This window comes from Streptomyces smaragdinus (assembly GCF_009604385.1).
Lineage (GTDB): Bacteria > Actinomycetota > Actinomycetes > Streptomycetales > Streptomycetaceae > Streptomyces > Streptomyces smaragdinus.
In genome coordinates this window covers 57,672-113,758 of sequence record NZ_WEGJ01000007.1, presented here as the reverse complement: position 1 = coordinate 113,758, position 56,087 = coordinate 57,672, and the positions used below count along the sequence as shown (strand labels likewise).

The 56,087-nt window shown below is 73.1% G+C and carries 53 protein-coding genes, 1 tRNA gene and 1 pseudogene (2 of these 55 cut by a window edge); 34 read left to right on the top strand and 21 right to left on the bottom strand.

Annotated elements, in window-relative coordinates; genetic code table 11:
• From SRB5_RS13480 to SRB5_RS35865, 6 genes are all read left to right on the top strand, one after another.
• Positions 1-1,770, top strand: partial view of an ATP-binding SpoIIE family protein phosphatase gene (locus tag SRB5_RS13480; RefSeq protein ID WP_153452169.1) — the 3' portion only. It extends 636 nt beyond the left edge of the window; only the last 1,770 of its 2,406 coding nucleotides appear in the window; the start codon falls outside the window, past its left edge; its stop codon occupies positions 1,768-1,770.
• Between the two features lie 104 nt (positions 1,771-1,874).
• Positions 1,875-2,606 (top strand): class I SAM-dependent methyltransferase, encoded by a 732-nt coding sequence (locus SRB5_RS13475; protein ID WP_323377867.1) that lies wholly within the window; start codon positions 1,875-1,877, stop codon positions 2,604-2,606.
• Positions 2,607-2,665: 59 nt separating this feature from the next.
• Entirely contained in the window at positions 2,666-3,499 is an 834-nt protein-coding gene (locus tag SRB5_RS13470) for a M55 family metallopeptidase (RefSeq protein WP_153452168.1), read from the top strand.
• Positions 3,492-4,820, top strand: coding sequence for a M20/M25/M40 family metallo-hydrolase (locus tag SRB5_RS13465; RefSeq protein ID WP_153452167.1), 1,329 nt, complete (start codon positions 3,492-3,494; stop codon positions 4,818-4,820). The genes SRB5_RS13470 and SRB5_RS13465 overlap by 8 nt, the downstream gene beginning before the upstream one ends.
• Before the next feature lie 58 nt (positions 4,821-4,878).
• Positions 4,879-6,867 carry a prolyl oligopeptidase family serine peptidase gene (locus SRB5_RS35870; RefSeq protein WP_194292921.1) on the top strand — a complete coding sequence of 663 codons (1,989 nt, stop codon included), beginning with the start codon at positions 4,879-4,881 and terminating at the stop codon, positions 6,865-6,867.
• Positions 6,864-7,799, top strand: a complete 936-nt coding sequence (locus SRB5_RS35865; protein WP_323377866.1) for a S66 peptidase family protein — start codon at positions 6,864-6,866, stop codon at positions 7,797-7,799. Before SRB5_RS35870 ends, SRB5_RS35865 begins: the two co-directional genes overlap by 4 nt.
• A 6-nt stretch (positions 7,800-7,805) precedes the next feature.
• Here SRB5_RS35865 and SRB5_RS13455 read toward each other — a convergent pair whose 3' ends face one another.
• Entirely contained in the window at positions 7,806-8,216 is a 411-nt protein-coding gene (locus SRB5_RS13455) for a cupin domain-containing protein (RefSeq protein ID WP_153452166.1), read from the bottom strand.
• A gap of 62 nt (positions 8,217-8,278) precedes the next feature.
• Positions 8,279-9,247: a LysR family transcriptional regulator gene (locus SRB5_RS13450; protein WP_153452165.1), complete on the bottom strand. Its 969-nt coding sequence runs from the start codon at positions 9,245-9,247 to the stop codon at positions 8,279-8,281.
• Between the two features lie 142 nt (positions 9,248-9,389).
• On the opposite strand from SRB5_RS13450, the gene SRB5_RS13445 reads away from it, so the two are divergent.
• A complete protein-coding gene (locus SRB5_RS13445; protein ID WP_323377865.1) occupies positions 9,390-11,585 on the top strand; it encodes a M4 family metallopeptidase in 2,196 nt (731 codons plus the stop codon).
• Between the two features lie 140 nt (positions 11,586-11,725).
• On the opposite strand, the gene SRB5_RS13440 is transcribed toward SRB5_RS13445, so the two are convergent.
• The gene (locus SRB5_RS13440) at positions 11,726-12,529 is read right to left on the bottom strand and encodes an HAD family hydrolase (RefSeq protein WP_153452164.1); all 804 of its coding nucleotides are present in this window, start codon (positions 12,527-12,529) and stop codon (positions 11,726-11,728) included.
• A gap of 77 nt (positions 12,530-12,606) precedes the next feature.
• Between SRB5_RS13440 and SRB5_RS13435 the strand changes: the two genes are divergently transcribed.
• From SRB5_RS13435 to SRB5_RS13420, 4 genes are all read left to right on the top strand, one after another.
• Entirely contained in the window at positions 12,607-12,855 is a 249-nt protein-coding gene (locus SRB5_RS13435) for a lipopolysaccharide assembly protein LapA domain-containing protein (protein ID WP_153452163.1), read from the top strand.
• A 204-nt stretch (positions 12,856-13,059) separates the two neighbouring features.
• Positions 13,060-13,449 carry a glyoxalase superfamily protein gene (locus tag SRB5_RS13430; protein ID WP_153452162.1) on the top strand — a complete coding sequence of 130 codons (390 nt, stop codon included), beginning with the start codon at positions 13,060-13,062 and terminating at the stop codon, positions 13,447-13,449.
• On the top strand, positions 13,442-13,984 hold the full coding sequence (locus SRB5_RS13425) for a GNAT family N-acetyltransferase (protein WP_153452161.1): 543 nt from the start codon (positions 13,442-13,444) through the stop codon (positions 13,982-13,984). Before SRB5_RS13430 ends, SRB5_RS13425 begins: the two co-directional genes overlap by 8 nt.
• A gap of 43 nt (positions 13,985-14,027) precedes the next feature.
• The gene (locus SRB5_RS13420) at positions 14,028-16,055 is read left to right on the top strand and encodes a DUF5107 domain-containing protein (RefSeq protein WP_323377864.1); all 2,028 of its coding nucleotides are present in this window, start codon (positions 14,028-14,030) and stop codon (positions 16,053-16,055) included.
• 37 nt (positions 16,056-16,092) lie between these two features.
• Here SRB5_RS13420 and SRB5_RS13415 read toward each other — a convergent pair whose 3' ends face one another.
• Positions 16,093-16,890 carry a methyltransferase domain-containing protein gene (locus SRB5_RS13415; protein WP_153452160.1) on the bottom strand — a complete coding sequence of 266 codons (798 nt, stop codon included), beginning with the start codon at positions 16,888-16,890 and terminating at the stop codon, positions 16,093-16,095.
• Between the two features lie 136 nt (positions 16,891-17,026).
• On the opposite strand from SRB5_RS13415, the gene SRB5_RS13410 reads away from it, so the two are divergent.
• The 3 genes from SRB5_RS13410 to SRB5_RS13400 all read left to right on the top strand — a co-directional run bounded on the left by SRB5_RS13410 (position 17,027) and on the right by SRB5_RS13400 (position 19,672).
• Positions 17,027-17,284: a DUF6158 family protein gene (locus SRB5_RS13410; RefSeq protein WP_194292920.1), complete on the top strand. Its 258-nt coding sequence runs from the start codon at positions 17,027-17,029 to the stop codon at positions 17,282-17,284.
• 109 nt (positions 17,285-17,393) lie between these two features.
• Positions 17,394-18,587, top strand: a complete 1,194-nt coding sequence (locus SRB5_RS13405) for an aminotransferase class I/II-fold pyridoxal phosphate-dependent enzyme (protein WP_153452159.1) — start codon at positions 17,394-17,396, stop codon at positions 18,585-18,587.
• Entirely contained in the window at positions 18,584-19,672 is a 1,089-nt protein-coding gene (locus SRB5_RS13400; RefSeq protein WP_153452158.1) for an MBL fold metallo-hydrolase, read from the top strand. Before SRB5_RS13405 ends, SRB5_RS13400 begins: the two co-directional genes overlap by 4 nt.
• Here SRB5_RS13400 and SRB5_RS13395 read toward each other — a convergent pair.
• A complete protein-coding gene (locus SRB5_RS13395) occupies positions 19,669-20,331 on the bottom strand; it encodes a DedA family protein (RefSeq protein ID WP_407703914.1) in 663 nt (220 codons plus the stop codon). The genes SRB5_RS13400 and SRB5_RS13395 overlap by 4 nt on opposite strands.
• Positions 20,328-21,101 (bottom strand): MBL fold metallo-hydrolase, encoded by a 774-nt coding sequence (locus SRB5_RS13390; RefSeq protein WP_323377863.1) that lies wholly within the window; start codon positions 21,099-21,101, stop codon positions 20,328-20,330. The genes SRB5_RS13395 and SRB5_RS13390 overlap by 4 nt, the downstream gene beginning before the upstream one ends.
• A 106-nt stretch (positions 21,102-21,207) precedes the next feature.
• On the opposite strand from SRB5_RS13390, the gene SRB5_RS13385 reads away from it, so the two are divergent.
• Together SRB5_RS13385 and SRB5_RS13380 are read left to right on the top strand one after the other, a co-directional pair.
• Positions 21,208-23,256, top strand: a complete 2,049-nt coding sequence (locus SRB5_RS13385) for a phage holin family protein (RefSeq protein WP_153452156.1) — start codon at positions 21,208-21,210, stop codon at positions 23,254-23,256.
• 201 nt (positions 23,257-23,457) lie between these two features.
• Positions 23,458-25,197, top strand: coding sequence for a hypothetical protein (locus tag SRB5_RS13380; protein WP_194292919.1), 1,740 nt, complete (start codon positions 23,458-23,460; stop codon positions 25,195-25,197).
• A gap of 102 nt (positions 25,198-25,299) precedes the next feature.
• Here the strand turns inward: SRB5_RS13380 and SRB5_RS13375 are convergent, their stop codons facing one another.
• Both SRB5_RS13375 and SRB5_RS13370 read right to left on the bottom strand, forming a co-directional pair.
• On the bottom strand, positions 25,300-26,802 hold the full coding sequence (locus SRB5_RS13375; RefSeq protein ID WP_323377862.1) for a S1 family peptidase: 1,503 nt from the start codon (positions 26,800-26,802) through the stop codon (positions 25,300-25,302).
• A 94-nt stretch (positions 26,803-26,896) separates the two neighbouring features.
• Complete coding sequence (locus SRB5_RS13370; RefSeq protein WP_153452155.1) at positions 26,897-27,856, bottom strand: LysR family transcriptional regulator; 960 nt, start codon at positions 27,854-27,856, stop codon at positions 26,897-26,899.
• A 210-nt stretch (positions 27,857-28,066) separates the two neighbouring features.
• Between SRB5_RS13370 and SRB5_RS13365 the strand changes: the two genes are divergently transcribed.
• The gene (locus tag SRB5_RS13365) at positions 28,067-28,474 is read left to right on the top strand and encodes a hypothetical protein (RefSeq protein WP_153452154.1); all 408 of its coding nucleotides are present in this window, start codon (positions 28,067-28,069) and stop codon (positions 28,472-28,474) included.
• A 152-nt stretch (positions 28,475-28,626) separates the two neighbouring features.
• Entirely contained in the window at positions 28,627-29,040 is a 414-nt protein-coding gene (locus SRB5_RS13360) for a hypothetical protein (RefSeq protein ID WP_153452153.1), read from the top strand.
• Here SRB5_RS13360 and SRB5_RS13355 read toward each other — a convergent pair.
• Complete coding sequence (locus SRB5_RS13355; protein WP_153452152.1) at positions 29,030-29,824, bottom strand: helix-turn-helix domain-containing protein; 795 nt, start codon at positions 29,822-29,824, stop codon at positions 29,030-29,032. The two genes, SRB5_RS13360 and SRB5_RS13355, sit on opposite strands and share 11 nt — an antisense overlap.
• Positions 29,825-29,974: 150 nt before the next feature.
• Here SRB5_RS13355 and SRB5_RS13350 point away from each other — a divergent pair, with 150 nt between their 5' ends.
• Entirely contained in the window at positions 29,975-30,283 is a 309-nt protein-coding gene (locus tag SRB5_RS13350) for a 4a-hydroxytetrahydrobiopterin dehydratase (protein WP_153452151.1), read from the top strand.
• A 117-nt stretch (positions 30,284-30,400) separates the two neighbouring features.
• Here SRB5_RS13350 and SRB5_RS13345 read toward each other — a convergent pair whose 3' ends face one another.
• On the bottom strand, positions 30,401-31,300 hold the full coding sequence (locus SRB5_RS13345) for a hypothetical protein (RefSeq protein ID WP_153452150.1): 900 nt from the start codon (positions 31,298-31,300) through the stop codon (positions 30,401-30,403).
• Between the two features lie 141 nt (positions 31,301-31,441).
• On the opposite strand from SRB5_RS13345, the gene SRB5_RS13340 reads away from it, so the two are divergent.
• Positions 31,442-31,639 carry a hypothetical protein gene (locus SRB5_RS13340; protein ID WP_153452149.1) on the top strand — a complete coding sequence of 66 codons (198 nt, stop codon included), beginning with the start codon at positions 31,442-31,444 and terminating at the stop codon, positions 31,637-31,639.
• A gap of 57 nt (positions 31,640-31,696) precedes the next feature.
• On the opposite strand, the gene SRB5_RS13335 is transcribed toward SRB5_RS13340, so the two are convergent.
• Both SRB5_RS13335 and SRB5_RS13330 read right to left on the bottom strand, forming a co-directional pair.
• The gene (locus tag SRB5_RS13335) at positions 31,697-32,539 is read right to left on the bottom strand and encodes an aldo/keto reductase (RefSeq protein ID WP_323377861.1); all 843 of its coding nucleotides are present in this window, start codon (positions 32,537-32,539) and stop codon (positions 31,697-31,699) included.
• A gap of 107 nt (positions 32,540-32,646) precedes the next feature.
• A complete protein-coding gene (locus SRB5_RS13330; RefSeq protein ID WP_323377860.1) occupies positions 32,647-34,470 on the bottom strand; it encodes an AMP-dependent synthetase/ligase in 1,824 nt (607 codons plus the stop codon).
• A gap of 236 nt (positions 34,471-34,706) precedes the next feature.
• On the opposite strand from SRB5_RS13330, the gene SRB5_RS13325 reads away from it, so the two are divergent.
• Positions 34,707-35,729: a bile acid:sodium symporter family protein gene (locus SRB5_RS13325; protein WP_153452148.1), complete on the top strand. Its 1,023-nt coding sequence runs from the start codon at positions 34,707-34,709 to the stop codon at positions 35,727-35,729.
• Position 35,730: 1 nt separating this feature from the next.
• On the opposite strand, the gene SRB5_RS13320 is transcribed toward SRB5_RS13325, so the two are convergent.
• Positions 35,731-36,597, bottom strand: coding sequence for an NAD-dependent epimerase/dehydratase family protein (locus SRB5_RS13320; RefSeq protein WP_153452147.1), 867 nt, complete (start codon positions 36,595-36,597; stop codon positions 35,731-35,733).
• 127 nt (positions 36,598-36,724) lie between these two features.
• Here SRB5_RS13320 and SRB5_RS13315 point away from each other — a divergent pair, with 127 nt between their 5' ends.
• Positions 36,725-37,567, top strand: a complete 843-nt coding sequence (locus SRB5_RS13315; RefSeq protein WP_323377859.1) for a helix-turn-helix transcriptional regulator — start codon at positions 36,725-36,727, stop codon at positions 37,565-37,567.
• A gap of 25 nt (positions 37,568-37,592) precedes the next feature.
• Positions 37,593-38,456 (top strand): neutral zinc metallopeptidase, encoded by an 864-nt coding sequence (locus SRB5_RS13310; protein ID WP_194292918.1) that lies wholly within the window; start codon positions 37,593-37,595, stop codon positions 38,454-38,456.
• Positions 38,457-38,463: 7 nt separating this feature from the next.
• Here the strand turns inward: SRB5_RS13310 and SRB5_RS13305 are convergent, their stop codons facing one another.
• Positions 38,464-39,879 carry a lipase maturation factor family protein gene (locus tag SRB5_RS13305; protein ID WP_323377858.1) on the bottom strand — a complete coding sequence of 472 codons (1,416 nt, stop codon included), beginning with the start codon at positions 39,877-39,879 and terminating at the stop codon, positions 38,464-38,466.
• Positions 39,880-39,900: 21 nt separating this feature from the next.
• On the bottom strand, positions 39,901-40,524 hold the full coding sequence (locus SRB5_RS13300; RefSeq protein WP_153452144.1) for an NAD(P)-dependent oxidoreductase: 624 nt from the start codon (positions 40,522-40,524) through the stop codon (positions 39,901-39,903).
• Between the two features lie 108 nt (positions 40,525-40,632).
• Here SRB5_RS13300 and SRB5_RS13295 point away from each other — a divergent pair, with 108 nt between their 5' ends.
• Positions 40,633-41,004 carry a winged helix-turn-helix transcriptional regulator gene (locus SRB5_RS13295; protein WP_153452142.1) on the top strand — a complete coding sequence of 124 codons (372 nt, stop codon included), beginning with the start codon at positions 40,633-40,635 and terminating at the stop codon, positions 41,002-41,004.
• On the opposite strand, the gene SRB5_RS13290 is transcribed toward SRB5_RS13295, so the two are convergent.
• The 3 genes from SRB5_RS13290 to SRB5_RS13280 are packed head-to-tail and all read right to left on the bottom strand — an operon-like array spanning position 41,001 to position 43,262.
• On the bottom strand, positions 41,001-41,861 hold the full coding sequence (locus SRB5_RS13290; RefSeq protein WP_153452141.1) for a thioesterase family protein: 861 nt from the start codon (positions 41,859-41,861) through the stop codon (positions 41,001-41,003). The genes SRB5_RS13295 and SRB5_RS13290 overlap by 4 nt on opposite strands.
• Before the next feature lie 19 nt (positions 41,862-41,880).
• The gene (locus SRB5_RS13285) at positions 41,881-42,471 is read right to left on the bottom strand and encodes a TetR/AcrR family transcriptional regulator (RefSeq protein ID WP_153452139.1); all 591 of its coding nucleotides are present in this window, start codon (positions 42,469-42,471) and stop codon (positions 41,881-41,883) included.
• A gap of 44 nt (positions 42,472-42,515) precedes the next feature.
• Positions 42,516-43,262, bottom strand: coding sequence for an SAM-dependent methyltransferase (locus tag SRB5_RS13280; RefSeq protein ID WP_153452138.1), 747 nt, complete (start codon positions 43,260-43,262; stop codon positions 42,516-42,518).
• A 155-nt stretch (positions 43,263-43,417) separates the two neighbouring features.
• Between SRB5_RS13280 and SRB5_RS13275 the strand changes: the two genes are divergently transcribed.
• A complete protein-coding gene (locus SRB5_RS13275) occupies positions 43,418-43,921 on the top strand; it encodes an O-acetyl-ADP-ribose deacetylase (RefSeq protein ID WP_153452136.1) in 504 nt (167 codons plus the stop codon).
• Here SRB5_RS13275 and fdhD read toward each other — a convergent pair.
• Positions 43,909-44,736 (bottom strand): formate dehydrogenase accessory sulfurtransferase FdhD, encoded by an 828-nt coding sequence (fdhD, locus tag SRB5_RS13270; protein ID WP_153452135.1) that lies wholly within the window; start codon positions 44,734-44,736, stop codon positions 43,909-43,911. The genes SRB5_RS13275 and fdhD overlap by 13 nt on opposite strands.
• A 142-nt stretch (positions 44,737-44,878) precedes the next feature.
• Between fdhD and SRB5_RS13265 the strand changes: the two genes are divergently transcribed.
• The 8 genes and pseudogenes from SRB5_RS13265 (at position 44,879) to SRB5_RS13230 (ending at position 53,008) form a co-directional block, all read left to right on the top strand.
• Positions 44,879-46,060 (top strand): ROK family transcriptional regulator, encoded by a 1,182-nt coding sequence (locus SRB5_RS13265; protein ID WP_153452134.1) that lies wholly within the window; start codon positions 44,879-44,881, stop codon positions 46,058-46,060.
• 69 nt (positions 46,061-46,129) lie between these two features.
• Positions 46,130-47,674 carry a sugar ABC transporter ATP-binding protein gene (locus SRB5_RS13260; RefSeq protein ID WP_153452132.1) on the top strand — a complete coding sequence of 515 codons (1,545 nt, stop codon included), beginning with the start codon at positions 46,130-46,132 and terminating at the stop codon, positions 47,672-47,674.
• A complete protein-coding gene (locus tag SRB5_RS13255; RefSeq protein WP_323377856.1) occupies positions 47,674-48,702 on the top strand; it encodes an ABC transporter permease in 1,029 nt (342 codons plus the stop codon). The genes SRB5_RS13260 and SRB5_RS13255 overlap by 1 nt, the downstream gene beginning before the upstream one ends.
• A 68-nt stretch (positions 48,703-48,770) precedes the next feature.
• Positions 48,771-49,817 carry a substrate-binding domain-containing protein gene (locus SRB5_RS13250; RefSeq protein WP_153452131.1) on the top strand — a complete coding sequence of 349 codons (1,047 nt, stop codon included), beginning with the start codon at positions 48,771-48,773 and terminating at the stop codon, positions 49,815-49,817.
• A 64-nt stretch (positions 49,818-49,881) separates the two neighbouring features.
• Positions 49,882-51,063, top strand: coding sequence for a Gfo/Idh/MocA family protein (locus tag SRB5_RS13245; RefSeq protein ID WP_153452129.1), 1,182 nt, complete (start codon positions 49,882-49,884; stop codon positions 51,061-51,063).
• 13 nt (positions 51,064-51,076) lie between these two features.
• Positions 51,077-52,081 (top strand): sugar phosphate isomerase/epimerase family protein, encoded by a 1,005-nt coding sequence (locus SRB5_RS13240; protein WP_153452127.1) that lies wholly within the window; start codon positions 51,077-51,079, stop codon positions 52,079-52,081.
• A 54-nt stretch (positions 52,082-52,135) separates the two neighbouring features.
• Positions 52,136-52,771: pseudogene (locus SRB5_RS13235) on the top strand (ThuA domain-containing protein); the annotation flags it as partial.
• A 152-nt stretch (positions 52,772-52,923) separates the two neighbouring features.
• A tRNA-Leu gene (locus SRB5_RS13230) sits at positions 52,924-53,008 on the top strand.
• Between the two features lie 131 nt (positions 53,009-53,139).
• Here the strand turns inward: SRB5_RS13230 and SRB5_RS13225 are convergent.
• Together SRB5_RS13225 and SRB5_RS13220 are read right to left on the bottom strand one after the other, a co-directional pair.
• Positions 53,140-54,453, bottom strand: a complete 1,314-nt coding sequence (locus tag SRB5_RS13225; protein WP_153452124.1) for a DUF5685 family protein — start codon at positions 54,451-54,453, stop codon at positions 53,140-53,142.
• A gap of 146 nt (positions 54,454-54,599) precedes the next feature.
• Entirely contained in the window at positions 54,600-55,139 is a 540-nt protein-coding gene (locus SRB5_RS13220) for a DUF7010 family protein (protein WP_153452122.1), read from the bottom strand.
• Positions 55,140-55,333: 194 nt separating this feature from the next.
• On the opposite strand from SRB5_RS13220, the gene SRB5_RS13215 reads away from it, so the two are divergent.
• Positions 55,334-56,087 carry the 5' portion of a hypothetical protein gene (locus tag SRB5_RS13215; RefSeq protein WP_228390022.1) on the top strand. 380 nt of this gene lie beyond the right edge of the window, so 754 of the gene's 1,134 nt are visible here — the first part of the coding sequence; it begins with the start codon at positions 55,334-55,336; the stop codon falls past the right edge of the window.

Here is a 56,087-nt window from a genome sequence, read left to right as displayed (position 1 = left end):
CGCCAGGAGCGGCGCGCCCGCACCGAGGCGGACACCGCCGTCGGCGACGCGCGGGGACCCGCCGTACCGGACCCGGAGCAGGACCTCGAGTACGCGGCCGTCCGGGAGCGGCTGGAGTTCCTCAACGAGGTGAGCGGCCGCATCGGCACCTCCCTCGACCTGGCCCGGACGATCCACGAGGTGAGCGCCGCCGTGGTGCCCCGCTTCACCGACGTCGCCGGCACCTATCTGCGCGAACAGGTCGTCGCCGGCGAGGGCTTCCCCGACGGACCGCCGGACGCCACCACGATGTGGCACCGCGTCGCCGTGGAGCACGACGACGAGCCGGGCCGCTGGGACGACGTGGTGCCGGTCGGCGAATCGATGCCCTTTCCCGTGCACACGCCGTTCTTTCAGTGCATGACGACCGGCGAGCCGGTGCTCGTCCCGCGGATCAGCGAGGAGATGGGCACCCGGATCGCCGCCCAGTTCGAGAAACGGGACATCCGCCCGCTCATCACGGGGCGTTCGATGCTGGTCGTCCCGCTGAAGGCCCGTAACGTCGTGCTGGGCTTCATGATCCTGCTGCGGCACGGCGAGCGCCCCGTCTTCAACGACATGGACCGGGTCACCGGGGCGGAGCTCGCCGCCCGCGCCGGGCTGGTGCTGGACAACGCCCGGATGTACACCCACCAGGAGAACGTCGCCGAGACGCTGCAGGACAGCATGCTGCCGCACGTCGAGGCGCGGATGGCCGGCTGCGACGTGGCGACCCGCTATCTGCCCGGCACCCTGCTCGGCCGCGTCGGCGGCGACTGGTTCGACGCGGTGAAGCTCCCCGGCTCGCGCACCGCGCTGGTCGTCGGCGACGTGATGGGCCACGGGCTGAACTCGGCGGCGATGATGGGCCAGCTGCGCACCGCCGTACAGACGATGGCGGCGCTCGACCTGCCGCCCGCGCAGCTGCTGCGCAGTCTCGACGATCTGGCCCAGCGGCTGGGCGAGCACTATCTGGCGACCTGTCTGTACGTCGTCTACGACCCCGTCGAGTCGTGTCTGCTGATGTCGAACGCCGGGCACATCCCGCCCGTTCTGGTACGGGCCGACGGTGGACGCAGCGAGCTGCTGGACGTGCCGACGGGGGCGCCCATCGGGGTCGGCGGGGTGCCGTTCGAGACGGCGCGGGTCCCGGTGGGCCCGGGGGACCGGCTGGTGCTGTGCACCGACGGGCTGGTCGAGGTGCGGGGGGAGGACATCGGCGTACGGCTGGCGACGCTGTGCGAGTCGGCGGCCCATCCGGCCGCGTCGATGGACGACGCCTGCGACACCATCATCCGCGCGCTGGGGGTCACGGGGCGCAAGGACGACGTCGCGCTGCTGATGGCGCGGCTGAACGGCATCCCCCGCGAGGACGTCGCCGGGTGGCGGCTCGAGCGGGTGCCGCAGCAGGCGGGGGCGGCCCGCCGGCTGGTGTGCGGGCAGCTCGCCGAGTGGGGGCTGGCGGAGGCGTCCGACACGGTGGAGCTGCTGGTGGGGGAGGTCGTCGCGAACGCCGTGCGGCACGGGGCGGGTGAGCGGGTGGGGCTGCGGCTGGTGCGGTCCGGGAGGTCGCTGCAGGTCGAGGTGACCGACGACGAGCCGGGTACGCCGGTGCTGCTGGCGGCCGGGGCGCAGGACGAGTTCGGGCGCGGGATGCGGATCGTCAGCCGGCTGGCGTCGGCCTGGGGCGCGGCGCGGACCGCGCGCGGCAAGTCGGTCTGGTTCGAGCAGGCGCTGCCGCGGGCGCGCTGACGCATCCGTGAGCCCCGGGGGCGGCGGCATGTGCCGGGAGCATACGGGTAGGTGTCGTAAATCGTGCGTCGTACGACGCGATTCGGACGACCAGGAGGTACCCCGTGAGCGTGTCCACCGACAGCCTCAAGGCGTGGGAGGGCTACTGGGAGGACGTCCCGGAGGGCGAGGTGTTCTGGGACGCCCCGCCGCCGCTCGCCGCCGGGACGCATCTGCCGCTGTTCGCCGGCCACTTCCGGCCCGGGCTGCCGGTGGTGGACGTGGGCTGCGGCAACGGGACGCAGACCCGGTTCCTCGCCGGGCGGTTCGACGACGTGCGCGGCGTGGACCTGTCGGCGGCGGCGATAGCCCGGGCCCGGGCGGCGGACGGTGCCCGGGCGTCCTCGTACGAGCCGCTGGACGCGGCGGACCCCGGCGCCGTGGCGCGGCTGCGTGAGCGGACGGGTGACTGCAACGTGTATCTGCGCGGGGTGCTGCACCAGGCGGCGGAGTCCGACCGGGCGTGGATCGTGCGGGGCCTGGCCGCCCTGGCGGGGGCGCGGGGGCGGATCTTCGCGGTGGAGCTGGCGGAGGCCGCCAGGCCGGTGCTGATGGGGCTGGCACAGCGGCCCGGGGGTCCGCCGAGCCGGCTGCTGCCGGTGCTCGGGCACGGGATCGTGCCGGGCGAGGTGAGCGACGCGGCGCTGCCCCGGCTGTTCCTCGACGAGGGTCTCGAGGTGCTCGCGGAAGGGGATCTTCCGCTGGCGACCACTGAGTTCGGACCGGACGGGTCGAGGCTCGAACTGCCGTCGAAGTGGCTGGTCGCGGGGTATGCGGGGCAGCCGCGAGTGGTGTAGACCTCTGTTGTTATCCACAGGGGTTTTTCCAGGTCCGCCGAGCGCGTACCGTTCTCCGCATGAAGATCCTGATCTCCGCGGACATGGAGGGCGCCACCGGCGTCACCTGGCCCGCAGACGTGCTGCCCGGCGGCGCGCAGTGGGAACGCTGTCGCCCGATGTTCACCTCCGACGTCAATGCCGCGGTGCTCGGGTTCTTCGACGGCGGCGCGGACGAGGTGCTGATCAACGAGGCGCACTGGTCGATGCGCAATCTGCTGCTGGAGCAGCTGGACGACCGCGCCCAGATGCTTACGGGGCGGCACAAGTCGCTGTCGATGGTCGAGGGCGTGCAGCACGGCGACATCGACGGCATCGCCTTCGTCGGCTATCACACGGGTGCCGGTACGGAGGGCGTGCTGGCGCACACGTATCTGGCCAACTCCATCACCGGGGTCTGGCTGAACGGCAGGCGGGCCAGCGAGGGCCTGCTCAACGCGCATGTGGTCGCCGAGTACGGGGTGCCGGTGGTGCTGGTCACCGGCGACGACAAGGCCGTCGAGGACTCCCTCGGCTACGCCCCCGACGCGCGGGGCGTCGCGGTGAAGGACTACGTGTCGCGGTACGCGGCGGTGTGCCGCACCCCGCACCGTACGGCGGCCGACATCCGGGCGGCGGCCAAGGAGGCGGCGGCGCTCGCGGTGCGGCACGAGCCGGTGAAGGGCGGACCGTTCACGATCGAGCTCGAGTTCGACGCCGAGCATCTGGCCGGCGCGGCGACGGTGGTGCCCGGCGTGGCGCCGAGCGGCGAGCGCCGGGTCGCGTACACGTCGGAGACCATGTACGAGGCGATCCGTGCCTTCAAGGCCGTGACCACGCTCGTCTCGGCAGCGGTGGAGGAGCAGTATGGCTGAGGCAGCGGTGGACCAGACGGCGCTGGACGAGGTGGTGCGGTACACCTCGGACCTGATCCGGATCGACACGACGAACCACGGCGGCGGCGACGGCGTCGAGCGCGTGGCCGCGGAGTACGTGGCGGAGCGGCTGGCGGACGCGGGCATCGAGCCCACGCTGCTGGAGAAGGCCCCCGACCGGACGAACGTGGTGGCCAGGATCGAGGGCACCGACCCGGGCGCGGACGCGCTGCTGGTGCACGGTCATCTCGACGTCGTCCCGGCGCAGGCGTCGGACTGGACGGTGCACCCGTTCTCCGGCGAGGTGCGCGACGGGGTCGTGTGGGGGCGCGGCGCCGTCGACATGAAGAACATGGACGCGATGATCCTCTCCGTCGTACGGGCCTGGGCCCGCGCCGGAGTGCGGCCGCGGCGCGACATCGTGCTGGCGTTCACGGCGGACGAGGAGGCCAGCGCCGAGTTCGGCTCGGATTTCCTCGCCGACAAGCACGCGGACCTGTTCCAGGGCTGCACCGAGGGCATCAGCGAGTCCGGCGCGTACACCTTCCACGCCGGCCCCCGTATGCGGATCTACCCGGTCGCCGCAGGTGAGCGGGGCACGGCCTGGCTGCGGCTGACCGCGCACGGCCGCGCGGGCCACGGCTCGAAGGTCAACCGGGAGAACGCGGTGAGCCGGCTCGCCGCCGCCGTCGCCCGGATCGGCGCGCACCAGTGGCCGGTGCGCCTCACCCCGACCGTGCGGGCCGCGCTGATCGAGCTCGCCGCGCTGCACGGCATCGAGGCCGACCCCGACGCGCCGGACTTCGACGTCGACGCGCTGCTGGCGAAGCTCGGCCCGGCGGCGTCGCTGGTCGAGCCGACCGTGCGCAACAGCAGCAACCCGACGGTGCTCGAGGCCGGGTACAAGGTCAACGTGGTCCCCGGGACGGCCACCGCGCAGATCGACGGCCGGATGGTGCCGGGCGGCGAGGAGGAGTTCGCCGCCACGCTGGACGAGCTGACCGGCCCGGACGTCGACTGGGAGTTCCAGCACCGCGAGGTGCCGCTCACGGCGCCGGTGGACTCGCCGACGTTCGCCAAGATGCGGGCGGCGCTCCAGGAGTTCGACCCGGAGGCGCACGTGATCCCGTACTCCATGTCGGGCGGCACGGACGCCAAGCAGTTCTCCCGCCTCGGCATCACCGGCTACGGCTTCTCGCCGCTGCGGCTGCCCCCGGGCTTCGACTACGGCGCCATGTTCCACGGCGTGGACGAGCGGGTGCCGGTCGACGCGCTGCACTTTGGAGTGCGGGTGCTGGACCGGTTCATGCGCCACGCCTGAACGTGAGGCGCCCCGCCCCCACCCCCGTACCGCACGCACGACAGGAGACCGCTTTCCCATGGTGACCCTCGCCCCCTACGGCTCCTGGGAGTCGCCCCTCACCGCGGAGCTGGCCGCGTCCGGCGACGGCCGGCCCGAATACCTCGGCGCCGTCGGCGACGAGGTGTGGTGGACCGCGCCCCGGCCCACCGAGGGCGGCCGGCGGGCCCTGATGCGCCGCCGCGCGGACGGCACCGAGGAGTCGGTCCTGCCGGCCCCGTGGAACGTACGCAACCGGGTGCACGAGTACGGCGGCCAGCCCTGGGCAGGGGTCGTCACCCCGTCCGGCCCGCTGGTCGTCTTCACGGACTTCGCCGACCAGCGGCTGTACGCCGTCGAGCCGGACACCGGGGGCGCGCCGCGCCCGCTGACCCCCGTCTCGGCGACCGGCGGCGGACTGCGCTGGTGCGAGCCGGTGGTGCGGGCGGAGCTGGGCGAGGTCTGGTGCGTGCTGGAGGAGTTCACCGGCGAGGGCCCGACCGACGTCCGCCGCGTCATCGCCGCCGTCCCGCTGGACGGCTCCGCCGCCGGGGACCGTACGAAGGTGCGCGAACTCACCGACGACAGCCGCCGCTTCGTCACCGGCCCGCGGATCTCTCCCGACGGCCGGCAGGTCGCCTGGATCACCTGGGACCACCCGAGCATGCCGTGGGACGGCACCGAGCTGCGGGTCGCCGCGATCACGGCGGACGGTACGTTCGAGGACGCGCGCACCGTCGCCGGCGGCCCCGACGAGTCCGTCGCGCAGGCCGAATGGGCGGCGGACGGCTCGCTGATCGCCGCCACCGACCGCACCGGCTGGTGGAACCTGCACCAGGTGGACCCGGCGACGGGCGAGGCGGTCAATCTGTGCCCGCGCGAGGAGGAGTTCGCCGGCGGGCTGTGGAAGCTGGGCCTGCGCTGGTTCGCCCCCCTGGCGAGCGGCCTGATCGCCGCCGTGCACGGCAAGGGCGACACCCGCCTGGGCATCCTCGACCCCAAGACCGGCGACCTCGCCGACGTTCCCGGCTCCTGGACGGAGTGGGCGTCCGCGCTCGCCGTCAGCGGCGACCGCGTCACAGGGGTGGCCGCCGGCCCGTACACCGGGCACGAGATCGTCGAGCTGGACACCTCCACCGGCCACACCCGCGTCGTCGGCGCCGCCCACCGCGACGTGGTGGACCCGGCGTACTACCCCCGCCCCCAGCACCGCACGTTCACCGGCCCCGGCGGCCGCGAGGTGCACGCCCACCTCTATCCGCCGCACAACCCGGACTTCGCCGCCCCCGAGGGCGAGCTGCCGCCGTACGTGGTGTGGGTGCACGGCGGGCCGACCGGGCAGGTGCCCCTGGTCCTGGACCTCGAGCTGGCCTGGTTCACCTCGCGCGGCATCGGCGTCGTCGAGGTCAACTACGGCGGCTCCACGGGCTACGGCCGCGAGTACCGCAACCGGCTGCGCGAGCAGTGGGGCGTCGTCGATGTCGAGGACTGCGCCGCCGCCGCCCGCGCGCTGGCCGACGAGGGCCTCGCCGACCCGGCCCGCCTCGCCGTCCGCGGCGGCAGCGCCGGCGGCTGGACGTCGGCCGCGTCGCTCACGTCGCCGCTGACGGAGGGGCTGTACGCCTGCGGCACGGTGATCTACCCGATCCTCGACCTCACGGGCTGGGCGACGGGGGAGACCCACGACTTCGAGTCCGAGTACCTGGTGTCGCTGGTCGGCCGGCTGGACGAGGTGCCGGAGCGCTTCGCCGAACGCTCCCCGGTCAACCGGGCGGAGCAGGTGCGGGCGCCGTTCGTCCTGCTCCAGGGTCTGGACGACGTGATCTGCCCGCCGGTGCAGTGCGAGCGGTTCCTGGAGCGGATCGCGGGGCGCGGCGTGCCGCACGCGTATCTCACGTACGAGGGCGAGGGGCACGGCTTCCGGCGCGCGGACACCATGATCTCCGCCGTCAACGCCGAGATGTCGCTGTACGCGCAGACGTTCGGGTTCGAGGCGCCCGGCGTGCCGGTGCTGGAGCTCGGGCAGTGAGCGCGGTGCCGGAGCTCGTCCGGCCGCGGCGGCTGCGAGCCGGCGACCGGGTGGCGATCGTCGCGCCGAGCGGCCCGTTCCCCCGGGAGAACCTCGAGGTGGGGATGGACATCCTGCGCGGCTGGGACCTCGACCCGTTCGTTCTGCCGCACGCGTACGACACCCACCCCCGGTTCGGCTATCTCGCCGGTACGGACGAGGCCCGCGCCCGCGACTTCGAGGCCGCGTGGTGCGACCCGGACGTGGCGGCGGTGTTCTCCGCCCGCGGCGGCTACGGCGCGCAGCGGATGACGGACCTCGTCGACTGGGCGCGGCTGCGCGCCGCCGGGCCCAAGCTGTATCTGGGCTTCAGCGACGCCACCGCGCTGCACGAGGCCATCGCCGTGCACCTCGGGCTCGTCACCCTGCACGGGCCGATGCCGGCCTGGGCCGCGTTCGGCAAGGACGCCGTGACCCGGGAGCATCTGCGCCAGACCCTGTTCGAGCCGGAGGCCGTACGGACGGTGACCTCGCCGGCCGCCGGGCCGCTGGTCCCCGGCCGGGCCCGGGGCGTGACCGTCGGCGGCTGCGTCAGCCTGCTCGCGGCGGGTCTGGGCACCGCGGACGCGCGGCCGTCGGTGGCCGGCGGCATCCTCCTCGTCGAGGACATAGACGAGGAGGACTACCGCCTGGACCGGATCCTCACCCAGCTGCTGCGCTCCGGCTGGCTGACGGGCGTCGCGGGCGTCGCGCTGGGCTCCTGGCAGGACTGCGGCCCGTACGACCGCATCCGCGAGGTGATCCTGGACCGCCTCGGCCCCCTCGGGGTCCCGATCCTGGAGAACCTGGGCTTCGGCCACGGCGTCCCGTCGCTCACCCTCCCCCTGGGCGTCCCGGCGGAGCTCGACGCGGCGGCCGGGACCCTGACGTTCGAGGTCCCGGCGCTGGCGTGAGGAGGGCTATGCGGGGCGCGGGGCCCGGCGGTCCGCGCGCTTCGCCAGCTCCTCCTCGGGCACGATGTCGAACATCGGCTTGCCCGGCGCGCACATCATCGTGACCGTGAACTTCAGCGGGATGTCGTCCCGGTTGTTGCCGTCCTGGTAGTGGATGAGGTCGCCGCCCGGCTCCCAGAATGCCTCACCGGCGCGGATCACCCGCTCCGGCTCCCCCTCCAGCTCCATCAGCATCTCGCCCTCGAGCACGAGCCCGAACGCCGGACCGGGGTGCTTGTGCGGCGGTGCGCCCCCGTCCCCGGCCGGGTACTCGATGACGACGGTCATGGCCTGCGCTCCCTCCGGGATGAACGGGGGCGTGACGTCCTGCAGCATCGTCAGCGCGGTCTTCCACGCCTCGGTACGCGGCCTTCCCATGGGTACCTCCTGGTATCTCCGATCATCAGTACTGACCGGCGAGGCACCCGCGATGTGACACCTCACCCCGGCCCGCGTACCTCCGGATGGGCTTCCGGGTGGTCGTCCCACCAGTCGCGGTAGCGCGGGTTGTTGTCGACGCTCGCCAGATACGCTCCCGCCGCCGCGTCGTACAGCGCGTCCGCGAACGGCGCCGACAGCCCCGACCGCAGCCACGCCAGCTTGATCCGCGCGGACAGCGGCTCGCCGGTCAGCGGACGCAGGGCGAGCCCGTCGCGCTCCCGCGCGGTGGGCTGGTACAGGCCGACCGCGCCGCCCGCGGCGATCATCCGCCGGTTGAGCTGCCAGTCGGAGAGCCGGTAGCGGAACACCGGGGTGAAGCCCGCGTCCGAGCAGGCGCGGGCGAACTGCTCCGGCCCGCCGTCGTCCTCGCACAGCATCGCCAGCCACTGCTCCCCGGCCAGGTCCGCCAGCGCGATCTCCTCCCGCGCGGCCAGCGGATGGGCGGCGGATATCCCCACGTACACCGGCTCACGGGCCACCAGCGTCCGTACCCGCGAGCCCTCGGGGAGCACCGCCTCCCGGTCGCCCATCTCCGCGTACAGGATCGCGTCGTAGCGCCCGTTGGTCAGCTGCCGCACCAGCGCGGTCAGCGACTCCACGTTCTCCACGGTCAGCTCCCGGCCGGCCACCCGCGGATCGGGCTTCGTCAGCATCGCGGCGAGCAGGGCGATGGACATGCACCCCAGCCGCAGCGGCCCCGCCGTCGGTACGGAGCGCACCCCGGCGGCCAGCTCCTCCATCTCGCCGAGCACCCGCCGCGCCCGGTCCAGCACGTACTCGCCGAGCGGTGTCGGCACCACGCCCGCCGGTCCGCGCTCGAACAGCTCACCGCCCGCGACCCGTTCGATGCGTCGCAGCTGCGCGGACAGCGCCGGCTGCGACACGCCCAGCAGCCGGGCCGCGCGGGCCAGTGATCCGGCGTCGGCGATCCGGCAGACAGCTTCCAGATGCCTCAACTCCAGCTGCATTTACGCAGCGTATAACCCTGGCGTTAGACCCGGTGGGATATCCCGGCGAGGCATGCGCATGCCGATACTTCCGTCTCGGAGGACCGCCCTTCCATCCCACCGCCGGGCGGTCCTCTTCCCCCACACCACCAAGGGAGTTGACGTGAAGTCCAGCAGGCTCACGGCGGTCGCGGCGGCCCTGGCTCTGACCGCCGCCGGTTTCGCCGTCGGCGGTACGACGGCCACGGCGGCCGGTCCACCGGCCCCGCCCGGCGCCGGAAAGGCCGCCGCCCTCGCCGCGGCCGACACGGCGGCGAGCAGCGGTCTCGACGAACTGCGCCACGGCCCCGACGAGACCATGGTGCGCACCAGGGTGACGCCCTGGGCGAACGGCCTCTACTACACGGCGTACGAGCGCACCTACCGCGGACTGCCCGTGGCCGGCGGCGGCGACGCCGTGGTGCTCTCCGACACCAAGGGCCGGGTCCGCGACGTCACCGGCAGCGCCGCGGCGCCGATCTCCGTCGGGACGCGGGCCTCGGTCGCCGCCGATGCGGCCGAGGCCACCGCCCGCCATCAGCTCGCCACCGTCGAGGAGGCCACCGCGCCCGAACTGACCGTGCTGCTCCAGGGCAAGAAGGCCCGCCTCGCCTGGCGCACCACGGTGACCGGCGCCCGCGCGAACGGCACCCCCGCCGCGCTGGAGACCTACGTCGACGCCCGCACCGGGGCCGTCGCCCAGTCCACGGACCAGGTCCACGACGCCACCGGCTACGGCTACCACAACGGCACCGTCGACATCGACACCTCCGGCTCCGGCTCCAGCTACTCCATGACCGACCCGGTCCGCACCGGACTGCGCTGCGGTACGAGCTCCACGGCGTTCACCGGACCGGACAACGTGTGGGGCAACAGCGGCGCCACGAACTACGAGACCGGCTGCGTGGACGTGATGTACGCGGCGCAGGGCGAGTACGACATGCTGAACTCGTGGTTCGGCTACAACGGCCAGAACGGGCGCGGCGGCATGGTCCGCTCCCAGGTCGGGCTGAACGACGTCAACGCCTACTACGACGGCTCCAAGACGTACTTCGGCCACAACCAGAACAGCACCGAGCTGCTCACCGCGATCGACGTGGTGGCCCACGAGTACGGCCACGAGGTCTTCGACAACACCCCGGGCAGCGCCGGCACGTCGAACGAGAACGGCGGCATGAACGAGTCGAGCGGCGACATATTCGGCGCGCTCACCGAGGCCTACCTCAACAACCCGAACGACCGGCCGGACTACACGGTCGGCGAGATGATGAACTTCCTCGGCAACAACCAGCCCATCCGCTGGATGTACAACCCGTCTCTGGCCGGCGACCCCAACTGCTACCCGCAGCTGAACTCGGGCACCGAGGTGCACGCGGCGGCCGGCCCGCAGAACCACTGGTTCTTCCTGCTCGCCGAGGGCAACGCCCCCACCAACGGCCAGCCCTCCAGCCCCATCTGCAGCGGCGGACCGTCGTCGATCACCGGGATCGGCGTCCAGAAGGCCGGCAAGATCTTCATGGGCGGTCTGCTGGCCAAGACCTCCAACTGGAACCACCTCCAGGCGCGGCGGGCCACCGTCGCCGCCGCGAAGAACACCTACGGGAGCGCGGAGTGCAACGCTGTCAAGGCCGCGTGGAACGGCATCGGCGTACCTGTCCAGTCCGGCGAGGCCGACTGCGGCGGCACCAACCCCGGCAATGACTTCTCCCTGAGCCTCAACCCGTCCGCCGGCTCGGTCCAGCCCGGCGCCTCCGCCCAGTCGACGGTCTCCACGGCCACGACGTCCGGCACCGCGCAGAGCGTCCAGCTGACGGCCTCCGGCGCGCCTGCCGGGGTCACGGTGAGCTTCTCCCCGGCGTCCGTCACCTCCGGCGGCTCCTCGACGATGACGGTCGCCGTGGCGGCCGGGACCGCGAACGGCAGCTATCCGATCACCGTGCGGGGCACCGGCAGCGCCGAGCACACCGTCACGTACAACCTGACGGTCGGCGGCGGCACACCGCCCACCGGCTGCGACAACCCCGAGTTCACCTACCAGGGCACGCTGAGCAGCGGCGGGCAGGCCGTTCAGCCCAACGGCTCGTACTACTACTCGACCGTCTCCGGCGTCCACCACGGCTGCCTGCGCGGTCCCGCGGGCACCGACTTCGACCTGTACCTGCAGAAGTGGAACGGGTCGACCTGGACCTCCGTCGCCTCCGGCACCACGCCCGAGGAGAACGAGGACGTCACCTACAACGGCACCGCCGGCTATTACCGCTACGTCGTCCACGCCTACGCCGGCTCCGGCACCTACACCCTGGGGGTGAACAACCCGTAAGACTCCCCGACAGGGCCGGGCACGGAGCCGCACCCTCCGTGCCCGGCCCAGGGGGTGTCGGGCAAATCCCCGCAGCGTCGCGACGCCCGGCACGCACGCTCGCGCCGCTCCTTCACCTGCGGGGATTTGCCCGACACCCCCTATCCGTACAACCGCTCCAGCACCAGAGCCACCCCGTCGTCCTCGTTGGCCGCCGTGTGCGACGGTACGGCCGCCAGCACCGCCGGATGGGCGTTGGCCACCGCGTACGCCGCGCCCGCCCAGCGCAGGAACGTCAGGTCGTTCGGCATGTCACCGAACGCCAGCACCCCCGACGGCGCGATCCCGGCCGCCTCGCACAGCGCCGCCAGCGTCCCCGCCTTCGTCACCCCCGGCGCGCTGATCTCCAGCAGCCCCCGCCCGCCCGAGTGCGTCACCTCCGCCAGCCCCGGGACGGCCGCGGCCGCCGCCGCGTGCATCACGTCCACGTCCAGCCGGGCCGACCACGCCAGCAGCTTCACGATCGGCGCCTCCCGCAGCCACAGCTGTGCCCGTCCCGGCACCACGACCTCCGACCCGCCGTCGCTCGACGACCGCCACGCGAACGCCGGCTCGCACCACACCCGCAGCCCGCTCTCCACGGCGAACGCGATCCCCGGCAGCGCCGTGTCCAGCGCGTCGGCCACCCGCCTCGCCGTCGGCGGCGCCAGCGCCCGGCTGTCGCGTACCGTACGGGACTCCAGGTCGTACACCAGCGCCCCGTTGCTGCACACCGCGAGCCCGGTGAGCCCCGTCGCCTCCGCGAGGGCGTCGACGTACCGCGGCGGGCGGGCCGTGACGACCACGATCCGGGTGCCGTGCGCGCGGGCGCGGCGCAGGGCGGCCAGGGTCCGGGGCGAGACCGAGCCGTCGCGGCGCAGCAGCGTGCCGTCCAGGTCGGTGGCGATGAGCGCGGGGAGCGGCATGGCGTCAGGCTAGTGGCGGTCACCTGTTCGGCGGTACGGGCCGGGCGCCCGGCCCCGGGGTGCGTGCATGGTGGAGCATGGCTTCCTCAACGAGCGGCCGCGCGAAACCCGGCTGGCGCCAACGGCTGACCCCGGGCCGGGTCGTCACCGCCGTGCTGGCGATCCTCGCGCTCGTCTTCGTCTTCCAGAACACCGACGAGACCCAGATCCACCTCATCGTCTCGGAGGTGTCGATGCCGCTGTGGCTGGCGCTGCTCGGCGTGGGCCTGATCGGGGTCCTGGTCGGCTGGATGGTGCGCGGCAGACGGCGTTACGAACCGAGATAGCGCGGCCCTGGCGCGTCCGGCCCGGATCAGTCCACGCACGCCGGCGCGGCACCCGACGCACCCGGTACTGCGGTTTCCCGCGGCTCTCCGCTGCGGCCGTCCGCAAACCACGCCGCCCGGTGGATTCCCTGCGGGCCCGGGCGCGGCGGAGACCGTGACCGGGACCCGTCGCCCGATCGGGGCCCAGCGTGCATAGTGAGCGGTATGACGGTCTTTTTCCGGCGCACCATACCCGTCCTGCGGATCTTCGATCTCGCCAAGGCCCTCGAGTTCTACGTGGACTACCTGGGGTGCAGCGTCGACTGGGAGCACCGGTTCGCCGAGGGGCTCCCGGTGTACCTCCAGGTCTCCCGCGGTGATCTGGTCCTCCACCTGTCGGAGCACTACGGCGACGCCACCCCGGGATCCGCGGTGTACGCCGAGGTCGACGGGGTGGGGGAGCTGCACGCGGAGCTGGGGGCGAAGCACTACCCGTACCTCAAGCCGGGGCTGGAGGAGGACGCCCGGATCGGGACGATCCTGGAGCTCACGGACCCCTTCGGCAACCGGATCCGGCTCGTTCAGCCGGACTTCGTAGACTCGGGCGATGTCTGACCCCACCTACCTCGCCCGCACCACCCGTACCGCGATCCGCTACAACCGGCGGGCGGACGAGGCCGAGTACCTGGCCCGCGTCCACGAGAGCCGCGAGCTGCACGACGGCTGGCTCTCCCTGCCCGCCACCCCGCAGGCCTTCGGCGCCCTGATCGACCGGCTGGAGGCGCCGGCGACGGAGGGGTTCCTGGTCTGCGAGACGGAGTCCGACGCGGTCGTCGGCTTCGTCAACGTCAACAACATCGTCCACGGGGCCTTCCAGTGCGGCGCCGTGGGCTACGGCGCCTTCGCCAACGGCGCCGGGCGCGGCCATATGACCGAGGGGCTGGGTCTGGTGATCCGGTACGCGTTCGGGCCGCTCGGGCTGCACCGGCTGGAGGCCAACATCCAGCCCGGCAACAAGGCGTCCCTCGCACTGGCGCGGCGCGCCGGGTTCCGGCAGGAGGGATTCTCGCCGGACTTCCTGTTCATCGACGGTGCCTGGCGCGACCACGAGCGCTGGGCGATCACCGCCGGTATGGTCCAGGACGGCTGACCGGGGCCTTTTCACCGGCCCCGCTCCGTGGTCAACTGACGCCGTGCCCACGACCATACGGCGTACGACGCTCACCCTGCCCGGAGCCTTGCTCGGCCCGGCGAACCCGCTGCCCGCCCTGCGCACCCTCGACGAACTCCACCACCTCGACGCCGCCGCCAAGCGGGACCTCCCGCCCGACATGGCCCGCCAGATCGGCTACGCGCCGCTGCGCGACACCCTCCCCGTCCGGCGCCTCGACGGCTACGGCCGCAGGCGCACGGCCACCGAGGCCGAGGCCCTGGTGCTGGAGAACGACCGGCTGCGCGCCACCGTCCTCCCCGGCCTCGGCGGCCGGCTGCGGTCCCTCTACCACAAGGGCCTCGACCGCGAGCTGCTGTACGTCAACCCCGTCCTGCAGTACGCCGACTTCGCCCTCGCCGGCGCCTGGTTCTCCGGCGGGGTGGAGTGGAACCTGGGCGCCACCGGCCACACCACCCTCACCTGCGCCCCGATGCACGCGGCGCGCGTCCCGGCGCCGGACGGCGGCGAGATGCTGCGCCTGTGGGAGTGGGAGCGGCTGCGCGACCTCCCGTACCAGGTCGACATGTGGCTGCCGGAGGACTCCGACTTCCTCTACGTCGGCGTACGGGTGCGCAATCCGCACGACGAGGTCAAGCCGGTGTACTGGTGGTCCAACATCGCGGTCCCCGAGAGCCCCGACACCCGTGTCCTCACCCCCGCCGACGAGGCCTGGCACTTCGGCTACGCCCGCACGCTGGACCGGGTGCCCGTCCCCTCGTACGACGGGACGGACGTCACGTACACCACGCGCAGCGAATACCCCGCCGACTACTTCTTCGAGCTGCCCGACGGCGAACGCCGCTGGATCACCGCGCTGGACGCCGACGGGCGGGGCCTCGTGCAGACGTCCACGGACGCGCTGCGCGGGCGCAAGCTGTTCCTGTGGGGGAACGGGCGCGGCGGCTCGCGCTGGCAGCGGTGGCTGAACGGCGGCACCGAGGGCCGCTATCTGGAGATCCAGGCCGGCCTCGCCCGCACCCAGCTCGAGCACATCCCCCTCGACCCCGGCGGCTCCTTCGCCTGGCTGGAGGCGTACGGGCCGCTCGCCGCGGACCCCGCCGCGGTGCACGGCGGCGACTGGGCGGCGGCGCGCGGGGCCGTCGCCGGGCGGCTGGAGGAGGCGCTGCCGCGGGCGGCGGTCGACGCGGCGTTCGCGGCGTGGCTGCCCTGCGCGGACGCCGAACCGAAGGAGTCCCTGGCCACCGGCTCCGGCTGGGGGGCGCTGGAGGTGGAGCGGGCGGGATTCGCGCTGCCCGGCACGCCGTTCGACCCCGCGACGCTGGGGGCGGAGCAGGCGCCGTGGTCCGAGCTGCTGCGTACGGGCGCCTTCCCCGACGATCCGCAGGCGCACACCCCCAGGCCGACGCTGGTGTCGCGGCCGTGGCGGCAGCTGCTGGAGGGCGCGGTGCCGTCGCCCGACGCCGACTACCACCTGGGGGTCGCGCAGTGGCACGCCGGTGACGTCTCGCAGGCGGTGCGCAGCTGGCAGCGGGCCGCGGGCGGTGACGGCGAGGCGCCGTGGACGCTGCGGTGCCTGGCCGTTGCGGAGGCCGGGGCGGGGGAGGCGGCGCGGGCGGCGGACTACTACCGGCGGGCGTTCGACGAGGCCGTGGACCGGTGCTGGGACCTTACGTACTGGAAGCACTTCCTCACCGCGCTCGCCCGCGAGGCCGTCCCCGCGCTGCTGGCCGCCGGGCAGGCGGACGAGGCGGCCCGGGTGCTGGACCGGCTGCGCCCCTCGGTGCTGGAACGCGGCCGCTTCCGGCTGCTGCGCGCCCAGGTGCTCCTCGCCCAGGGCGACGTGCCTGCCGCGCGGGCGGTGTTCGACGCCGGGTTCGAGGTCGCCGATCTGCGGGAGGGCGCCTGGATTCTCGGCGAACTCTGGGACGAGATCGCCGTACGGCTCGTGGCGGGCGACGGTCCCGTGACGGACGAGGTGCGTGAGCGGGCCCGTACGGAGCATCCGCTGCCGGAGCGCTACGACTTCCGGATGCGTCCGGAGGCGTGATCGCCGGGGCCGGGGACACGTCCCCGGCCCCGCGTACTCACACCCGGCAGAGGATCTCCCCGTGCAGGACGCTGAACCAGCCGTCCTCCGCGGCCCCCCACTCGCGCCACGCCGCCGCGATCCGCTCCAGCGACGCCGCCGTGGCGTGCCCGCCGTCCACGGCCAGCGCGGCGTACGAGGAACCGGTCGTACGGTCCGCCCACAGCCCGCTCCACCAGGCGCGCTCCTCCGGTGAGGCGAAGCACCACACCGACCCGCCCGCGGTGACGTCCGTGAAGCCCGCCGCGTGCGCCCAGCTCAGCAGCCGCCGCCCGGCGTCCGGCTCGCCGCCGCCGGCCCGCGCCACCCGCTGGTACAGCGCCAGCCAGCCGTCCAGCTCCGGCACCTGCGGGAACCACGTCATCGCCGCGTAGTCCGAGTCCCGGGCGGCGACCACCCCGCCCGGCCGGCACACCCGGCGCATCTCGGCCAGCGCCCGCACCGGATCGCCGACGTGCTGGAGCACCTGATGGGCGTGCACGATGTCGAAGGAGTCGTCGGGGAAGTCCAGCCGCTCCACGTCCGCCGCCGCGAAGGTCACGTTCGCCGACCCGCGCGCCGCGGCCTCCTCGCGCGCGTCCGCCAGCACGCCTTCCGACGTGTCGACGCCGGTGACCCGGCCGGGGGCGACCAGGGCGGCGAGATCGGCCGTGATGGTGCCGGGGCCGCAGCCGACGTCCAGGACGTCCAGCCCCGGACGGAGCTCGCCCAGCAGATAGGCGGCGGAGTTCTCGGCGGTGCGCCAGCGGTGCGAGCGCAGGACGGATTCGTGGTGCCCGTGTGTGTAGGTGACCATGCGTCGACCTTAGCCACATTCTCGTATACCGAGAAGATTTGTCTTGGGATACGAGACGGTAGACCGTCTGGAATAGCCGCCGCCCGCCGGGTACCCGATCCTGGCCCCAGGACCGCTGAGCAGAGAGGACGCTGCCATGCCAGAGGCCACCGATCGTGAGACGGACACCCGTGTCCATGGCGTCGCACCGCACGAGCTGCCGGAGCACCAGCTGATCCGGGAGCTGGAGACCATCCACCGGACCCGCCACGACACCCTGCTGCACGGCTCCCCGGCGTCCCTCGCCGCGCACAACACCCGCATGGCCGAACTCGAGGGCGAGTATCTGCGCCGCCACCCCGAACGCATGGTGGCCCCGGGCCGCACCCGCGACGGGGCCCGCGACCGTACGTAGGAGGGCATGACCCCAGGTCACCGGGCCGCTCATCGGACCCCGCGATCTGCCAGGGTGGATCCAGGGCCCTGCTCCCGGGGCCCTGACCCCCGAGCAGCCGGAGGCGCGCATGGACCGGGCCGTCGCCACCGACACCGCGCTGCCGGTGCTCCCCGAGCTCGCGGCCGCCCTGTCCACCGCCGCCGACCGCGCCGCCGAGCCCCCCGGCGGCGGCATCCGGCTGCGCACCGCCGCCGCCGGCTACTGGCACCGCCGCGGCCTGCGCACCAGCCCCGCCCACGTCGCCGCCGCCCCCGGCCCCCGGCTGCTGCTCCTCGCGCTGATCTCCGCCACCGGCGGCGACGTGCTGATGCCCCGCCCCGCCGCCGACTGGTACGCCGCCCAGGCCCGCCTGCTGCGCCGCCCCGTGTACGGCGTCCCCGCGCAGGCGGAGAGCGGCGGCGCCCCCGACCCCGTGGCGCTGCAGGAGACCCTCGCCCGGACCCGCGCCGAGGGCGGCGACCCGCGCCTCCTCGTCCTGTCCGTCGCCGACGAGGCCACCGGGACGGTGCCGCCGCCGGACATCCTGTACGAGGTGTGCGAGGTCGCCGCCGGGGCGGGGGTGCTGGTCGTCAGCGACGAGTCGTACCGCGACACCGGCCACGACCCGCACGGCACCCTGCCCGTCTCCCCGGCGGAGATCCTGCACGGCCAGGCCGTGGCGCTGGCCGGCCTCGGCGCCTGCCTGCTGCCGCCCGCCTGGCCCGCGGCGATCGCCCGCTTCCCGGCCGGCCCCGACGGCACCGAACTGCACCGGTCCACCGTGGCGATCCTCGACGCCGTGGGCGCGCGCCTCCCCCCGCCGGTCGCCGCGGCGGCGGAGCTGGCGCTGACGGAGCCCCCCGCCGTCACCGCCCGGCGGGCCGCGGCGTCCCGGCTGCACGCGGAGCTCGCCTCGGCGGCCGTGCGGGTGCTGACCGGGGCGGGGGCGGTGTGCCGGCCGCCGCGGACCGGGGCCTGCGTCTACGCCGACTTCGACGAGATGCGGGCGCGGCTCGCGGACCACGGCGTGGTCGACAGCGTGGAGCTGGAGACGTGGCTGGCCGGGCGGCTGGGCCGGGGCTGCGTGCTGGGCGGACACCGCTTCGGCGATCCGCTCCACGCCCTGCGCGTGCGCTTCGCCCTCGGCCCCCTCGCCGGGGCGTCCGCGGGGGAGCGCGGGGTGGCGCTGGCGGCGCCGGATCCGCTGGCGCTGCCGCAGGTGACGCGGGCGGTGTCCGCGTTCGGGGGAGTGATCGCCGAGCTGACGGGAGGTACGCGATGACGGACACGGACACCCCCACCCACCAGTCCCCGGACGGCGGGACCGGCCGGCGTCCCGGACTCCGGTTCCGGTCGGGCCGCCCCAGCCTCCCGGCCCCCGACACCCCCGCCGCGGCGCCGCGCCCGCTGGGCGAGATCCGGCTGTGGCCGAACGACTTCACCGCCCGGCTGACCGCCCCCCTCCCCGGCGTCGCGATGCTCGCCCGGATGGCCAGGGAAGGAGCTCTGCGCCCCCGGGCCGAAGCCCTCCTCGACATCCCCCGGATCCCCTTCGAACCGGGCGACCTGCCCGTCGCCGACGCCACCACCACCGCCGTCACCTGGGCCGGCCACGCCAGCTGGGTGATCCGCATCGGCGGCCTCACGGTGCTCACCGACCCCGTCTGGTCCCGCAAGATCCTCGGCACCCCGGCCAGGATCACCCCCGTCGGCGTCCGCTGGGAGGACCTCCCGCCCGTCGACGCCGTGGTGATCTCGCACAACCACTACGACCACCTCGACGCCCCCACCCTGAAGCGGCTGCCCCGCGACACCGCCCTGTTCGTCCCCGCCGGCCTGGCCCGCTGGTGCCGCCGCCGGGGCTTCACCAGGGTCACCGAGCTGGACTGGTGGGAGGCCGCCGAGCTGACCGGCCCCGGCGGCAACACCGTCCGCTTCGACTTCGTCCCCGCCCACCACTGGAGCAAGCGCACCCTGTTCGACACCTGCCGCAGCCTGTGGGGCGGCTGGGTCCTCACCGACCGGCTCGACCGGCGGGTCTACTTCGCCGGCGACACGGGCTACGGCCACTGGTTCGAACGCATCGGCGCCCACTACCCCGGCATCGACCTGGCGCTGCTGCCGATCGGCGCGTACGACCCGCGCTGGATGCTGGGCCCCGTCCACACCGATCCGGAGGAGGCGGTCCGGGCCTTCCGGGACCTGGGGGCGAGCCGCATGGCGCCGATGCACTGGGGGACGTTCCTGCTCTCCGCCGAGTCCCCGCTGGAGCCCCGCACCCGGCTGCACGCGGCCTGGCGGACGGCGGGGCTGCCGGCGGACGCCCTGTGGGATCTGCCCGTGGGGGGCTCGCGGGTGCTGTTCTAGCCCCTGCTCTCCGTCGCTGCCCCCGACCGGACCCGGCGCCACAGCCACGGCGCCGCGCTGATCAGCAGCGTCAGGCCCACCGCCGCGGCCACGCCCTGCCAGGGCTCCGGGAAGAGGGAGCCGCCCGCGATGCCGATCAGCTGGTACGTACCGGCCCAGGCCAGGCACGCGGGGGCGTTGCCCCGTACGAACGAGCGCAGGGGCAGCCGGGCCAGCAGACAGGCGACCATCACCGGGATCCGTCCAGCCGGCATCAGCCGGGACAGGATCAGCACGGTCACCCCGTGATGCTCCAGCTTGTCCCGCGCCGACGCGATCTGCTCCGGCGCGGCCCGCTCGGTCAGCCGGTCCAGCCAGCGGGAGCCGCCCCGGCTGCGGGTGCCGCGCAGGCCGAGCCAGTACAGGAACGTGTCGCCGAGGAACGCCGCCAGCGAGGCCACCAGGAACACGAACAGCAGGGAGTACGCGGCCTTCTGGTGGAAGGCGACCACCGCCGCCGAGCTCACGACCGCCCCCGTCGGGATCACCGGGACCAGCGACCCCAGCAGCACGAGCAGGAACAGCGACGGATAGCCGGCCGCCTGCTGCGTGGACTCCGGCGGCACGGCGGGAGCCGCGTCCGCGAGCCGGTGCAGTTCGCGCAGCGCGCGTTCCCTCACCGGGCGCCCTCCAGCCGTACGGACTGCCCGTGCCCCAGGGTGTGCACGGCGGTCCCCGGCGCGGCGGCCTTCGCCAGCCGGGCGAACTCCTCGCCGGGGGCGTGGAACTCGTGCGGGCGGACGCTGTCCATGCCGATGGGCCAGTACGTCCCGTAATGCACGGGCACGGCGGCTCCCGGGGCCAGCTTCCGCAGGGCCTGGGCGGCCTTGGCGGCGTCGAGGTGCTCGGCGCCCAGGCGGGGGCCCCAGCCGCCGACGGGGAGGAGGGCGAGGTCGCAGGCGCCGACCTCCTCGGCCATGGTGTCAAAGAGCCCGGTGTCACCGGCGAAGTAGGTCGTCGCCTCGCCCTCGAGGACGAACCCCAGCGCCTGGATACGGTGCGGCCCGTAGGGCCAGCGGCGCCCGTCGTGCTTCGCGCTCACCGCGCGGACGGTGACGTCCTTGACGCGGATCTCCTCGCCGGGGCCGAGTTCGGTGAGCCCGAGGTGCCTCAGCCGCCTGAGGCCCGGGACGGCGTCGGTCGCGCCGCGGGGGAGGACGAGGACGGTGCCCGGGGCGAGGCGGGCGAGGCTGGGGAGGTGGAGGTGGTCGGCGTGCAGATGGGAGACGACGGCGACGTCCGCGCGGGCCGCGTCGGCGGGGGGCGGGGCGCCCCGCCTGCGGTGCAGATGCATCAGGCGCCGCGCGAACAGGGGGTCGGTCAGGACCCGCGTCGCGGAGTCCTGGACGGTCGCGGTGGCGTGCCCCCACCACGTAACCTCAACGCCCACACCATCTCCTTCCCTCACCCCGAGGCTACGCGACCGGGGCCCGGGCCCCGGCGTCCGGAGAATGCGCGCTGTGGAAGGGTGTACGGCAAGGAGGTGAGCCCGCGGTATGGCGGAGCCACACAGGTCCCGGGTCAGGGTTCTCGGCGGCGCGGTCCTCAGGGTCGCGGCCGTCTGGGCGGCGTCCACCGTCACGATGCTGGTCCTGGCCGGCATCCTGCCCGACTTCCGGCTGCAGTCCGAGGACGGGAAGACGGCCACCGGGATCGCCGTCACCGCGGCGATCGGCGCCGCGGCCTTCGGGCTGCTCAGCGCTCTCGTCTGGCCCGCCCTCGTGCGAGCCCTCCTCCTCGTCCCCGCCTTCGTCCTCGGCCTCCTGGTCTTCTTCCTCAACGGCTCCCTCCTCTGGCTGGCCCTCAGCCTCATCCCCGCCGAGCGCGGCGGCGACGTCAACCCGGAGACCGCCGTCGTCGTGGCCGCCGTGATGTCCGCCGCGTCCTCGGCGACCAGCACCGCCCTGGCCGTACGGGACGACGGCGCGTACCGCCGGAGGCTGGCCCGGCTGGCAGGCCGCCGGGGGATCGCCGAATGCGGACCCGACCCCGAGCCCGGCACGGTGTTCATCCAGCTCGACGGCCTCGGCCACGACGTCCTGCACAGCGCCCTGACCCGCGACCCCCCGCTGATGGAGACCGTCGCGCGGTGGTACCGCGACGGCACCCACGAGCTGGCCCCGTGGCGCACCGACTGGTCGAGCCAGACCGGCGCCAGCCAGCTCGGCATCCTGCACGGCTCCAACCACGACGTCCCCGCGTTCCGCTGGTACGAGAAGCACACCGGCCAGCTGATGGTGTGCAACCGCCCCGCCAGCGCCGCCCAGCTCGAACAGCGCGCCGCCGAGCGCACCGGCGACCCCGGGCTGCTGGCCGGCGAGGGCGGCGCCAGCCGCGGCAACCTCTTCACCGGCGGCGCCGACCAGCTCGCCCTGGTCCTCTCCGTCGCCGGCGTCAACGGACGGCACGGCCGCAGCCGCAGCCGCGCCGGCTACTTCGCGTACTTCGCCGACCCCGCGAACGCCAGCCGCACCTTCGCCTCCTTCGTCGCCGAGGTGTTCCGCGAGCTCGGCCAGTCCACCGCCTCCCGGCTGCGCCGCGACAGCCCGCGGATGCGCCGCGGCGGCCTGTACCCGTTCATCCGCGCGTTCGCGACAGTCGTCGAACGCGACGTCGTCACCGCCGCCGTGATGGGCGACATGCTGGTCGGCCGCCGCGCGATCTACGCCGACCTCGTCGCGTACGACGAGGTCGCCCACTACGCGGGCCCCTGGCACCGCGACACCCACCAGGTGCTGCGCCGCCTCGACCGCTCCATCCGGCTGATCGCCAAGGCCGCCCGCCACGCCCCGCGCGAGTACCGCATCGTGCTGCTCTCCGACCACGGCCAGAGCGAGGGCCCCAGCTTCGCCGCCGCCTACGGCATCTCGCTGCAGGACCTGGTCCGCGCCGGCTGCGGCCTGCCCGTCTCCCGCAGGGCCCACCGCAGGCTCCGGCACGACGAGGCGCTGAGCGCCCTGCACGCGGCGCTGCACCGCAGCCCGGACCCGGAGGCCGACGTGGCCGCCGCCGGGCCCGTCGTCCTGGGGTCGGGGAATCTGGGCCTGATCTCCTTCCCGGACATCGAGGGCCGCGCCACCCGCGAGGACATCGAGGCCCGCCACCCGGCGCTGCTGCGCACGCTGGCCGAGCACCAGGGCGTGGGGTTCGTGCTGGTGCACAGCGCCGAGTACGGGCCGGTGGTGCTGGGCGCCCAGGGCTCCGAGCACCATCTCGACACGGGCAAGGTGATCGGCGACGACCCGCTGGCCGGTTTCGGCGCGGGCGCGGCGCAGGCGGTGGCCCGTACGGCGGCCTTCGGCAACGTCCCGGACGTGATGGTGAACTCGGCGTACCACCCGGTGACCGGCCAGGTGCACGCCTTTGAAGACCAGATCGGCTCGCACGGCGGGATGGGCGGCGCCCAGAGCCGCGCCTTCCTGCTCTGGCCCGCCGAACTCGGCCCGCCTGCCGAGGAGTTGACCGGCGCGGAGCGGGTGCACCGGGTGCTGCGCGGCTGGCTCGCGGCGCCGGACGAGAGCAGGCGGTCCGCCCGGGCCGGCTGAGGGCGGAGGCCGACCGTCCGTCACCGGACGATTCCCCATTGACACCGGTACGGCTCCCGGCGGAAGGTTGGCCGCGGGGAGGACAGGGGGGACGTCGCCCGGGTGTTGATTCCCGGCGGCCGCAGCACCCGCTCCCGCATCGGTGAGGGGACGGAACCGGACCTTCCCTCACGTCGCAGCCGCACGTCGGGGGTGGAGTCCATGTCCGGAGACCAGCAGTTCGGCCCAGCACCGGAGGGTTTCGGTCCGCCGCCGGACCCCGCGCAGGGCCCACCCCAGGGTCCCCCGCCGGTCCCGCCGCAGGGCCCGCCCCCGGGACCCCCGCCGGGTCCGCCGCCCGCCGGGTACCAGCCGACGCAGGGCGCCTGGCAGCAGCCCGAGCAGCTCCAGTCACCCGTCCAGGGCGCCTGGCAGTTCCCCGGCGCGCAGCCCGCCTGGCAGCCGCCCGCGCCCCCGCCGCCTCCCGGCAGCCCCGGGAACGCCGCCGCCGTGGCCCTGCTCAACCTCAGCGGCCTGGGCCTGGGATACCTCTCGCTGCGCCGCTGGGCGGAGACCCTGGTCTGCTGGGCCGCGACGATCGCCCTGGCGCTCACCGCGTTCCCCGCGAAGGCCGAGCGGATCAGCGGCGCACTCGTCTCCGGCTACGGCGTGCTGGTGCTCCTGGCCGCCGCCGACGGCTACCGGCGCGGGCTGAAGGTCCGCGGCCGGCTGCCCGCGCAGCCCGCGGTGGCCATCGGGATCGCCGTCGCGCTGCTGGTCGTACCGGTCGGCGGGGCCGTGGCGTACGACCGGGCGCAGCACGAGGCGTCCGAGCAGGCGCTGCTCGACCGGCTCGAGGCGGCCGACGCGCTGGTGAAGACCGCCTCGGCGAAGGACTTCGCGGCCGGTGAGACGGAGTACGGCCGGGCGCTGGACATCTACGAGGACCTCGGCGAGAACCACGCCGGCAGCAAGGCCGCCGCGAAGGTCCCCGACCGCGTCGACGCCTACTACGAGGCCGTGTCCGCCCCGTACAAGGAGAAGAAGCACTGCGACGCGGTCGAGCCGCTGAAGCATCTGCGCACGGTCCCCGAGAAGCTGGACGCGGACCTCCTCGGCAAGCGGAAGGCGTGGGCCGACGGGCCGCTGGCGACGTCGCTGCTGGAGTGCGGCCGGGGCAAGCTGGGCACCGAGGACACCCCGGAGCTCGCCGAACTCCTCGAGGACTTCCCGGACTCCGAGCAGGCCGGCCAGGTCGCCCCCGCGCTGACCGCCGCGGTCGACGAGCGGACGAAGGCGCTCGGCGGCGCCGAGCCCTGCTCGGCCACCGACCAGCTGCGCAAGCTCGGCGAGACGGCGAAGGCGCTGCCGGGCGACGTCAGCGTCGACGTGGCGCGTCCGGTGCAGGACGGGGTGTACGCGTGCGGCCTCGACCAGTTCCGGGACAAGCAGTTCAAGGAGGCGCACGAGACGCTCACGAAGTTCGCCGCGGACTACAGGAAGAGCGGCAAGCGCGCCCGCGCCAAGCAGATCGCGATCGCCGCGGAGATCGCCGAGGACCGTCCCGCGGCCGGCAAGTCGCTGCCGCGCGAGTCGGCGCCGGGCGGCGGCAGGATGTCGCTGCAGATCACCAACGGCGGCCCGGGAGCGGTGACGGTGCTGTACACGGGCCCGGTGACGGGGTCGCTCACCATCAAGGGCTGCGGCGGCTGCAAGACGTTCGCGAACGACTCCGCGGGCCGTTCCGGTGCCTGCAAGGCGGGCGGTGTGTCGGAGCCGAAGTCGACGCTGCATCTGCCGGCCGGTGAGTACCACTTCCTGTACAAGCGCTCGGACGCGGAGACCGACCCGGTCGCCAACCACAGCTCCGGCGCGTCCATCACGCCCGGCTACACGTACACGGACTGTCTGTACGTCGTCTCCAGCGGCCTGCCCGGCTTCGGCGGCGGCACGGAGACCTGAGCCGCCGGGCGGACATGACGACGCGGCGGTCGCACCAGGAGCCACAGGTGCGACCGCCGCGCCGGACGGGGGCGGCCGGTCAGGTACCGCCCCGGGAGGCGGCTACGGCCTGGTCACCCCGAGGGTGTAGGAGCCGGAACCGCTGTAGGCGTGCACCACGTACCGGTAGTAGCCGGCGGTGCCGTTGTAGCTGACGGACTCCGAGTTCGCCGGCGTGGTGCCGGAGGCGACGGAGGTCCAGGTGGACCCGTTCCACTTCTGCAGGTACAGGTCGAAGTCCGTACCACTGGGACCGGCGAGGCAGCCGGTGTGCAGACCGGACGCGGTGGTCTGGTAGTACGAGTTGTTCGGCTGGACGGCCTGCCCGCCACTGGCCAGCGTGCCGGAGTACGTGGTCTGCGAGCCCTGGCAGCCCGTCGGCGGCTCCGGATCGGGCGGCGTGGGGCCGCCGCCGGACGTCTTCAGCGTGAGCCCGTACACCTGGAGCGCCTCGTTGACCGGCTGGTAGTACGTCGTACCGCCGGAGGAGCAGTTGCCGGAGCCGCCGGACGTGGTGCCCTGCGCCTGGCTGCCGGAGATGAACGAGCCGCCGGAGTCACCGGGCTCGGCGCACACGTTGGTGCGCGTCACCCCGCTGACCGTGCCCTCCTGGTACGTGACGGAGGTGTTGTGCTGCTGGATGGTGCCGCAGTGCCAGCCCGTGGTGGAGCCGGAGCGGCAGATCGAGGAGCCGACCGCCGCCTGGGTGGAGCCGGTCACGGTGACGTTGGCGCCGCCGGAGCCCTTGACCCAGGGCTGCGAGGTCCAGCTGGTGTTCGCGGCGACCCAGGCGTAGTCGTTGCCGGGGAACGAGGAGCCCTGGAAGGAGCCCTGGGCGACCTGGTTGTAGCCGGTGGTCGAGACGCCGGGGGTGCCGCAGTGGCCGGCGGTGACGAAGCCCTGCTGGGTGCCGCGGGTGACGGGGAAGCCGACGGAGCAGCGTCCGCCGCCCATGTAGTACGCGTCGCCGCCGCGTATGTCGTACAGCGGCCGGGGGCTCTCGGTGGCCTTCACGACCCGTACGGCCGAGGGGCTGACACCCGCGCGGGCGAGGAACGCGCGGGTGGCGGCGCGGTCGGCGGACTGGACGACGACGCTGTTGGTCTTCACGTCGACGTACCAGAGCGGGGTGCCGGACGGGGCCTTCGACTCGGCGGCCCGGTCCAGGCCGGCCATGGTGGCGTCGAGGTTCTTGATGCTGCGGCCGACGAGCTCGGCCTTGGCGCCGCGGGCCTCGATGGCGTCCACCGAAGAGCGGTCGGTGGTGGCCACGGTGAGGTCGGCGGAGTCGCCGCTGACCCAGGCGCCGGCGTAGTCGGCGCCGAGTTCCTTCCGGAGGCGGGCGTCGGTCACGGCGGCCTCGGCCTCGCCGGCGACCCGGGACCTGGCCTCGGCGGCGGTCAGGTCCAGATCGCGTTGCAGCGCCTTGAGCACGGCCGGGTCGACGATCGGCGCGGGGGCCGCCGGTTTCGCCGTCGGGGCCGGCGATGCCGACGCGGGGAGTGCGGAGATACAGAGCGCGGCGGTCGCCGCGATGATCCCCGGTAGGGCACGTCTGCGGAGCACGGTTTCTCCTAGGTGTCAGTGGGGGGAAGGGCTGGTGGCCCGAAAGCACCCTATGGACACCGGAGTTATGCGTGCACCTGCCAATCATTCCCTCTCATGACGTGATGGTTCCGTACTGCGGATGTGTGGCAAGCCACTGCGCGTAGCGGGCATTTCGCCGTACGGCCTCGCCGTGCGACGCCCGCGCGTGCATCACCACACCCGGTGCCGTGCCCGCGGCCGGGGAGTCGGGGTGCCAGCCGATGAGGTGCCGCCAGCTCAGCGGCGTACCGGCGATCGGCACCGTCACCAGCCCCGGCGTCGGCGGCATCGTCGCCCGGCACAGGCCCACCGCCCGCCCCACCTGCACCAGATGGACGCAGGACGCGGTGTCCGTCTCGAGCATGGTGGACGGGGTGAACCCGGCCCGCGCGCAGGCCGAGGAGAAGCAGTCGGCGAAGCACCCCTCCCCGGGCACGGTCGTCCAGCGGGCGTCCCGCAGCTGCTCCAGGCGGACCTCCGTGGCGTGGGCGAGCGGATGGCCGTCGGGCAGCATCGCGAACACCGGGTCCGTACCGACCTCGCGCCACTGCAGCTGCTCCGACGGCGGCGGGCTCTCCCCGCACACCCCGATCAGCGCGAAGTCCAGCCGCCCGCTGGACGTCATCTCGCACAGCGTCTGCACCGACCACGAGGTGTACGTCGTCACCGGCTCGTCCGGATGGATGGCCGCCAGCCGGTCCAGCAGCGCCCCCATCAGCGGCCCGTGCGTCCCGCCGACCCTGAAACGCGGCACGTCGGAGAGGGCGTTGGCGAACCGTACGGCCTCGTCCTGCAGCTCCCGCACCGCGGGCAGCAGCACCCGCGACCGGTCCAGTACGAGCTCGCCGAGCGCGGTGGGCCGGGCCCCGGCCCGGTCCCGGGCGAACAGGGGGCCGCCCAGTGTCCGTTCGATGCGCTTCAGCTGGGCGCTGATCGCCGACTGGGCGAGGCCCATCGAGGTCGCCGCCCGGGTCAGGCTCCCGGCCTCCGCGATCGCGTGAACGAGCTTGAGGTGCCGCAACTCCAGCTCCATGGACGGAAAGTTAGCACCAAGTGCCGCAAAAACGTCCGGGAGCACCGGATGATGTTCGATGGGTGCTCCCACCAGGCCGTTTCAGTGCGGTACGGGAGCCGGGCGGACGCTGAAAGGCCGCTGACACGTCCGTAAAACGGTCCCCCGGCAAGCTCTTCCTCATCAGCGGGGCCCACCCGGGGCAACGCCGAGGACCGAGGAGCACCCACCATGTCCGTCACCTTCACCGCCCAGGACAAGTCCGTCATCCGCACCGCCGCCTACGGCGCCGTCTCCCTGCTGGCCGCCGCCGACGCCGCCGGCTCCCCCCACAAGATCGCCACCCAGGGCTCCATCGCGCTGGCGTCCTCGACCGGCACCATCGGGCATCTGCTCGCCGAGAAGTCCAAGATCGGTGACCTGGGTGGCAAGTCGGTCGCCGAGCTGGCCGACAAGGTGCTGCCGGCCCTGACCGAGGCGATGGCCCTGATCAAGAAGCAGGACCCGGCGGAGGCCGACAGCTTCCGCGCCGTCCTGCACATCGCCCTCGAGTCCGGCGTCCAGGCCCGCAAGGGCGGCGTGAGCCCGGCGATGACCGAGATGATCCGGAAGATCGACGAGGCCCTCGACGCCGCATGAGGGTCCGGCCGGGCATTACCTCCGGCGTAATCGACCCGCGCGCACGACCCCGGCATCGTGGAGGGAACGGGGGCCGGACCGGCGCACTCCGGCCCGGCCCCCGCTTCCCGCCGGCGTCCCGTGCGCCGGCCCCGACCGCCGATGGAGGCCTCATGTCCGCGACCGCCACCGCCCGCCCGCTCACCGGACCCGCGACCCTGCTGCGCCGCGTGCTCCTGCTCGACGCCGCCGTCACCGGGGTCAACGCCCTCGCCTATCTGGCGGTGTCGGGGCCGCTGGCCGATCTGCTGGGGGTGTCCCGCGCCCTGCTGCTCGAGCTCGGCGTCTTCCTCCTCGCCTACGCCGCCGCCGTCGGATACCTCGCCGCCCGCCCCTCGCCCCCGGCGCTCGGCGTCAAGGCCGTCGTCGAGGCCAACGTCGCCTGGACGGTGCTCAGCGTGCTGGCCCTCGGGCTGTGGCTGGAGCCGACCACCGCCGGCGCGGTGTGGACCGTCCTGCAGGCCGTGACCGTGCTCGGCTTCGCCGGGCTGCAGACGGTGGCGCTGCGCGGGGCGCTCAGGGCCTGAGCGCCGACAGGTACGTCACCGTCTCCGGGTCGGCCGGGAGCAGCGTCTCCAGGGCGAGCTCGGAGACGGTCACGTCCATCGGGGTGTTGAAGGTGGCGATCGTCGACACGAACGACAGCCGGTGCCCGTCGTGCTCGACGACCAGGGGCAGGGCGAACGGGGCCTCGGCCGCCACCGTCTCGTGCCCGGCGCCCTCGGGGTGGGGGTACGCCGCCACCTCGTCGTACAGCGCCTTGAGGGCGGGGGAGCGCAGCAGGGAGAGCTGACGGTCCAGCTGGGCGAGGAGATGCCCGCGCCACTCCGGCAGATTGCGGATCTTCGGGGCCAGGCCCTCGGGGTGGAGCGTGAGGCGGATCGCGTTGAGCGGCGGCGTCAGCAGCTGGGCCGGGAGGCCGTCGAGCAGCATCAGGATGCCGTTGTTGGCGGCGATCACGTTGTACGTGCCGTCGACGACCAGCGCCGGATACGGTTCGTGCGCGGCGAGGAGGCGCTCCATCGCGGCGCGGACCCCCGCCATCGCGGGGTCGTCGATCGGGGTCTCCGGGAAGTGCGGGGCGTAACCGGCGGCGAGCAGCAGGGCGTTGCGTTCGCGGACGGGGACGTCGAGGTGGTCTGCCAGCTTCAGCACCATCGCCTGGCTCGGCCGGGAGCGGCCCGTCTCGATGAAGCTGATGTGCCGGGCGGAGGAGTCGGCCTCCATGGCCAGCTCCAGCTGGCTGATCCCGCGCCGGTCGCGCCAGCGCCTCAGCAGGGTCCCGACCTGTGGTTCCGCAGCCGTCGTCATACCGCGACCGTAACCGACGCGCCCGGCGCCGGGCAGCCGCTTTCCGGGCCCGGCCCCGGTGGACCGGCGGCGCGGGCGGGCGGAGACTGGACGCGCGGTCCCGGGGATCCGGGAGACCGCTTTCGGAGCCCGCCGAGGAAGGGACCGGCCATGGCCGACGAGCCGCTGTCCGAGCAGGAGACCGAGACCCGGCTGGCCCGGCTGCCGGGCTGGTCGGTCGCCGAGGGCGATCTGCTGACCCGTACGTACACCTTCTCCGGTCATCTGCCGGCGGTGGCGATGGTCGTGCATGTGTCGGCGATCCAGGAGGAGCTGAACCACCACGCGGAGCAGACGCTGGGCTACAACACGCTGACGCTCGCGGTGAACACGCACAGCGCGGGCGGCCGGATCACGGAGCTCGACTTCACCCTCGCCGGCCGGGTCGAGGCGGTCGCGCAGGGGCACGGGGCGAAATGATCGAATCGGTTCGCCAGGGCGTTCGAAAATAACAAGCCCGGCGGGTGTTTGTTCGATCATACGGATCCTGTTGGTCCGGCTCGGTCGTCTTACGCGATCGCCGGGGCCCTCCGCGCCTCAGTCCACCCGCTGCCCCGCGACCGCCCGCCGCAGCTGCTCCAGCTTCGGCGGCAGCACCGTGTCCAGGCCCAGCCCGTGCCGGCCGGTGCGGTACGCGCGCAGCAGGCCGCTCTGCTCCAGCGGCATGCCCGGGGGGCGCTGGACGGTGTTGCCGTCGGCGTCCGGGGTGCCGCTGTGGTTGAGCCACACGGACACCCACAGCCGGCTCGTGCCGTGCGCCCGGGCGACGAGCTCCTCCCGTACCGGCAGCCAGCGCTCCACGGCGATGCGGCCCAGCGGAGACAGGGTGAGGTCTTCGGGCTCCGGTTCGTACGAGACGCCGTGCTGCGGGCGGCGCACGATGCGGACGCGGGAGGTGTCGGGGGCGAGGTCGGTGAGGCGCTGGGCGACGAGTTCGCCGGCGCGGGCCTCGGTGTCCAGCACCATGGCGATCATGGCGGTGAACCGGGTCTGGCCGGGGGTGAGGAAGCCGCCGAGGAGTTCACCGAGGCGGCGGCGGAGCATGGCCAGCTCCCAGTCGCCGGGGGTGGGGCGGGGCGGGACGGGCTCCTGGGCGGGGCGCCACGGGGGGAGGGAGGCGGCGACGCGCAGGAGCTGCAGGCAGTCGTGGCGGGCGGTGTTGGTGGCGGCGGAGGTGGGCGGGCGTTTGCCGTGCAGCAGGCGGGACCGGAGCTGCCCGGACTCCGCGAGGCGCAGGTAGACGGCGAGGGTGCGGTCGGCGAGCAGGCGGCGGACGTCGCGGCGGGCTGCGACGGGGAGGGCGTCGCGGTCGAGGGCGGCGGCGAACTCGGCGCGGACCATGCGCAGCTGCCGGCGCCGGGTGGCGTGGGTGGTGGAGATGGTGTCGATGAGGGTGTCGAGCGTGGCCAGGACCGGCGGCGGCGCGGGGGTGGGCATGGTCCGATTGTGGCGTACGGGTCGTGGGTGCCCCGGATGAACCGGCCCGGGGTGCGGGGTTCGTCCGTGTTTCTTAGATTTGTTGGGTAAGTACCGTATTTCAGGCACCTGTCCGTGTTGTATCGAGATCCCGGAGCCACGATGATCCGTAACCGAATAGTCAGCTTCATCGCGACCTTCTCGCTGGCCGGCGCCCTCGGCGGCGCCGTCGCCCTGGCCGTCGGCGCGCAGCCGGCCGAGGCTCCCGGACGGCACGGGGCGGATCCTGGTGTGAAGGTCGCGGACGCCGAGCCGGGCGCGGCGGCGCCGCGTGCGGAGGGCGGGGCGGGGCGGGAGTAGCGGCGGGCGCCGTGGACCGGTGTCCGCGGCGCCCTGCTGTTTCGTACGGGGTGGGTGTCAGTTCCAGTCGAAGGTGTCCGGGTCGCCGCCCAGTCGGTTGCCGGTGTCCAGGCCGTTCATCGCGGTCATGTCGCCGGTATCGAGGGTGAAGCCGAAGACGTCGATGTTCTCGCGGATGCGGGAGGGGGTGACGGACTTCGGGATGACGACGGTGCCGTTCTGCAGGTGCCAGCGCAGGATGGCCTGGGCGGGGGTGACGCCGTGCTTGGCGGCGACGGCGGCGACGGTCGGGTCGCCGAGGATGTCCTTGCCCTGGCCGAGGGGGGACCAGGCCTCGGTGGCGATGCCGTGCTCGGTGTGGAAGGCGCGGCTCTCGGTCTGCTGGAGGCTGGGGTGGAGCTCGATCTGGTTGACGGCCGGGGTGACGCCGGAGTCGTCGATGATCCGCCGCAGGTGGGCGGGCTTGAAGTTCGAGACGCCGATGGCCTTGGCGCGGCCGCTTCCGGCGAGTTCGCCGAAGGCGCGCCAGATGGCGAGGTAGTCGTCGCGGACGGTGCGCGGCCAGTGGATCAGGTAGAGGTCGACGTAGTCGAGGCCGAGCTTGGCGAGGGAGTCGTCGAAGGCGCGCAGGACGGCGTCGCGGTCCCAGGTGTGCTTGGCGGTGTTCCACAGCTTGGTGGTGACGAACAGCTCCGTGCGGGGGATGCCGGAGGCGTTGATGGCCTTGCCGGTGCCCGTCTCGTTCTCGTAGACGGCGGCGGTGTCGATGCTGCGGTAGCCGGCCTCGAGGGCGGCGGCGACGGCGGGGGTCGCCTCGCTGTCGGGGACCTGCCAGACGCCGAAGCCGAGCTGCGGCATGGACACGCCGTTGTTCAGAGTGATGGACGGAACGCTGCTCACGTGGGGTGAATCCCTGTCTGTTGTCGTCGGTGGGTGTTCCCTCGTGCAACCACGATGGCCGGTGCCAGCATTCCCCGCATCTCGGCCGGTGGCCGGGTTACCGGCGATTACCGCTGGTAGAGGGCATCGACTTCTTCGGCGTACGCCTTTTCGATGGCTTTGCGCCGGAGTTTCAGGGAAGGGGTGAGAAGTCCCTGGGCCTCGGTGAACTGGGTGGCCAGGATGCGGAAGGTGCGGATGGCCTCGGCGTTGGAGACGTGGGTGTTGGCGGTGACGACGGCGCGGCGGATCTCGCTCTCCAGGTCGTCGTCGCGGACGAGCTCCACGGGGGACAGCTCGGGTTTGCCGCGCATGCGCAGCCAGTGGTCGACGCCCTCGGGTTCCAGGGTGATGAGGGCGGCGATGTACGGGCGGTCGTTGCCGACGACGATGCACTGGGAGATCAGCGGGTGGGAGCGGATGCGGTCCTCCAGGGCGAGCGGGAAGACGCTCTTGCCGTTGGAGGTCACCAGCATCTCCTTCTTGCGGCCGGTGATCGTGAGGTAGCCGTCCTCGTCGAGTTCGCCGACGTCGCCGGTGGCGAGCCAGCCGTCGCGCAGTACCGCGCGGGTGGCCTGGGCGTCGCCGGTGTAGCCGGTGAAGACCGTGCCGCCGCGGAGCCAGACCTCGCCGTCGTCTGCGATGTAGACGGTGGTGCCGGGGATGGGCAGACCGACGGTGCCGTACTTGGGGCGTTCGGGCGGGTTGGCGGTGGCGGCGGCGGTGGACTCGGTGAGTCCGTAGCCCTCGAGGACGCGGATGCCGGCGCCGGCGAAGAAGAGGGCGAGGCGGCGCTGCATCGCGGAGCCGCCGGACATGGCGTAGGCGACGCGGCCGCCGAGGCGCTCGCGGATGCGGGAGTAGACGAGGCGGTCGGCGACCTGGTGCTGGACGCGCAGGGCGGCGCTGGGGCCGGGGCCGATGTCGAAGGCGCGGTCCTCCTGGGCCTCGGCGTAGCGCACGGCGATGTCGACGGCGCGGTCGAAGGCGTCGAGGCGGCCCTGTTCCTCGGCGGTGCGGCGGGCGGCGCGGAAGATCTTCTCGAAGACGTGCGGGACGGCGAGGAGGAAGGTGGGGCGGAACGCGGCGAGGTCGGGGGCGAGGACCTCGGGGGAGAGGTCGGGCTGGTGGCCGAGCTTGACCTTGGCGCGGACGGCGGTGACCTGGACCATGCGGCCGAAGACATGGGCGAGGGGGAGGAAGAGGAGGGTGGAGACGTGGCCGGGGCGGCCCTGGAAGAGGGGCGCGTAGCGTTCGATGATGTTGTCGGCCTCGGCCATGAAGTTGGCGTGGGTGAGGATGCAGCCGCGGGGGCGGCCGGTGGTGCCGGAGGTGTAGACGAGGGTGGCGGGGGAGTCGGGGGTGACGGCGAGGCGGTGGCGCTGGACGACGTCGTCCTCGAGGTGCCGGCCGGCCGCGGTGAGCTCGCCGACGGCGCCGGAGTCGAGCTGCCAGAGCCGGTTGAGGCTGGGGAGGCGTTCGATGACCGAGCCGACGGTCATGGCGTGGTCCTCGTGTTCCACGACGGCGGCGACGGCGCCGGAGTCGTGGAGGATCCAGTGCACCTGCTCGGCGGAGGAGGACGGGTACACGGGGACGGACTGGGCGCCCACCGACCAGAGGGCGAAGTCGAAGAGGGTCCATTCGTAGCGGGTACGGGACATCAGCGCGACGCGGTCGCCGAACCGTACGCCCTGGGCGAGGAGTCCCTTGGCGAGGGCGAGCACCTGGTCGCGGAACTCGCCGATGGTCACGTCGTGCCAGCGGCCGGTCAGGTCCTTGCGGCCCAGGGCGACGCGTGACGGGTCGGCCTCGGCCTGTTCGAAGACCGCATCCGCCAACCCGCCGACCTGGGCGTTCCTGGCCATTGGCGGGACGCTGAACTCGCGCACGGACGATCTCCTTGGAGCATGGGTGGTCGGGCCCGAGGCGCGACGGTACCCGACGCGGTCGGGTTGTGGGCAGGTGCGGGGATTCCTCCACGGAATCTCTCCATACCGGCATACCAGCTCAGGGGCCCTTTCGGGGAGGACCCGCGACAAGCGTGCGGCGGCCGCTGCGGGACAATGAGACGTGGCGCCCGCGGATCATGTGCCGGCGCCCGTCAGACCACCGACCCGAGGGATACATGCGCCGCCCCGCACTGCCGACCTGGCTGCCCGTCGACCCGTTCATCCTGCTGCTGCTGACGGTGGTCGCCCTGGCGGCGCTGTTCCCGGCGAGCGGGGGCGCGGCGGGGGTCGCGCGGACGGCGGCGGACGTGGCGATCGGGCTGCTGTTCTTCCTCTACGGGACGCGGATGTCGACGCGGGAGGCCTTCGCGGGGCTGTCGCACTGGCGGCTGCACCTGTTCGTCGTCCTGTCGACGTTCGTGCTGTTCCCGGTGCTGGGGGTGCTGGCGCGGTTGCTGGTGCCGTATGTGCTGACGGACCAGCTGTACACGGGGGTGCTGTTCCTGTGCGTGGTGCCGTCGACGATCCAGTCGTCGATCGCGTTCACGTCCATCGCGAAGGGCAATGTGCCGGCGGCGATCAGCGCGGGGACGTATTCGGCGCTGCTGGGGATGGTGCTGACGCCGCTGCTGGCGGCGTGGCTGATCGGTTCGGAGGCGGACTTCTCCGCCTCGGGGCTGCTGGGGATCGCGACGCAGCTGCTGGTGCCGTTCCTGGCGGGGCAGCTGGCGCGGCCGTGGATCGGGGGGTTCGTCCAGCGGCACCGGGTGGTGCTGGGGCGGGTGGACCGGGTGTCGATCCTGCTGGTGGTCTACACGGCGTTCAGCGAGGGCATGGAGCACGGGGTGTGGTCGCATGTCACGGGGCTGCGGCTGCTGGCGCTGGCGGGGGTGCTGGCGGTGCTGCTGGCGCTGGTGCTGACGCTGACGTCCGTGCTGTCGCGGCGGCTGGGGTTCGGCCGGGAGGACCGGATCGCGATCGTCTTCGCCGGGTCGAAGAAGAGCCTGGCGAACGGGCTGCCGATGGCGGCGGTGCTGTTCGGGGCGCAGGCGTCGCTGACGATCCTGCCGCTGATGCTGTTCCACCAGCTGCAGCTGATCGTGTGCGCGGTGATAGCCAAACGCTGGGGCCGGCAGGCGGACGAGCTGCCACCGCCCCCGGCCCCGAAGACGCCGGGGGCGCGGCAGCGCGCGGCCTGAGCTACAGGGCGCCGGCGTCGCGGGCGGTCCACATCGTCGGGTAGAGGGGGCGGTAGCCCAGTTCGGCGCGGGCCCGGCGGTTGGAGGCCACGCCCTCCCAGGGGTCGGTGACCGGCTCGTCGGAGCCGGTCGGGGGTGTGCCGGCGCCGAGGACCTCGTACAGCTCCCAGGTGGTGACGGGGGCGTCGTCGGTGATGTTGTAGATCCGCCCGGACGCCTGCGGGGACGTCAGCGTCCGCCACAGGCCCTGCGCCACGTCGGCGTGGTGGACCAGCTGCAGCCGCTTGTGCGCGGGCCAGGTCTTCGCCCAGCCGAGGACGGCTGCGAGGTGGTCGTCGCCGTCGCCGTAGACGAACGACAGGCGGGCGATCCGTACGTCCAGTTCCTGCCGCGCGTGCATCTCCAGCAGCGCCTGCTCGGCCTCGAGCTTCGACAGGGGGTAGGCCGCGCCGTCGAACATGCCGCCGGGCTCGTATCCGTCGGACTCCACGGCGGGGCGGCCGCGGCCGGCGCCGTAGACGTTGTTGGTGGACGCGAAGACGAACCGGCCGACGCCCTCGCCGGCGGCGTCCCGGGCCAGCGCGAGGGTGGCGTCGCGGTTGACGGCCCACGCGACCTCGTCCGGCACGCCCCGGAACGCGGCGGCGACGTGTACGACGGTGTCGACGCCGGTCAGGGCCGTGCTGCGGTCGTCGGCCGACCGCAGGTCGCCGGTGACGACCTCGGCGCCGGCCCCGGCGAGCGCGGCGGCGCGGGCGGCGTCGCGGACCAGGACCCGGACGTGGTCGTCGGGGGCGGTCCACTGCAGCAGGCGGGGGACGAAACGGGAGCCGACCTTGCCGGTGGCGCCGGTGACCAGGATGTTCATGGGGTGCTCCTCGGATCGGGGTGGTGTTCTCGAGCCTGGGGGCAGGGGCCGCGGGGCGGGAGAGACCCGCTTATCCGGGGATCGGCAGTCCCTGGCTCCGCGGCGGGTACGGGGGCATGCTGGCGGGGTGGACCGCAGCGACCTCGCCGACTTCCTCCGCCGCAGCCGGGCCCGGCTGTCCCCCTCCGACGTGGGCCTGCCCGCCGGTGCCCGCCGCCGTACGCCGGGGTTGCGCCGGGAGGAGGTGGCCCAGCTGGCCGGGATGTCGGCCGACTACTACACCCGCCTGGAGCAGGCGCGCGGCCCGCGTCCGTCGCGCCAGATGCTGGGGGCCCTGGCCCGCTCGCTGCGCCTGACGGACGACGAACGCGATCACCTGTTCCATCTCGCGGGCGAGGAGGCCCCGAACTCCCACGCCCCCACCGCGCACGTCCGTCCCGGGCTGCTGCTGATCCTGGACCGGCTCACGGACAACCCTGCGCAGGTCGTCAGCGACCGCGGCGACATCCTCGCCCAGAACACCCTGGCCAAGGCCCTGGCCGGCGACGCCTCGGCCCGCCCCCCGGCGGAACGCAACACCGTCTGGCGGTTCTTCACCCACCCCACGGCGCGCGAACTGTTCCCTCCGGAGGACCGGGAGAACGCGGCCCGCGTCGCGGTGGCCGATCTGCGGGCGGTGTTCGCGAAGCGTCCCGACGACAAGGCGCTGGCGGACCTGGTACGGCGGCTGCGGCGGGTCAGCCCCGAGTTCGCCGCCCTGTGGAAGCGGCACGACGTGGCGGTGCGCCGCTCGGGGACGAAGCGGTTCGTGCACCCCGTGGTCGGGCTACTGTCGCTGGACTGCGAGGTGCTGCTGAGCCCCGAGCACGACCAGCGGCTCATCGTCTACTCGGCCCGCCCGGGCACGGAGGCGTACGAACGCCTCGAGCTCCTGCGGGTGGTGGGCCTGCAGGACCTCACCTTCCGCTGACGTCCGAGGCATGGGGGATGCCGAAATGACCGATCACGTCCCACCCGTATCCACCGGCCGCAGGCGTGTCCTGACGTACCTGCTCGTCGCGCTGCTCGCGGCTGCGGTGCTCGCGGCCGTGGTCCGGTCCGGCCGCGGCGGCTCCGGTGAGGGCGCCGACGATCCCGCGCCGACCATGTCCCTGCCGGAGGCGGACACCGTCGGCGACCAGCTCACCGACAAGCCGGGCCTGCGCCCCCTCGTGCGGGTCTGCCCGCTGCCCCGCTTCGGCCTGCGGGCCGCCGCCCAGGAGCGTTTCGTGACCGCCGCGCTGGACTGCCTGGACAAGATGTGGCGACCGGTCCTCGAGGACGCGCTCTTCGACGACGAACCGGCCCACCTGAAGATCGTCACCCGCGACACCGACGTGCCCTGCTCCGAGAAGACGGTGACCGCCACCGACGCGGTCCAGTACTGCGGCTACGACCGGACCGTCTACTGGCCGGTCTCGACGCCTGACTTCGAGGGGTTGGGTCCCGGCGACTGGCGGTGGGTCCTGTTCGTCGTCATGCACGAGTACGGCCATCACGTGCAGGAACTCACGGCTGTTTTCGTGGAGTCGCACGACGAACGGCTGCTGGCCGCGGACGAGGACGCGGAGAACCTCGTCGGCCGCCGCGAGGAGCTGCAGGCCCAGTGCCTGGCCGGCGCGTCCCTGAGGGCGGCGCAGGGGGCCGGGGTGCTGTCGCGGTCCCAGGCCCGGGCCGTGCTCGACGGGCAGGACACCGGCGAGGGCACTGTCACACACGGCAGCGGCCCGGCCTACCGGCGCTGGGCCACCGAGGGCTGGCGCGCGGGCGGGACGACTGTGTGCGACACGTGGTCCGTACCGGCGGACGAGGTGTCCTGACGCAGTGTCAGGGCCGCAGGTCGCCGCGCCGTACCGGGCGCAGATAGTCGCCGATCAGCGTCCGCTTCCACCACCCGGCCCCCGACCGCAGCTCCTCGAAGTCCGTGAAGCTGTAGTGATACAGCCGCGCCCGCAACTGCGCGGGCGGCACGTCGGGAAAGGGATTGTGCGCCAGCAGCTTCAGCACGTCCCGATCCCCCTCGAGCAGCTTCGCCGCAAAGCCGGGGAACCAGCGCGACCCGTACGCGGGGGACAGCGCCGCGAACCACATCAGCCAGTCCAGCCGCAGGTGATACGGCGCGAACTGCCGCGGCAGCCGCCGAAGCGACGTCGGCTTCCCCTTGAACTCGTACTCCCGCCACTCCGTCCCCGCAGTGAGCACCGCGTCCGACGTCCCCTCCACCACGATCTCCTGCCGCACCCGCGTGACGCTCCCGAACGCCCCATAGGTGTTGACCAGATGCAGCGAGTTGAACGACGCGTTCATCCGCTGCCCCTTCGACACCAGATTCCGCGCCGGCCACCAGCTCAGCACCACCACCCCCGCCGTAACGGCACACACCACGACGGTGAACCACACCGGCGCGCCCGGCAGCTCCCGTACCGGCGCCCCCGGCAGCTGCATCACCGACACGGCGAGGAGGATCGTCAGCCAGTTCAGCCACGCGAAGTTCCCCGACGCCACCAGCCACAGCTGTGTCACCGCGATCCCGACCGCCGCCCACGTCGCCACCGGCTGCGGGGTCGCCAGCAGCACCGGCAGGCCCAGCTGGGCGACATGGTTGGCGGCCGTCTCCACCCGGTGCAGGGGCCGGGGCAGCCGGTGGAAGAACCAGCTCAGCGGCCCCGGCATCGGCTGCGTCTCGTGGTGGTAGTACAGGCACGTCAGGTCCCGCCAGCAGCTGTCCCCGCGCATCTTGATCAGCCCGGCGCCGAACTCCACCCGGAACAGCAGCCACCGCAGCAGCCACAGCACCAGCACCGGCGGCGCCACCTCGTCGTTCCCGAGGAACACCGCCAGGAACCCGGTCTCCAGCAGCAGCGACTCCCACCCGAACGCGTACCACGTCTGCCCCACATTGACGATCGACAGGTACAGCACCCACAGCACGGCCCACAGCACCATCGACGCCCACAGCGGCACCGCGTCCCCCGCCCCCGCGATCATCGCGGCGGCCAGCGCGGCCCCGCCCCACGCGCACCCGGCGAAGAACCGGTCGGAGTAGTGCAGCTGGAAGACGCTCGGCGCCTGCCCGAACGGCACCCGCGCGGTGAACCGGGGCACCGGCAGGATCCCCCGCTCCCCGATCAGCGCCCGGAACTGGTTCGCCGCGACCAGGAACCCCACCAGGTACAGGGCGGCCAGACCGCGCTGGAAGAGCAGCCGGCCGAGCCAGTACCCGGAGTCGGTGAACCATGCCACACCCGTCTTCGTACCACCGATTCAGCTCGCGACGGAGATCTGCGTCCGCAGGGGTCCGGGCGTGTTGATCCGGTCGACGACGGCGAGTGCCAGGTCCGCGGGGGAGATCCGCCCCAGCGGACCGGCGGTGTAGCGCTCGGGTACGGCGGTGTACGAGCCGGTGTCCGCGCCCTCGTAGTCCAGCAGCAGCGGCGGGTTGACGATCACCCAGTCGACGGGCCCGGCGTGCTCCCGGTACACGGCGAGCTCCGCCGCCCGCCCCAGGGAGAACTCCCGCGCCTCGGCCGGGGCCGACGGATCGTCCAGCATCATCCGGCCGTCCTCGCCGGTGAGCGTCGACAGCAGACCCACGACCACGAGCCGCCCCACCCCGGCCTCGGTCAGCCCGGCGAGCAGCGCCCGCGCGGAGGCGGGGAAGAATTCCCCCGAGGGGACGCCGGGCGTGTAGACGGAGGAGACGACGGCGTCGTGCCCGGCGACGGCCGCAGCGACGCTCGCCGGGTCGGTGACGTCACCGCGGACGGCGCCCTCGTACCGGGCCGGATCCCGTACGACCGGCGTCACGTCGTGCCCCCGCCGGACGGCCTCCCCGACGATCCTGCGGCCCACCCGGCCACCGGCCCCGATTACCGCGATCTTGCTCATACGTACGCTCCTCAGGTCGTTCGGACGAGGAGCGCACGCTAGCCCGGGGGATGCCGGTGACTTCAACGTAACCGGGCCCGACGTGGCGTTACTTCGTACAGTGGACCCATGCCCGATCCCCTGCGTCCCGACATGTTCGACCCCACCTGCCCCAGCCGGATCATGCCGATCCGGTTCGGGGACAAGTGGGGCGGCATGATCCTGCGCTGCCTCGCCGACGGCCCCCGGCGCTTCACCGAGCTGCGGGTGCCGCTGCACCGGTGCAGCGCCAAGGTCCTCGCGGAGTCGCTGCGCGCCCTGGAGCGCGACGGCATCGTGCGGCGCACCGCGTACGACGAGAATCCGCCGCGGGTGGAGTACGCGCTGACGCCACTGGGGCGGACGCTGCTGGAGCCCCTGGACGCCGCCTGCGAGTGGGCCCGCCACCACATCGGCGGGATCCTCGCGGCGCAGGCGGCGTACGAGGGCAAGGCGCGCTAGCGGGCGGTCTCCTGCGGCATCCGGACGCGGGCGAGCTGGCGGGACTGGGCGACGAGGCGGTCGGTGGAGTCCCAGATCTCCGCGTCCTCCTCGAGGTAGCCGCCGGCGAAGTTGCGGGTGGAGTGCACCACGCGCAGCCAGCCGGGGGCGGGCTTGGCCCGTACGTGCGTGGTGAGTTCGAGGGTGGGGGCCCAGCCGTACACGCCCAGGTCGAAGCTGACGGGCGGCAGGATGTCCACGACCATCAGCAGGAGCAGCGGGTCGGGCTCGCGGCCCTCGGGGAGCCGGAACCAGCCGCGGATCTCGCCCTTCCCGGACGGCGCGCCGACGGCCCAGCCCACGGTCGCCGGGTCCAGGCGCAGGTCCACCCGGCCGAGCAGCGGGGCGTCGGCGCGGAACTCCGGCGGCGCGCTCTCCGCGCCCACGCACTCCTCGGGCGGGGGCATGCGCGGGGGCTTGGCGGAGGTGCGGACGTCGTCGAGGTGGTCGTCGAGGTCGCCGAAGGTGGCCAGGACCCGCAGCCGCTCCACCTCCGTGCCGTCCTCGCCGGGCTGGCGCAGGGAGGCGGCGCCGGTGGAGACGGAGCGGCCGCGGCGCAGGGTGTCCACCGTGACGGTGGCGGGGCCGGCGGCGGAGGTCGACAGGTAGTAGGCGCTGATGGAGAAGGGGTCGGCGTGGCCGTCCTCGCCGGCGCCGAGTTCGGCGGCCAGGGCCCGGCCGGCGACGGACAGCAGCAGACCGCCGTTGATGCCCTTGCCGACCTTCCAGTCGCCGTGCAGGTCGGTGTCGTAGACGGCGGGCTCGCCGGCCCGCCGGACGACGGCGGTCTCCCGGTCAAAGTCGCGGGTGTGTGTCATCGTCGCTTTCCTTACGCGTTCATTCGGTGGGGGCGAGACCCAGTGCGCGGCACAGGGTGTCGTAGATCTGGTCCAGTGCCGTGGCGCCGGTGGCGTACGGGAGCGTCCCCCACGCCCACAGCTGCGCCAGCCCGTGCACCGCGGACCACAGGGCGCCGGCGAGCAGCAGCGGGTCGGCGCCGGGCTGCCAGCCGGTGGCCTGGACGTCGCGTACGCCGGCGAGCAGCGGCATGAACGCGGCCTTGCCGGCGGCGCGGAGCTCCTGGTCGTCCTGGTCCAGCAGGTCCTGGCGGAACATGAGCTGGAACATCTCCGGGCGGTCCACGGCGAAGTCCGAGTACGCCCGCAGGCCGGTGCGCAGCCGCAGCATGGGGTCCGCGTCGTCGGGGAGGAGGTCGACGGAACCGAGGGCGTGGGCCTCCAGCTCGTGGAACCCCTTGGTGGCGAGGGCGGACAGGAGCGCCGCCCGGTGCGGGAAGTGCTTGAGGGGCGCCCCGTGGGAGACGCCGGAGCGGCGGGCGATGGCGCGCAGCGAGAGGGCCTCGACGCCGGCTTCGGCGAGGAGGCCGTCGGCGGCGTCGAGGAGCCGGGTCCGGGTGTCCACGATCATGGTAGACAGTGTCCACCACGGAGGTGGACACTGTCTACCCCAGGTCAGCGCGCCATGAGGGCGAAGACGCCCCAGCCGAGGTATTCGCGCTGGTGGCGGACGTGACGCAGCGGGGCGGCGTCGAGGTCGGCCCGTACCTCGGCGGCGAGCTCGTCGTCGGGGTTGGCGTCGAGCCAGCGGCGCATGTTCAGCCACTGGGCGGCGGCGTAGCGGTCCCAGCTGTCCTGGTCGGCGAGGACCATCTCGACGAGGTCGTACCCGAGCTCCCCGAAGTGCGCGACGAGCTCGGGCAGCGACCGGAAGTCGTCCCTGGCGCCGGCGTGGCAGCCCTCGAGCGTCTCCTGATCCGGCGGCTCCCGCCGCCAGTACACCTCACCGACGAGCATGACCCCACCGTCACGCAGACTGCGCCGCAACAACTCGACGGTGCCGGCGGTCCCCCCACCGATCCAGGTCGCCCCGACACACGCGGCCACGTCCACAGGCTCCCCGGCCACATACCCCCCGGCGTCCCCGTGCACGAACTCCACCTGCCCCCCGACCCCGAACTCCACGGCCCGCCGCCGCGCCTGCGCGGTGAACTCGGAGCTGATGTCGACGCCGACCCCACGGACCCCGTGATCCCGAGCCCAGGTACACAACAACTCCCCGGACCCACTGCCCAGATCAAGCACCCGAGCCCCTTCCTCCAGCCCGAGGGCCTCCCCGAGCAGGGCGAGCTTCTCCGGGGTGAACGGATTGTGAATCCGGTGACTGCTCTCGCGAACGGCGAAAATACGCGGCAGATCCAAGACAACGCTTCCTAACCTCAGCCGGCCCGACCACCCGGACCCGATCCTTCCGCCGCGAACCTAGGCCCCGTGACCAGCCCAGTCCACCCGGTTCCGCCCGTTCAGCCCTGAGCGATTACCTCGCGTCCTCTCGCCGCCGGCCGCACCATCGGCGTATGACGGTCATCGAAGTCGTACGAGGCGACATCACCCTCCAGGACACGGACGCGATCGTGACCGCCGCGAACGAGTCCCTCCTGGGAGGCGGCGGCGTGGACGGCGCGATCCACCGCGCGGCGGGCCCGGAGCTGTCCCGGGCGGGCGGCGCGGTGGGCCCGTGCGACCCCGGGGACGCGAAGGCCACGCCCGCGTTCGACCTGGATCCGCCGGTGCGGCACGTGATCCACACGGTGGGCCCGGTGTGGGAGGGCGGCGGCCACGGCGAGGCGGAGGTGCTCGCGTCCTGCTATCGGCGCTCCCTGGCGCTGGCCGCCGAACTGGGCGCCCGCAGCGTCGCGTTCCCGGCGATCGCCACCGGCGTGTACGGCTTTCCCGTACGGGAGGCGGCCCGGATCGCGGTGGCGGCGTTGCGCGACGGCGACCGGCGGATCGAGCTGATCCGCCTCGTGGCGTTCGACGAGGAGACCTACGACGCCCTCGCCGCCGCTCAAGGCAGCTGAAGCCGCTCCGAGCCCGCGTACACGTTCATCGACGACCCCCGCAGAAACCCCACCAGCGTCATCCCCGTCTCCGTGGCCAGGTCCACCGCCAGGGAGGACGGGGCCGAGACCGCCGCCAGCACCGGGATGCCCGCCATCGCCGCCTTCTGGACCAGTTCGAACGAGGCGCGGCCCGAGACCATCAGCAGCGTGTCCCTCAGGGGGAGGAGGTCCGACTGGAGGGCGCGGCCGATCAGTTTGTCCACCGCGTTGTGCCGGCCCACGTCCTCCCGTACGTCCAGGAGTTCGCCCGACGGGGAGAAGAGGGCCGCCGCGTGCAGGCCGCCCGTCTTGTCGAAGACCCGCTGGCGCTCCCGCAGCCGCTCCGGCAGCGACGACAGCAGGGCCGGCGTCAGCCCCGTCGGGCCCGGGTCCAGTGGCCAGCGGGCGTTGGTGCGTACCGCGTCCAGACTCGCCTTGCCGCACAGGCCGCACGACGACGTCGTGTAGACGTTGCGCTCCAGCGTGATGTCCGGCACCGGCACACCCGGCGCGAGGCGTACGTCCAGCACGTTGTACGTGTTCGAGCCGTCCGCGGTCGCCCCCGCGCAGTACACGATCGACGTCAGATCGGCCGCCGCCCCCAGCACCCCCTCGCTGACCAGGAACCCCGCCGCCAGCGCGAAATCGTCCCCCGGCGTCCGCATCGTGATCGCCAGCGGCCGTCCCGCGAGCCGGATCTCCAGCGGTTCCTCGGCCGTCAGCGTGTCCGGCCGGGTGCTCACCGCGCCGTCCCGGATCCGCAGGACCCGCCGCCTTTCCGTCACCCGTCCCATGCCCCCGATGATGCCAGAGCCCCGGCTTTGTCCTCGAGCAAGAGAAAGTCGTACCGATCTCCGCGCAACTTCTTCCCACACCGGGCGACCGCTGCTACGTTCCCCCCGGAAGTCACCGGAGGGGAGCGAAGTGGTGAGGCGCATGACGGCTCGGCCCGCGAACGCACATCAGGCGCGCCTGCTGCGCCTGCTGCGCGACGGCGGGCCGAACTCGCGGGCGCAGCTCGGCGATCAGGTCGAGCTCTCCCGGTCCCGGCTCGCGGTCGAGATCGACCGTCTGCTGGAGACGGGGCTCGTGGTCGCCGACGGCCTCGCCGCTTCGCGTGGCGGCCGCCGCTCGCACAACATCCGCCTCGCCCCCGCCCTGCGCTTCCTCGGCGTCGACATCGGCGCGACGTCCGTCGACGTCGCCGTCACCAACGCCGAGCTCGAGGTCCTGGGCCACCTCAACCAGCCCATGGACGTACGCGAAGGCCCCGTCGCCGTCTTCGAACAGGTCCTGGCGATGGCGGCGAAGCTCCGCGCCACCGGCGTCGCGGAGGGCTTCGACGGCGCCGGCATCGGCGTCCCGGGCCCCGTCCGCTTCCCCGAGGGCGTCCCCGTCTCCCCGCCGATCATGCCGGGCTGGGACGGCTTCCCGGTACGCGAGGCGCTCAGCCAGGAGCTGGGCTGCCCCGTGATGGTCGACAACGACGTCAACATCATGGCGCTCGGCGAGCAGCACGCCGGCGTCGCCCGTTCCGTACGCGACTTCCTCTGCATCAAGATCGGCACCGGCATCGGCTGCGGCATCGTGGTCGGCGGCGAGGTCTACCGCGGCACCAACGGCAGCGCCGGCGACATCGGCCACATCGTGGTGGAGACCGACGGCCGCCAGTGCGCCTGCGGCAACCGGGGCTGCCTGGAGGCCTACTTCGGCGGCGCCGCCCTGGCCAAGGACGCGGAGGCCGCCGCCCGCGACGGCCGCTCCGGTGAGCTGGCCGCCCGGCTGGCGGAGGCCGGCTCCCTCGCCGCGACCGACGTGTCCGCCGCCGCCGGGGCGGGGGACGCCTGCGCCATCGACCTGATCCGGGCCGGCGGCACCCGTACGGGCCAGGTCATCGCCGGCCTCGTCAGCTTCTTCAACCCCGGCCTGGTGGTGATCGGCGGCGGCGTCACGGGCCTCGGCCACAACCTCCTCGCCGCCATCCGCACCCAGGTCTACCGCCAGTCACTCCCCCTCGCCACCGGCAACCTCCCCATCGTGCTGGGCGAACTCGGCCCCGTCGCCGGCGTGACCGGCGCCGCCCGGCTCACCAGCGACCACCTGTTCTCGCCCGCATAAGAAACCCCGCAAGAGGAACAGCGCCACCCCGTACCGCGATCCACCCTGCCCGCACCCAGGAGATCCCGTATGGCCGCACCCGCGCCCCCGCTGCTCACGATGTCCGGCATCACCAAGGTGTTCCCCGGCGTCCGCGCCCTCGACGGCGTCGACCTCGACGTCCGGGCCGGCGAAGTGCACTGCCTGCTCGGACAGAACGGCGCGGGCAAATCCACCCTGATCAAGGTGCTGGCCGGCGTCCACCAGCCCGACGGCGGCGACATCCTCTGGCAGGGCGCCCCCACCGCGCTGAAGTCCCCGGTCGCCGCGATGCGCATCGGCGTCGCCACCATCTACCAGGAACTCGACCTCGTCAGTCACCTGTCCGTCACGGAGAACGTCTTCCTCGGCCACGAGCCGACCACCCGGGGCTGGCTGCGCCGCCGCACCGCCCGCACCGCGACCGCCGACCTGCTGCGCCGCCTCGGCCACCCGGAGATCCCGCCCGGCCGTATCGTCGGCACCCTGTCCGCCGCCGGCCAGCAGATCGTGTCGATGGCCCGCGCCCTGTCCCACGACGTCAAGCTCATCGTGATGGACGAACCGTCCGCCGCCCTGGACCCCGACGAGGTCGACAACCTCTTCCGTATCGTCCGCGACCTCACCGCCCAGGGCGTCGCCGTCATCTACATCTCCCACCGCCTCGAGGAGATCCGCCGGATCGGCGACCGCGTCACCGTCCTGAAGGACGGCCGCGCCGTGGCCCGCGGCCTGCCCGCCCGCACCACCCCGACCTCCGAGATCGTCTCCCTGATGACGGGCCGCAACGTCGAGTACGTCTTCCCCGACCGCCCGCCCACCCAGCCATCGGCCGACCACCCCCCGGTCCTGCGGGTCGAAGGCCTCGCCCGCCGCGGCGAGTTCGCCCCCCTCGACCTCGAGGTGCGCGCCGGGGAGATCGTCGGGCTGGCCGGCCTCGTCGGCTCCGGCCGCTCCGAGGTGCTGGAGACCGTCTTCGGCGCCCGCCGCCCCACCGCCGGCCGGGTCTGGGTCGACGGCAGGCCGCTGCGTACCGGATCGACCCGCGCCGCCGTCGCCGCCGGCATCGGACTCGCGCCCGAGGAACGCAAGTCGCAGGCCCTCCTCATGCGCGAATCGGTGACCAACAACGTCTCCGTGTCCTCCCTGCGCCGCTTCTCCCGCGCCGGCTGGATGGACCACGGCGCCGAACGCCGCGCCACCCGCGAGGTCGTACGACGGCTGTCCCTGCACCCCGACAACCCCGACGTCCCCATCCGCACCCTGTCCGGCGGCAACCAGCAAAAGGCCGTCCTGGCCCGCTGGCTGCTGCGCGAATGCCGGGTGCTGCTGCTCGACGAGCCCACCCGCGGCGTCGACATCGGCGCCCGCGCCGAGCTCTACGCCGTGATCCGCGACCTCGCCGACTCCGGCGTGGCCGTCGTCCTGGTCTCCAGCGACATCCCCGAGGTCCTCGGCCTCGCCGACCGCGTGCTGGTGCTGCGCGAGGGCCACGTCGTCCACACCGCACCCGGCCGCGACCTCACCGAACACGACGTCCTCGACCTGGTCGTCGCCTCAGGCGCGCAGGACCGCTCAGGGAAGGAAACCGAGTAGTGCTGAGCTCACCCCCGGCCCGAGCGGTCGGCAAGACGGACGCCCGCAAGCCGTCCGGCACCGTCGCGACCCTGTGGGAGCGCGCCGACAAACGCGTCCTGGCCCTGGTCCTCGTCCTCGGCATCCTCGTCGCCGTCGGCGGCTACACCGAGCCGGACACGTTCCTGCGCGTGAACAACCTGCGCAACATCCTCACCCAGTCCTCCATCGTCGGCGTCGTGGCCGTCGGCATGACCCTGGTGATCATCGGCGGCGGCATCGACCTGTCCGTCGGTGCCATCGTCGCCCTGTCCTCCGTGTGGGCCACCACCGTCGCCACCCAGGAGTACGGCTTCTGGGGCATCCTCGTCACGGGGCTGCTGGTCGCGGTGGGCTGCGGGCTGATCAACGGGCTGCTCATCGCGTACGAGGGCCTCGTCCCGTTCATCGCCACCCTCGCCATGCTCGCCTCCGCCCGCGGTATGGCGGTGTGGATCAGCGACGGCAAGACCCAGCGCGTCACGGTCGAGAACGCCGCCGTCACCGACCTCGGCCTGCCCGACGCCCGCGTCCTGGGCATCCCGCCGCTGGTGATGATCTTCGCGGGGATCGCGATCCTCGGCTGGCTGGTGCTGAACCGCACCAGCTTCGGCCGCCGCACCGTCGCCGTCGGCGGCAACCCCGAGGCCGCCCGACTGGCCGGCATCGACGTCCGCCGCCAGCGCCTCTACCTGTACGTCATCTCCGGCCTGTGCTGCGGCATCGCCGCCTTCATGCTCACCGTCTTCACCGGCTCCGGCCAGAACACCAACGGCAACCTGTACGAACTCGACGCCATCGCCGCCGCGATCATCGGCGGCACCCTGCTCAGCGGCGGCCGCGGCACCATCGTCGGCTCCGTCCTGGGCGTGCTGGTCTTCACCACCATCACCAACATCTTCTCCCTCAACAACCTGCAGAGCGACGTCCAGCAGATCGCCAAGGGCGCCATCATCGTCGCCGCCGTGGTGATCCAGAACCGCACCTCGCGCACCGCGGCCGAGACCTGACCCCGGCGCCCGATTCATCCGTACGTACCCCGCACGCAACTCCCGCCGCACGGAAGGGCCGACCCGCCATGTCCCAAAGCTCCCTGCCCAGCCGCAGAAACATGCTCTTCGGAGCCGCCGCGGTCTCCGCCACAGCCCTGCTGACCTCCTGCACCAGCAACGAGAACAACGACGACCCCGAGCCGGACACCCAGGCCCAGGTCTCCGACGAGAAGCCCGGCAAGCAGGTCACCATCGGCTTCGCCGGCCCGCAGGCCGACCACGGCTGGCTCAACGCCATCAACGACAACGCCCGCAAGCGCGCCGGCACGTACAAGGACGTCAAGCTGGAGATCACCGAGGGCTCCAACGACGCCGCCGCGCAGGACGGCCAGATCCAGACCCTCATCGACAAGAAGGTCGACGTCCTGGTCATCCTCCCCGCCGACGGCAAGGCCATGACCCAGGCGGGCCTCAAAGCCATGCAGGCCGGCATCCCCGTGATCAACCTGGACCGTATCTTCGACTCCCCGCAGGCCTACCGCACCTGGATCGGCGGCGACAACTACGGCATGGGCCTCAACGCCGCCCGCTACATCGGCGAGGCCCTCAAGGACAAGGCGAACGCCACCGTCGTCGAGCTCGCCGGCATCGACAACCTCGAACTCACCCGCCAGCGCACCCAGGGCTTCGACGACGGGCTGAAGAACTACCCGAACATCAAGAAGGTCGCCCGCCAGGCCGCCGAGTTCACCGTCGAGTCCGGCCAGCGCAAGATGACCGACCTGCTGCAGGCGCAGCCGAAGTTCGACGCCCTGTGGAACCACGACGACGACCAGGGCGACGGCGCGCTCCAGGCCATCAAGCAGGCCGGCCGCGAGGGCTTCCTGATGGTCGGCGGCGCCGGCTCCAAGAACGCCATGGACAACATCAAGGCCGACAACAGCGTGCTGAAGGCCACCGTCCTCTACCCGCCCACCATGGCCGCCTCCGCCATCGACCTGGCCCGCGCGCTCGGCCAGGGCAAGGGCGTCGGCGGACTGGCCGAGTTCGAGATCCCGGCGTCCCTGACGCTGTTCTCGGCGGTGGTCGACAAGACCAACGTCGACCAGTACATGCCCACCGGCTTCAAGTAGACGGGCCCGGGGGCCGACCGCCCGGCCCCCCTCAGGCCCGGCACCACGGACAGCAAGGAGATCTATGTCGAACGAAGAACCGGCGCCCGAGCTCGGTGTCGGCATGATCGGTTACGCGTTCATGGGCGCGGCCCACTCCCAGGCCTGGCGCACCGCCGGCCGCGTCTTCGACCTGCCGCTGCGGGTACGCATGGCCGCCGTCTGCGGCCGCGACCAGGAGCGGGTGACCGCCGCGGCCGCCCGCCTCGGCTGGGCCGCCGCGGAGACCGACTGGCGCGCCCTGATCGCCCGCGACGACGTCCAGCTCGTCGACATCTGCACCCCCGGCGACAGCCACGCCGAGATCGCGATCGCCGCCCTGGAGGCCGGCAAACACGTCCTGTGCGAGAAACCTCTGGCCAACACCGTCGCCGAGGCCGAGGCGATGGTGGCCGCGGCCCGTGCGGCGGCGTCCCGCGGCCGGCTCGCGATGGTCGGCTTCAACTACCGCCGGGTCCCCGCCCTGGCGTACGCGCGGCAGCTGATCGCCGAGGGCCGCCTGGGCACGCTGCGGCACGTACGGGTGACGTATCTGCAGGACTGGATCACCGACCCGGACTTCCCCCTGGTCTGGCGGCTGCGGAAGGAACACGCCGGCTCCGGGGCGCTCGGCGACCTCGGCGCGCACATCGTGGACCTGGCCCAGCATCTCGCGGGGGAGCCCCTGACCGGGGTGTCCGCGCTGACGGAGACGTTCGTCAGGGAGCGCCCCCTGCCCGCCGCCTCCGCCGGCCTCGCCGCGTCCGGAGGCACCGGGCGCGGGGCGGTCACCGTCGACGACGCGGCGCTGTTCACCGGGCGCTTCGGGTCGGGGGCGGTGGCGTCGTTCGAGGCCAGCCGGTTCGCGTCGGGCCGTAAGAACGCCCTGTCCATCGAACTCAACGGCGCCCGCGGCTCCCTCGCCTTCGACCTCGAGCGCCTCAACGAACTGTCCTTCCACGACCACACCGAACCCGCCGTCACCGCCGGCTTCCGCCGCATCCTGGTCACCGAACCCGAACACCCCTACCTCGACGCCTGGTGGCCGCCCGGCCACGGCCTCGGCTACGAGCACACCTTCGTCCACCAGGCACGCGACCTGGTGCACGCCGTGGCCGCCGGCGAACAGCCCTCCCCGTCCTTCGCCGACGGACTGCAGGTCCAGCGGGTCCTGGCGGCCGTCGAGGAGAGCGCCGCGAAGAACTCCGCCTTCACCCCCGTCGCCTGAGGAGCGTGCACGCATGTCCCGTAACTTCACCCTCTTCACCGGACAGTGGGCCGACCTGCCCCTGGAGGACGTGGCCCGCCACGCCCGCGACTTCGGCTACGACGGCCTGGAGCTCGCCTGCTGGGGCGACCACTTCGAGGTCGACCGGGCCCTGACCGAACCCGGCTACATCGAGGGCCGCCACGAGCTGCTGGAGAAGTACGGCCTGAAATGCTGGGCCATCTCCAACCACCTCGTCGGCCAGGCCGTCTGCGACAACCCCATCGACGAACGCCACCGCGGCATCCTCCCCGCCCGCATCTGGGGCGACGGCGAAGCCGAGGGAGTCCGGCAGCGGGCGGCCCAGGAGATGAAGGACACCGCCCGCGCCGCGGCCGCCTTCGGCGTGGACACGGTCATCGGCTTCACCGGCTCGTCCATCTGGCATCTGGTCGCGATGTTCCCGCCCGTACCGCCGGAGATGATCGAGCGCGGCTACGAGGACTTCGCCGCCCGCTGGAACCCGATCCTGGACGTCTTCGACGCGGAGGGCGTGCGCTTCGCCCACGAGGTGCACCCCAGCGAGATCGCGTACGACTACTGGACCACCCACCGCGCGATGGAGGCCATCGGCCACCGCCCCGCGTTCGGCCTCAACTTCGACCCCTCGCACTTCGTCTGGCAGGACCTCGACCCGGTCGGCTTCCTCTGGGACTTCAAGGACCGCATCTACCACGTCGACTGCAAGGAGGCCCGCAAACGCCTCGACGGCCGCAACGGCCGCCTCGGCTCCCACCTCCCCTGGGGCGACCCACGCCGCGGCTGGGACTTCGTTTCCGCGGGTCACGGGGACGTACCGTGGGAGGACTGCTTCCGGATGCTGCGCTCGATCGGCTACGAGGGCCCGATCTCCGTGGAGTGGGAGGACGCGGGGATGGACCGCCTCCAGGGCGCTCCCGAGGCCCTGCGGAAACTGCGGAAGCTGGATTTCGAACCCCCGCAGGCCTCGTTCGACGCGGCGTTCGGAGGCGGTGACTGATCCCGTACGGCCCGTGACGACCGCCTTCCACCCGGGGAGCCCGAATCCATGAACGTACTGGTCTTCTCCAAGACAACCGGCTACCGCCACGACTCCATCCCCGACGGCATCGCAGCCATCCGCGACCTGGGCGCCGCACACGGCTTCGGTGCCGACGCCACGGAGGACGCCACGGCGTTCTCACCCTCGAACCTCGCCCGCTACGCCGCGGTGGTGTTCCTGTCCACGACGGGCGAGGTCCTGGACGCAGCCCAGAAGGAAGCGTTCGAGGCCTACATCACGGCCGGCGGCGGCTACGTAGGTGTGCATGCGGCGGCCGACACGGAATACGACTGGCCCTTCTACGCCGCCCTGACGGGCGCACACTTCAAGTCCCACCCGTCGATCCAGCCGGCCACGGTCCACATCGAGGACGACACCCACCCATCCACGGCCCACCTCCCCGAACTCTGGCACCGCACGGACGAGTGGTACGACTACCGCACGAACCCCCGCCCGAACGTCCACGTCCTGGCCACGGTGGACGAGACCACGTACACGGGCGCCACCATGGGCCAGGACCACCCCATCGCCTGGTGCCACGACTCGACCGGCGGCCGCTCCTTCTACACGGGCCTGGGCCACACGGCGGAGTCCTACGCGGACCCCGCCTTCCGCACCCACCTCCTGGGCGGCATCAGCTACGCGACCCACATGGACCGCTGACCCGGACCCCCACGCCTGACCACGCGAAACGCGCCTGCCCATACACGCAGAGTGACGACAAACGAAGGTGAAAGGCACTCCAAAACCTTGGTATCGTTGTTCACGTCACCGCGGGCCGAGCCTGCGGCAGACCACCGGTCCGGGTGGCGGAATGGCAGACGCGCTAGCTTGAGGTGCTAGTGCCCATTATCGGGCGTGGGGGTTCAAGTCCCCCCTCGGACACATTTTCAGCGCGCGGGCTGTGATCGAAAGATCACGGTCCGCGTTTGTCGTTCGGGGGAGGCCCGGCCGGTATACGGCGGTGCCCGGGATGCCCGGCCGCCGGGTTCTTCCGGGGCCGGGTGCACTCCCGGTCAGTCGCAGCAATCGCAGCATTTGCAGGGGTTGCAGCAGCCCCCGCCGTCGCAGCAGCCGTCCCCCGAGCCGCCGCCGGAATTGCCTGAGCCGCCGGATCCTCGGCCGCCCCCGCCCGGGCCGCCCGACCAGCCGTCGCCGCCGGATCCGTCGCGGCCGGCTCCGTCCTGGCGGGAGTCGCCGCCCTGCCACGGTTCCCCCACGTCCGCGCCGTCGTCGCCGCAGGTGCAGCAGCTGGTGCAGTACCCGCAGTCGCGGCACAGCGGGCCCCAGCGGCCGCACCGCCGGCACTGCCCGTCCACGGGGTGCCGTGACATCGCCGGGGCGCCCTGCGGGGTGAGCGTGCCGATGCCGCACTCCGTGGTGGTGCCGGGCGTCGGGAGTGGTTCCGCCGTTGTGCGGATTCCCGGCCGGGGCAGCAGGCGCAGTCGCGGTCCCTGACGGTGGTGCTGGTGGTGGCAGGGGCTGAAGACGCGGTCGACCGCGCGGTCCAACTCGTCGCCCAGCAGCGCCCGTACCAGCCGCCCGTCGGTGAACTCGGCATGGGACAGGGCGAGGCGGATCCCGTACACCGCGTCGTCGCAGAGCCGCCGTACCTCGGTGAGATCGCTACCGGTCACCGTGATCGGGTTCCACGCCCCGGTCGCCTTGTCCGCGTCCAGATCCTCCACCGCGTCGAGCAGATGTGCCAGCCGGCCGAAGAGACGGCCCGCTTCGTCCAGCGGCTCGGCGTTCCCCGGGCGGCCGGCGAGTATCGCCGTGTGCGCGAACGCGGCGGCGGTCGCCGTCTCCGTGGGTTCCGTGATGGTCAGCAGCGAGTCTCCGGGCCCGGCCAGCCGCTCGATCTCCGGTTGGCGCGCGACCGCGTCGAGCAGCACCGCCGTGTCGAAACCGAGGCGCTCACCGCTCGCGGCGCCCGCCCGGTCCCAGCCCCGGGCAATCCGGCGCGCCGCGATCGACACCGGGCGGCGACCCAGCAATCCGTCGCCGTCGGACACGTGATCGCGTACCTTCGCCGCGGCCAGCACCAGCGACACCGTCGCGGCCAGCCGCGCCCCCTCGCCCTGCGCCACATCCGCCGACCGCATCCCCCGCAGCGGGCACGGCCCGGCACCGCGCCGCCACCCGCCGGCCCGCTCCGACTGCGCCTCGGTCAGCACCGAGACGATCAGGCCGTCGTAGTTGGTCGCCACCCGCGCGAGCTGCCCGTGCTCGCCGCGCAACGCCAGACACAGTCCGCACAGATGCGCCATCCACTCGGTCCGCAGCCCCTCGCCCAGCCGATGGCGGCACGGCCTGATGATTCCGAACAACGAAGTCCCCCCGTAACCAGAACTGCCGGCACACAATGCGACGCGGCGGGTGACGCGCCACTCCAGGCACACCCACGCAGGCGGCGAAACCGCCCGTCACCCCCGCGGACGACATGCTAGAGGGCTGGTCGCAGCTCCGGCACGGCTCAGTCGCCGATCGCGACATGGATCGACGTCCCCCACAGGACGAGTGCCGAGCCGATGGCCACGATGTTCGCCGACAGGGTGTGGTGTCCGGTGGCGTGGACGACGATCGCGGCGAGCACGGTCAGTGACATCAGGATCCCGGCCCACCGGTACTGCCACTGGCCGAACAGCCGGCCCAGCGGGACGAAGTGCAGGCCGACGATCAGACCGATCGCCGAGGGCAGGAGCGCACCCCGGCCGGTCAGCAGCAGTACGGTCACGGTCGCGGCGATCGCGGCCAGTTGCACGAGGTTGACCACGCCGATCCGGCGGAGCCAGTCCGCCGGCAGCCGGCGCCGTGTCACCGGTCGCGCGCTCGACCGCAGGGCGAGCAGGACCGCGGTGACGGTCACCGTGATCGCGGTGCCCGCGGTCACCGCACGGCCGACGCCCGACGAGGCCGTGCCGATCGATACCCAGACCAGGCCGGCGACGGCCAGGATGAGTGCGCCCCGGCGGCGCAGGGTCCGGCTGAGTTCCTCGCTCGCGACGATTTCCATCAGGTGGAGACTAGCCGATGGCGCCGGGGTGGATCCCCGGGTGGAACGACGGCGTCCGCTATGTCACGACCTTCGTGACAGTTGTCAACGTCCGTCGTATCCACGCTGCTTGCGGCTGGTGGACCGGCACACAATGCCGAGTGTCGAACCCATCGGTGATCACGGATCACCTCGTCCCGGAAGGTGGTGCGGACATGGGCGCGGATGCGCCGACGCGGGAGCGGGCCGTCCTGGACTCGGCCCAGGTGGCAGGCGTTCGCCTGTACACCCGGGCACCGCTGACCCTGTCGTGGCTGTCCCGGAGCGTGGTGCCGGTCGCCAGGTCGATGCAGGACGACGGTGTCCCGATCGTCTATCTCCGCCGGGGCTGGCTGCACGGCACGCACGTGGACATCGTCGCGCGCGGCTCCCGGCAGAGCGAAGAGGGGTGGCGGCGGATCGCGGATCGGCTGGACGCCGGCGTACTCGATCCGTCGACCGCGCTGTCCGACGAGAAGTACCTGGCGCAGGCCCGTGAGTTCGGCCGGCTGGAGGCCGTGCCGCCGCCGTATCTGCCGATGCGCGAGCACGGTGCGGTGCGGTTCCTCACCGCGGACGACCTGGTGTCCGCCGAGCCGCGTCTGGACCGGCTCCGTGACATCGCGTCGAACGTCATGTCCGGACCCCTTCTGCGGGCGATCGACGATCTGGCCGGCCGTCGGGAGGACCCGGCGGTCCGCCTCGCCGAGGCGTTTACGGCGCTGGCCGACACCCATGTCCTCGGTGCGGGATACGGGGTCTTCTCGCTGCGCTCGCACGCCGAGGCGTTCTTCGCCTGGGCGAAGCCGACCGCCGACGCCCGGCCCGCGTTCGCGAAGCGGCTGGCGGCGGAGTCGGCACGGCTGCGGCCCGTGGTCGAGGAGCGTCTCGGCGACCGGCCCAGTCCGGCCGCGGCTGCCTGGCGGACCG

Coding starts and splice junctions, on each gene's coding strand:
- SRB5_RS13470 (WP_153452168.1), top strand. CDS start 2,666: ATGAAGATCCTGATCTCCGCGGACATGGAGGGCGCCACCGGCGTCACC.
- SRB5_RS13465 (WP_153452167.1), top strand. CDS start 3,492: ATGGCTGAGGCAGCGGTGGACCAGACGGCGCTGGACGAGGTGGTGCGG.
- SRB5_RS35870 (WP_194292921.1), top strand. CDS start 4,879: ATGGTGACCCTCGCCCCCTACGGCTCCTGGGAGTCGCCCCTCACCGCG.
- SRB5_RS13455 (WP_153452166.1), bottom strand. CDS start 8,216: ATGGGAAGGCCGCGTACCGAGGCGTGGAAGACCGCGCTGACGATGCTG.
- SRB5_RS13450 (WP_153452165.1), bottom strand. CDS start 9,247: ATGCAGCTGGAGTTGAGGCATCTGGAAGCTGTCTGCCGGATCGCCGAC.
- SRB5_RS13440 (WP_153452164.1), bottom strand. CDS start 12,529: ATGCCGCTCCCCGCGCTCATCGCCACCGACCTGGACGGCACGCTGCTG.
- SRB5_RS13435 (WP_153452163.1), top strand. CDS start 12,607: ATGGCTTCCTCAACGAGCGGCCGCGCGAAACCCGGCTGGCGCCAACGG.
- SRB5_RS13430 (WP_153452162.1), top strand. CDS start 13,060: ATGACGGTCTTTTTCCGGCGCACCATACCCGTCCTGCGGATCTTCGAT.
- SRB5_RS13425 (WP_153452161.1), top strand. CDS start 13,442: ATGTCTGACCCCACCTACCTCGCCCGCACCACCCGTACCGCGATCCGC.
- SRB5_RS13415 (WP_153452160.1), bottom strand. CDS start 16,890: ATGGTCACCTACACACACGGGCACCACGAATCCGTCCTGCGCTCGCAC.
- SRB5_RS13410 (WP_194292920.1), top strand. CDS start 17,027: ATGCCAGAGGCCACCGATCGTGAGACGGACACCCGTGTCCATGGCGTC.
- SRB5_RS13405 (WP_153452159.1), top strand. CDS start 17,394: ATGGACCGGGCCGTCGCCACCGACACCGCGCTGCCGGTGCTCCCCGAG.
- SRB5_RS13400 (WP_153452158.1), top strand. CDS start 18,584: ATGACGGACACGGACACCCCCACCCACCAGTCCCCGGACGGCGGGACC.
- SRB5_RS13385 (WP_153452156.1), top strand. CDS start 21,208: ATGGCGGAGCCACACAGGTCCCGGGTCAGGGTTCTCGGCGGCGCGGTC.
- SRB5_RS13380 (WP_194292919.1), top strand. CDS start 23,458: ATGTCCGGAGACCAGCAGTTCGGCCCAGCACCGGAGGGTTTCGGTCCG.
- SRB5_RS13370 (WP_153452155.1), bottom strand. CDS start 27,856: ATGGAGCTGGAGTTGCGGCACCTCAAGCTCGTTCACGCGATCGCGGAG.
- SRB5_RS13365 (WP_153452154.1), top strand. CDS start 28,067: ATGTCCGTCACCTTCACCGCCCAGGACAAGTCCGTCATCCGCACCGCC.
- SRB5_RS13360 (WP_153452153.1), top strand. CDS start 28,627: ATGTCCGCGACCGCCACCGCCCGCCCGCTCACCGGACCCGCGACCCTG.
- SRB5_RS13355 (WP_153452152.1), bottom strand. CDS start 29,824: ATGACGACGGCTGCGGAACCACAGGTCGGGACCCTGCTGAGGCGCTGG.
- SRB5_RS13350 (WP_153452151.1), top strand. CDS start 29,975: ATGGCCGACGAGCCGCTGTCCGAGCAGGAGACCGAGACCCGGCTGGCC.
- SRB5_RS13345 (WP_153452150.1), bottom strand. CDS start 31,300: ATGCCCACCCCCGCGCCGCCGCCGGTCCTGGCCACGCTCGACACCCTC.
- SRB5_RS13340 (WP_153452149.1), top strand. CDS start 31,442: ATGATCCGTAACCGAATAGTCAGCTTCATCGCGACCTTCTCGCTGGCC.
- SRB5_RS13325 (WP_153452148.1), top strand. CDS start 34,707: ATGCGCCGCCCCGCACTGCCGACCTGGCTGCCCGTCGACCCGTTCATC.
- SRB5_RS13320 (WP_153452147.1), bottom strand. CDS start 36,597: ATGAACATCCTGGTCACCGGCGCCACCGGCAAGGTCGGCTCCCGTTTC.
- SRB5_RS13310 (WP_194292918.1), top strand. CDS start 37,593: ATGACCGATCACGTCCCACCCGTATCCACCGGCCGCAGGCGTGTCCTG.
- SRB5_RS13300 (WP_153452144.1), bottom strand. CDS start 40,524: ATGAGCAAGATCGCGGTAATCGGGGCCGGTGGCCGGGTGGGCCGCAGG.
- SRB5_RS13295 (WP_153452142.1), top strand. CDS start 40,633: ATGCCCGATCCCCTGCGTCCCGACATGTTCGACCCCACCTGCCCCAGC.
- SRB5_RS13290 (WP_153452141.1), bottom strand. CDS start 41,861: ATGACACACACCCGCGACTTTGACCGGGAGACCGCCGTCGTCCGGCGG.
- SRB5_RS13285 (WP_153452139.1), bottom strand. CDS start 42,471: ATGATCGTGGACACCCGGACCCGGCTCCTCGACGCCGCCGACGGCCTC.
- SRB5_RS13275 (WP_153452136.1), top strand. CDS start 43,418: ATGACGGTCATCGAAGTCGTACGAGGCGACATCACCCTCCAGGACACG.
- fdhD (WP_153452135.1), bottom strand. CDS start 44,736: ATGGGACGGGTGACGGAAAGGCGGCGGGTCCTGCGGATCCGGGACGGC.
- SRB5_RS13265 (WP_153452134.1), top strand. CDS start 44,879: ATGACGGCTCGGCCCGCGAACGCACATCAGGCGCGCCTGCTGCGCCTG.
- SRB5_RS13260 (WP_153452132.1), top strand. CDS start 46,130: ATGGCCGCACCCGCGCCCCCGCTGCTCACGATGTCCGGCATCACCAAG.
- SRB5_RS13250 (WP_153452131.1), top strand. CDS start 48,771: ATGTCCCAAAGCTCCCTGCCCAGCCGCAGAAACATGCTCTTCGGAGCC.
- SRB5_RS13245 (WP_153452129.1), top strand. CDS start 49,882: ATGTCGAACGAAGAACCGGCGCCCGAGCTCGGTGTCGGCATGATCGGT.
- SRB5_RS13240 (WP_153452127.1), top strand. CDS start 51,077: ATGTCCCGTAACTTCACCCTCTTCACCGGACAGTGGGCCGACCTGCCC.
- SRB5_RS13220 (WP_153452122.1), bottom strand. CDS start 55,139: ATGGAAATCGTCGCGAGCGAGGAACTCAGCCGGACCCTGCGCCGCCGG.